The sequence below is a fragment of the Candidatus Halocynthiibacter alkanivorans genome, from assembly GCF_003333265.1.
Classification (GTDB): domain Bacteria; phylum Pseudomonadota; class Alphaproteobacteria; order Rhodobacterales; family Rhodobacteraceae; genus Halocyntiibacter_A; species Halocyntiibacter_A alkanivorans.
This window is the reverse complement of record NZ_QOLB01000037.1, coordinates 1-41641: the sequence shown is the minus strand read 5'-3', so window position 1 is coordinate 41641 and position 41641 is coordinate 1. Positions and strand designations below refer to the sequence as shown.

Annotated in this window: 43 protein-coding genes; 38 read left to right on the top strand and 5 right to left on the bottom strand. The window is 58.8% G+C overall.

The genetic code is table 11. The features are described from left to right. From DWA01_RS03290 to DWA01_RS03280, 3 genes are all read left to right on the top strand, one after another. Positions 1-273: DUF3422 family protein (locus tag DWA01_RS03290; protein ID WP_114284227.1), on the top strand; the 273-nt coding region annotated here is incomplete at its 5' end. A 79-nt stretch (positions 274-352) separates the two neighbouring features. Continuing rightward, positions 353-1519, top strand: coding sequence for a M20 aminoacylase family protein (locus DWA01_RS03285; protein WP_114284226.1), 1167 nt, complete (start codon positions 353-355; stop codon positions 1517-1519). A gap of 21 nt (positions 1520-1540) precedes the next feature. After that, on the top strand, positions 1541-1987 hold the full coding sequence (locus DWA01_RS03280) for a hypothetical protein (protein ID WP_136057654.1): 447 nt from the start codon (positions 1541-1543) through the stop codon (positions 1985-1987). A gap of 8 nt (positions 1988-1995) precedes the next feature. On the opposite strand, the gene moaA is transcribed toward DWA01_RS03280, so the two are convergent. Together moaA and DWA01_RS03270 are read right to left on the bottom strand one after the other, a co-directional pair. Beyond that, positions 1996-3000: a GTP 3',8-cyclase MoaA gene (gene moaA, locus DWA01_RS03275; RefSeq protein WP_114284230.1), complete on the bottom strand. Its 1005-nt coding sequence runs from the start codon at positions 2998-3000 to the stop codon at positions 1996-1998. Positions 3001-3047: 47 nt separating this feature from the next. Beyond that, the gene (locus DWA01_RS03270; RefSeq protein WP_114284224.1) at positions 3048-3746 is read right to left on the bottom strand and encodes a DNA alkylation repair protein; all 699 of its coding nucleotides are present in this window, start codon (positions 3744-3746) and stop codon (positions 3048-3050) included. 88 nt (positions 3747-3834) lie between these two features. Between DWA01_RS03270 and DWA01_RS03265 the strand changes: the two genes are divergently transcribed. Further along, positions 3835-4644, top strand: a complete 810-nt coding sequence (locus tag DWA01_RS03265; RefSeq protein ID WP_136057653.1) for a hypothetical protein — start codon at positions 3835-3837, stop codon at positions 4642-4644. Between the two features lie 61 nt (positions 4645-4705). Here the strand turns inward: DWA01_RS03265 and glmS are convergent, their stop codons facing one another. Further along, positions 4706-6523 carry a glutamine--fructose-6-phosphate transaminase (isomerizing) gene (glmS, locus tag DWA01_RS03260; protein WP_114284222.1) on the bottom strand — a complete coding sequence of 606 codons (1818 nt, stop codon included), beginning with the start codon at positions 6521-6523 and terminating at the stop codon, positions 4706-4708. 4 nt (positions 6524-6527) lie between these two features. Continuing rightward, positions 6528-7877 carry a bifunctional UDP-N-acetylglucosamine diphosphorylase/glucosamine-1-phosphate N-acetyltransferase GlmU gene (glmU, locus tag DWA01_RS03255; protein WP_114284221.1) on the bottom strand — a complete coding sequence of 450 codons (1350 nt, stop codon included), beginning with the start codon at positions 7875-7877 and terminating at the stop codon, positions 6528-6530. A 125-nt stretch (positions 7878-8002) separates the two neighbouring features. On the opposite strand from glmU, the gene DWA01_RS03250 reads away from it, so the two are divergent. From DWA01_RS03250 to DWA01_RS03205, 10 genes are all read left to right on the top strand, one after another. Beyond that, positions 8003-8677 carry an HAD-IA family hydrolase gene (locus tag DWA01_RS03250; protein ID WP_114284220.1) on the top strand — a complete coding sequence of 225 codons (675 nt, stop codon included), beginning with the start codon at positions 8003-8005 and terminating at the stop codon, positions 8675-8677. Further along, positions 8674-9873, top strand: a complete 1200-nt coding sequence (locus DWA01_RS03245; protein WP_114284219.1) for a DegT/DnrJ/EryC1/StrS family aminotransferase — start codon at positions 8674-8676, stop codon at positions 9871-9873. Before DWA01_RS03250 ends, DWA01_RS03245 begins: the two co-directional genes overlap by 4 nt. A 98-nt stretch (positions 9874-9971) precedes the next feature. Continuing rightward, a complete protein-coding gene (locus DWA01_RS03240; protein WP_114284218.1) occupies positions 9972-11135 on the top strand; it encodes an isovaleryl-CoA dehydrogenase in 1164 nt (387 codons plus the stop codon). 42 nt (positions 11136-11177) lie between these two features. After that, on the top strand, positions 11178-11699 hold the full coding sequence (locus DWA01_RS03235) for a lysozyme inhibitor LprI family protein (RefSeq protein ID WP_114284217.1): 522 nt from the start codon (positions 11178-11180) through the stop codon (positions 11697-11699). A gap of 10 nt (positions 11700-11709) precedes the next feature. After that, positions 11710-13314, top strand: a complete 1605-nt coding sequence (locus tag DWA01_RS03230) for a carboxyl transferase domain-containing protein (RefSeq protein WP_114284216.1) — start codon at positions 11710-11712, stop codon at positions 13312-13314. 81 nt (positions 13315-13395) lie between these two features. Next, on the top strand, positions 13396-14376 hold the full coding sequence (locus tag DWA01_RS03225) for an NAD(P)H-dependent flavin oxidoreductase (RefSeq protein WP_336469993.1): 981 nt from the start codon (positions 13396-13398) through the stop codon (positions 14374-14376). Then, positions 14377-16329: an acetyl/propionyl/methylcrotonyl-CoA carboxylase subunit alpha gene (locus tag DWA01_RS03220; RefSeq protein WP_114284215.1), complete on the top strand. Its 1953-nt coding sequence runs from the start codon at positions 14377-14379 to the stop codon at positions 16327-16329. Then, a complete protein-coding gene (locus DWA01_RS03215) occupies positions 16326-16985 on the top strand; it encodes a glutathione S-transferase family protein (RefSeq protein WP_114284214.1) in 660 nt (219 codons plus the stop codon). Before DWA01_RS03220 ends, DWA01_RS03215 begins: the two co-directional genes overlap by 4 nt. Before the next feature lie 2 nt (positions 16986-16987). Further along, positions 16988-17836: a hydroxymethylglutaryl-CoA lyase gene (locus tag DWA01_RS03210; protein ID WP_114284213.1), complete on the top strand. Its 849-nt coding sequence runs from the start codon at positions 16988-16990 to the stop codon at positions 17834-17836. 201 nt (positions 17837-18037) lie between these two features. Continuing rightward, the gene (locus DWA01_RS03205) at positions 18038-18826 is read left to right on the top strand and encodes a crotonase/enoyl-CoA hydratase family protein (protein WP_114284212.1); all 789 of its coding nucleotides are present in this window, start codon (positions 18038-18040) and stop codon (positions 18824-18826) included. A 127-nt stretch (positions 18827-18953) separates the two neighbouring features. Here DWA01_RS03205 and DWA01_RS03200 read toward each other — a convergent pair whose 3' ends face one another. Then, positions 18954-19769: a hypothetical protein gene (locus DWA01_RS03200; protein ID WP_114284211.1), complete on the bottom strand. Its 816-nt coding sequence runs from the start codon at positions 19767-19769 to the stop codon at positions 18954-18956. A 562-nt stretch (positions 19770-20331) separates the two neighbouring features. Here DWA01_RS03200 and DWA01_RS03195 point away from each other — a divergent pair. From DWA01_RS03195 to DWA01_RS03080, 24 genes are all read left to right on the top strand, one after another. Continuing rightward, positions 20332-20697, top strand: a complete 366-nt coding sequence (locus DWA01_RS03195; protein WP_114284210.1) for an NADH-quinone oxidoreductase subunit A — start codon at positions 20332-20334, stop codon at positions 20695-20697. Then, on the top strand, positions 20688-21221 hold the full coding sequence (locus DWA01_RS03190; protein ID WP_272867847.1) for a NuoB/complex I 20 kDa subunit family protein: 534 nt from the start codon (positions 20688-20690) through the stop codon (positions 21219-21221). The genes DWA01_RS03195 and DWA01_RS03190 overlap by 10 nt, the downstream gene beginning before the upstream one ends. A 5-nt stretch (positions 21222-21226) precedes the next feature. Next, on the top strand, positions 21227-21835 hold the full coding sequence (locus DWA01_RS03185) for an NADH-quinone oxidoreductase subunit C (RefSeq protein ID WP_114284228.1): 609 nt from the start codon (positions 21227-21229) through the stop codon (positions 21833-21835). Between the two features lie 20 nt (positions 21836-21855). Then, a complete protein-coding gene (locus DWA01_RS03180) occupies positions 21856-22149 on the top strand; it encodes a hypothetical protein (protein ID WP_136057652.1) in 294 nt (97 codons plus the stop codon). A gap of 2 nt (positions 22150-22151) precedes the next feature. Then, entirely contained in the window at positions 22152-23360 is a 1209-nt protein-coding gene (locus DWA01_RS03175) for an NADH-quinone oxidoreductase subunit D (RefSeq protein WP_114284207.1), read from the top strand. Beyond that, positions 23360-24439 carry an NADH-quinone oxidoreductase subunit NuoE gene (nuoE, locus tag DWA01_RS03170; RefSeq protein WP_114284206.1) on the top strand — a complete coding sequence of 360 codons (1080 nt, stop codon included), beginning with the start codon at positions 23360-23362 and terminating at the stop codon, positions 24437-24439. Before DWA01_RS03175 ends, nuoE begins: the two co-directional genes overlap by 1 nt. Positions 24440-24537: 98 nt before the next feature. Further along, positions 24538-24756: a DUF5337 domain-containing protein gene (locus DWA01_RS03165; RefSeq protein ID WP_114284205.1), complete on the top strand. Its 219-nt coding sequence runs from the start codon at positions 24538-24540 to the stop codon at positions 24754-24756. Positions 24757-24767: 11 nt separating this feature from the next. Next, complete coding sequence (gene nuoF / locus DWA01_RS03160) at positions 24768-26066, top strand: NADH-quinone oxidoreductase subunit NuoF (RefSeq protein WP_114284204.1); 1299 nt, start codon at positions 24768-24770, stop codon at positions 26064-26066. Positions 26067-26074: 8 nt separating this feature from the next. After that, on the top strand, positions 26075-26563 hold the full coding sequence (locus tag DWA01_RS03155; RefSeq protein WP_114284203.1) for a DUF3291 domain-containing protein: 489 nt from the start codon (positions 26075-26077) through the stop codon (positions 26561-26563). Between the two features lie 7 nt (positions 26564-26570). Then, entirely contained in the window at positions 26571-26966 is a 396-nt protein-coding gene (locus tag DWA01_RS03150; protein WP_114284202.1) for a DUF5333 domain-containing protein, read from the top strand. Continuing rightward, positions 26963-27367 (top strand): DUF5333 family protein, encoded by a 405-nt coding sequence (locus DWA01_RS03145; RefSeq protein ID WP_114284201.1) that lies wholly within the window; start codon positions 26963-26965, stop codon positions 27365-27367. Before DWA01_RS03150 ends, DWA01_RS03145 begins: the two co-directional genes overlap by 4 nt. A 10-nt stretch (positions 27368-27377) precedes the next feature. Next, the gene (gene nuoG, locus DWA01_RS03140; protein ID WP_114284200.1) at positions 27378-29396 is read left to right on the top strand and encodes an NADH-quinone oxidoreductase subunit NuoG; all 2019 of its coding nucleotides are present in this window, start codon (positions 27378-27380) and stop codon (positions 29394-29396) included. Further along, entirely contained in the window at positions 29393-29797 is a 405-nt protein-coding gene (locus DWA01_RS03135; RefSeq protein WP_114284199.1) for a hypothetical protein, read from the top strand. The genes nuoG and DWA01_RS03135 overlap by 4 nt, the downstream gene beginning before the upstream one ends. 11 nt (positions 29798-29808) lie before the next feature. After that, complete coding sequence (gene nuoH / locus DWA01_RS03130; RefSeq protein ID WP_114284198.1) at positions 29809-30849, top strand: NADH-quinone oxidoreductase subunit NuoH; 1041 nt, start codon at positions 29809-29811, stop codon at positions 30847-30849. A 1-nt stretch (position 30850) separates the two neighbouring features. Beyond that, entirely contained in the window at positions 30851-31345 is a 495-nt protein-coding gene (gene nuoI / locus DWA01_RS03125; protein ID WP_114284197.1) for an NADH-quinone oxidoreductase subunit NuoI, read from the top strand. Continuing rightward, a complete protein-coding gene (locus DWA01_RS03120; protein WP_114284196.1) occupies positions 31342-31749 on the top strand; it encodes a carboxymuconolactone decarboxylase family protein in 408 nt (135 codons plus the stop codon). Before nuoI ends, DWA01_RS03120 begins: the two co-directional genes overlap by 4 nt. Continuing rightward, complete coding sequence (locus tag DWA01_RS03115) at positions 31746-32360, top strand: NADH-quinone oxidoreductase subunit J (protein WP_114284195.1); 615 nt, start codon at positions 31746-31748, stop codon at positions 32358-32360. The genes DWA01_RS03120 and DWA01_RS03115 overlap by 4 nt, the downstream gene beginning before the upstream one ends. A 101-nt stretch (positions 32361-32461) precedes the next feature. Beyond that, the gene (gene nuoK, locus DWA01_RS03110) at positions 32462-32767 is read left to right on the top strand and encodes an NADH-quinone oxidoreductase subunit NuoK (protein WP_114284194.1); all 306 of its coding nucleotides are present in this window, start codon (positions 32462-32464) and stop codon (positions 32765-32767) included. 6 nt (positions 32768-32773) lie between these two features. Continuing rightward, positions 32774-34909, top strand: coding sequence for an NADH-quinone oxidoreductase subunit L (nuoL, locus tag DWA01_RS03105; RefSeq protein ID WP_114284193.1), 2136 nt, complete (start codon positions 32774-32776; stop codon positions 34907-34909). Further along, positions 34909-36447: an NADH-quinone oxidoreductase subunit M gene (locus tag DWA01_RS03100; protein WP_114284192.1), complete on the top strand. Its 1539-nt coding sequence runs from the start codon at positions 34909-34911 to the stop codon at positions 36445-36447. The genes nuoL and DWA01_RS03100 overlap by 1 nt, the downstream gene beginning before the upstream one ends. 11 nt (positions 36448-36458) lie before the next feature. Continuing rightward, on the top strand, positions 36459-37895 hold the full coding sequence (gene nuoN / locus DWA01_RS03095) for an NADH-quinone oxidoreductase subunit NuoN (protein WP_114284191.1): 1437 nt from the start codon (positions 36459-36461) through the stop codon (positions 37893-37895). Next, complete coding sequence (locus DWA01_RS03090; protein ID WP_114284190.1) at positions 37879-38640, top strand: biotin--[acetyl-CoA-carboxylase] ligase; 762 nt, start codon at positions 37879-37881, stop codon at positions 38638-38640. Before nuoN ends, DWA01_RS03090 begins: the two co-directional genes overlap by 17 nt. A gap of 12 nt (positions 38641-38652) precedes the next feature. Continuing rightward, the gene (locus DWA01_RS03085; RefSeq protein ID WP_114284189.1) at positions 38653-39432 is read left to right on the top strand and encodes a type III pantothenate kinase; all 780 of its coding nucleotides are present in this window, start codon (positions 38653-38655) and stop codon (positions 39430-39432) included. Further along, the gene (locus DWA01_RS03080) at positions 39429-41099 is read left to right on the top strand and encodes a ribonuclease J (RefSeq protein ID WP_114284188.1); all 1671 of its coding nucleotides are present in this window, start codon (positions 39429-39431) and stop codon (positions 41097-41099) included. Before DWA01_RS03085 ends, DWA01_RS03080 begins: the two co-directional genes overlap by 4 nt. The last annotated feature ends 542 nt before the right edge of the window (positions 41100-41641 follow it).

The following is a 41641-nucleotide window of genomic DNA, read 5'->3' as shown; positions in this document are numbered from 1 at the left end:
CGGGTCGATGTTGAACGCAGCGCGGAAAACAAAGCACTGCTGCAAAGCATGGACCGCCGCGCAGATCTGCAATTGCGGCTTCAGGCGACGGTAGAAGGTCTGTCTGTGGTGGCGATCAGCTATTACGCCGTTAATCTGGCCGCATATTTGTCCTATCCGGTGACCCAGACGCTTGGTCTGTCCAAGGGCATGACACTGGCTGGCTTAACGCCGCTGGTCGTTCTGGCGGTGTATTTGGGCGTGCGCCGGATCCGCAAATCGATGGGGCACTGATGTCACTTTGCGTGAGGCTGGCACAGACACGGCTACAGGGCTAGAATGATGCACAACATAGTTTACTTCAGGAGCCACCATGCCGGTTAAAAATCGTTTTGCTGAGATGCACGCTGAAATTGTTGAGTGGCGCCGCGATATTCACGCCAATCCGGAACTGATGTTTGACGTGCAGCGCACCGCCGCGAAAGTCGAAGGGCTATTGGGTGATTTTGGTTGCGACGAGATCGCAACTGGTCTGGGGCGCACCGGCGTTGTTGGTGTTATCCGCGGTAAGACAGATACGAAGGGGCGCGTTATTGGTTTGCGCGCCGACATGGATGCGCTGCCCATACTTGAGGCCACCGGGCTGGAGTTTGCCTCGGTTACAGCGGGGAAAATGCATGCCTGCGGCCATGACGGTCACACAGCGATGTTGCTTGGCGCGGCGAAATACCTGGCAGAGACCCGCAATTTTGACGGCACCGCCGTGGTGATTTTCCAGCCCGCAGAAGAGGGCGGCGGCGGCGGGCGCGAAATGGTTGAGGACGGGTTGATGGAGCGGTTCGGCATCCAGGAGATCTATGGGCTGCACAACATGCCTGGCTATCGGGTCGGCGAATTTGCCATCCGTCCTGGTGCGATGATGGCGGCGGCGGACCAGTTTGATATTGTGGTCACCGGCAGGGGCGGCCATGCGGCCAAACCCGAAGATGCGATCGATACCGTTCTGGTCGCCAGCCAGATCGTCGTGGCGCTGCAATCCATCGCCAGCCGCAATGTGAATCCACTACAGGAAGTCGTGCTGTCGATCTGCGGTTTCACCACCGAAAGCACCGTTTTTAACGTGATCCCTCAGACCGTGCGTTTGATTGGCACAGTGCGCACCATGGACAGCAATGTGCAGGATCTGGTGATCGAACGTATGGAGCGGCTGATCACCTCAACAGCGCAGGCCTATGGCGCGACAGCGGAACTGGATTATCAGCGCGGGTATCCGGAGACTGTGAACGCGGTGGACAACGCAGGATTTGCTGCCGATGTGGCGCGCGCTATCACAGGCAATGATACCACTGACGCTGCGCCGATGATGGCGGCTGAGGACTTTTCCTACATGCTTAATGAACGCCCGGGCGCCTATATTTTTCTGGGCAACGGCGATACCGAGATGCTGCACCACCCAGAGTATAATTTTGACGAGGGCGCAATACCTTTTGGTTGTTCTTGGCTTGCAAGTATGGTTGAGTCGCGCATGCCTGTAATTTAGTTTAATTTAAGGATTATTTTTTTGACTGGATATTTACGAGCCGCCGCGCTTCTGGGGGTGCTCATAATTTTGATGCCTTCAATTTCACCCGCAAAAGAGATCACGCGAACTGTTCCGGTGACGGAGGATTTTTATAAAGGTTCAGGTGACTTGGGTGACGGACCTAAGGCAAGACCGTCGCTGGAATATGCGTTTAAAATATTTGACATCGACGGGCAGATGGAAGTCTGCGGTCTCAAAGTCCTGACCAGCGGAAATAAGAACCGCATTCTTAGCAATGTGCTGAGAGAGGGGGCTGTGAGGGTGGATGGTAAAAGCATCATCAGGAATCTGAATTATTTTGCATATGGAAAACCCAACAAGCCTTTGGTCGGGCAGTTGGCCAATTGCAAAGACACCGGCAAGCCTGTCCCGACCGATGGCGCAAGTATCAGCGTTTATTTCCGTAAAGGCCGCTATACCGAGTGAGTCTTCGCTCAGCCGCCGGTGTGAGACATGTGGCGGCTGACCTGACCATCGGCTTGTTGGCGCGAATAGTCAAAATCGTGCCCTTTGGGTTTGCGACTGATGGCCTCTTCAATTGCCGCGATTAACGGGCCGTCATCTTCCGGATGGTTGCGCAGGGGCGCGCGCAGATCCCCTTTGTCTTCCTGTCCGAGGCAAAGATAAAGCTCGCCGGTACAGGTCATGCGCACCCGGTTGCAGCTTTCGCAGAAATTATGGGTCAGAGGCGTGATGAAACCGATTTTCTGGCCGGTTTCTTCCAGTCTGACATAACGCGCAGGTCCACCGCTGCTTTCGCTCAGCTCTGTCACGGTGAAACGTTCACGAAGCTGAGTACGCATGTCTTCAAGTGACCAGTATTGCCCGACGCGGTCTTCATTGCCAAGATCGCCCATCGGCATCACTTCGATCCAGGTCAGGTCAATGTCACGCGCCGCACACCAGTCGATGATGGTGAACAATTCGCTTTCATTAAACCCTTTCAGCGCCACCGTGTTTAACTTGACCCGCAGCCCGGCTTTTTGGGCCGCATCAATGCCGCGCAACACCTGGGGCAGGCGGCCCCAGCGGGTGATACGGGCAAACTTTTCCTCGTCCAGCGTATCCAGCGACACGTTCACACGCCGCACACCGGCCGCATAGAGGTCGTCGGCGAACCGTTCCAGCTGTGAGCCGTTGGTGGTCAAGGTGAGTTCGCGCAGCGCGCCACTGTCCAGGTGGCGCGTCATCGAGTCAAAGAAAGACATGATGCCTTTGCGCACCAGAGGCTCGCCGCCGGTGATGCGCAGTTTTTCCACGCCGAGACCAATGAACGTTGTGCACATCCGGTCCAGCTCTTCCAGCGTCAGCAACTCTTTCTTGGGCAGAAATTTCATGTTTTCCGACATGCAATAGACACATCGGAAATCACAGCGGTCGGTGACGGACACCCGCAGATAGGTGACAGCACGGGCGAAAGGGTCAATCAGGCGTGGCATTTGATTCATGGCTAAAACCTAGTGTCGGTCCCGCGTGTGGGCAAGGGTTAACCGTCGTTTTGTTCGGGCAGGTGGCGCGCCGCTTCTTTGACCGCCCAGGGTTTCATTGCCGGCCCGTGCTCAGTCAGAAAAGCCTGGCTGCGCGCGGCATCGTGTTTGGACAGGTCGCGCACCCACCAGGCGACAGCTTTCTGAATGAACCAATCGTGATCGGTGGTGTAAAGAGCGGCCCAGCCCAGAACGCGGTCCCGGATGGCCAGGTCGTCAGGTTTGGGGTGATTCTGTTTGGTCCAGGGCAGGGTGATGACCAGCGCGGCGCGGCGGGTCCACATATGCTCCGAGGTGGTCCAGTCTTCAATATCATCCAGACGCGCGGGATCGGCCGTCAGCCTTTTTTGACCGGCCATACAGGCGTGGTCGGCGATGGCCCAGCTGTCAAATTCGGGTGTCCAGCTTTGGATAAGCTCCCAGACAGCCGCGTCGTCACGGATTCGCGCCTGGGTCAACAGTTTGGCGGCGGCCAGCCGTGCTTCAAAAATATTGCTGTCCCACAAAGAGCGTGCCAGCTCAACACGTTGCTCCAGATCAAGCAATTGGCGCCAGGTCTTGGCCAGGTCATTTATCGCCGGGTTTGGGGCACCCAGGTACTCCCGGTCCACTTTATGGTAAGCTGCCATCTGAGGGGCGCGCCCGGTTTCAGCGGCGGCGTGCAGTGCATCAAGTGCGTCGTTAAGGGGAAGCGTCATTAGGTGTCCTGCCATATTTTTAACGAAATGTTGCCCTAGGCTTTAACCGGGTCTGTTCGACCCGCACATTATATCGAAGGAGTTCGGGATGAAACTCGTAAACGTACTTGCCATGACATCTGTAATGCTGATGGGACCCGCGATGGTGGGCTCAGTGAATTTGTTGGGGTTCCAGGATGTGGAGGCCGCCTGGGCGGGCGGCAATGGCAAGGGGGGCGGCGGTGGCAAATCCAGCGAAAAATCCCGCGGTAAATCTGAGGCGCGTGGCGGTGGCAAACCGGTGTTTGCCGGGCAAGGAAACCGGACCGCATCGGTGAAAGCACCTAAAGCAGTTAAGGCCACGCAGGGCAGCCTGTCATCTCAGTTAAAGGCGCTGAATTCGCTGAACCGGAATATCAACGGGTTGATGAACAGTTCTGACCCCAAAATGGAGCCGTTCCGCGACTTTGTGTCCAACAGTGCTGAACTGGAACTGCTTATTGTAGCCAAGGCGGATGCAGAAGCAGCCCTTGGCGAGACATCGGCAGCACTGGCGGCGGCCTTAGCTGCCCTGGAGGTCAACCCGGAGACTGCCGAAGCAGACCTGGTTACGCTTCTGGAAACCCCGGATCTCTCTCAGGAAGCCATTGATGAAATAACAGCAGCGCAAGAACTTCTTGAACAGCAGGCGGAAGATCAGGCTGCGTTGGACGAGGCAAGTGATGATGCGGCTGCAGCCGCAGAGGCGACCTCTGAAGAGGCAATGATTGAGGCAATGGTGGCCTCGCTCAATGCCACGGGCGCCGGGCCGGTGACCGTTGATGATATTACGCCGGAAATGACTGCATGGGTTGCCGAGCAGCTTGGCGTTGGCGAAGATCAGCACGGTCTGATCGACGACTGGTTGGCAAAACTCTGAAGCTGACGGTTTCAGCACACTGAAATCAACGCCCCGGCAGTAATACTGCCGGGGCGTTTTATTATTCAACAGTAACGGATTTTGCCAGGTTGCGCGGCTGATCCACATCGGTGCCTTTGGCGACAGCCGTATGATAGGCCAGAAGCTGCGCGGGCACCGCATAAAGAATTGGCGCCAGAAGCTCTGACACCGCAGGCATTTGCACGGTTTGCCAGACACCTTCGCCGGCCTCTTTGATGCCCTGGGCATCCGAGATCAGCACGACTTTGCCGCCGCGCGCCATGACTTCCTGCATATTGGACACTGTTTTTTCAAACAGCCTGTCCCGTGGCGCCATTACGATCACCGGCGTTTGTTCGTCCACCAAAGCGATCGGCCCGTGTTTCAACTCGCCCGAGGCGTAGCCTTCTGCATGGATATAGCTGATTTCCTTCAGTTTCAGAGCGCCTTCCAGCGCCAGAGGATACATCGCGCCCCGGCCCAGGAACAGGATATCGCTGGTCTCAGCCAGTTTTCGTGATACTTTTTCCATGGCGCCACTTTGCTCCATCGCGTGACTTAGCAGCCCTGGCAGGGCGCGCATCGCGGTCAGGTGGGTGCGCAGATCCTCGTCAGAAATCTCGCCCCGGGCCTGGGCCGCACGCAATGCCATCAGGACAAGCACGGTCAGTTGGCAGGTGAAGGCTTTGGTCGATGCGACGCCGATTTCCGGACCGGCAAGGATGGGCAATGCGATGTCACTTTCGCGCGCGATCGAACTTTCGGGCACGTTGATGACAGAGACGATTTGTGCCGCTTTACCGGCGGTGTAACGAAGCGCCGCCAGGGTGTCGGCGGTTTCGCCGGACTGGCTGGCATAAAGCGCCATAGTGCGGGCCGGCACCGGCGGTTCGCGGTAACGGAACTCAGAGGCAATATCGATCTCGACCGGAAGGCGGGCAATCTGTTCGAACCAGTATTTCGCCGCCATACAGGCGTAATACCCGGTGCCACAGGCCACCATGGTCACCCGGTCAATGGCGGTGAAGTCCAGATCATCGGGCAGGTTGATGGTTCCGTCAGCATTGATGTAATGGCCAAGCGCCTCGCCAATCACGGTTGGCTGTTCGGCAATCTCTTTCGCCATGAAATGCTTGTGGCCGCTTTTTTCGACACGGGCGGCATCAACCTGGACCAGGCGTTTTTCGCGGGCGCAAGGCGCGCCGGTCTCGTCAAAAATTTTGACACCAGCGCGGGTCAGAACGGCGTGATCGCCTTCTTCCAGATATGTAATGCTGTTGGTCATAGGGGCGAGCGCAATGGCATCAGAGCCGACAAACATTTCACCGTCGCCATGGCCGATCGCCAGTGGCGAGCCTTTGCGGGCGGCGATCAGAAGGTTGTCTTCGTTCTCAAACAGAAAACACAGCGCAAACGCGCCTTCAAGCCGGGCCAGGGTGCCGCGCGCAGCCTCCACCGGAGACTTGCCGTCCTGCAGCAGGCTTTGCGCCATCAGGGCGATGGTTTCAGTGTCGGTGTCGGTGGTAAATTCGATGCCCTTTTGGGCAAGCTCCGCGCGCAACTCGCGGAAGTTTTCGATGATACCGTTGTGAACCACAGCCACATTGCCCGCCCGGTGCGGGTGGGCGTTGCTCAGGGTCGGCGCACCGTGGGTTGCCCAGCGGGTGTGACCAATGCCGGCTTTTCCCGCCAGCGGTTCGTGCACCAGAAGATCGGAGAGGTTGACCAGTTTGCCAACCGCGCGACGACGGTTCAACGTGCCATTCTGAACGGTGGCGATGCCGGCGCTGTCATAGCCGCGATATTCAAGCCGTTTGAGCGCTTCGACCAATTGCGGCGCAGCTTCGTGATTGCTCAGGACACCAATAATTCCGCACATAGGTTCAGACTTTCTTTTGCGCAGCTTTCGCTGCTTTGAGCTTGTCCATCAGACGGCGGCCCAGACCGGGTTTGTTGACCTGTTTCGCGCGTGAAATGGCGAGGGCTTCGGCAGGAACATCGGAGGTGATGACCGCGCCCGAGGCCGTAAGCGCGTGATCCCCGACAGAAACCGGTGCCACCAGCATGGTGTTGGAGCCGATAAAGGCGCTCTCACCGATCTCGGTGTGATGCTTAAACACGCCGTCATAATTGCAGGTGATGGTGCCGGCGCCAATGTTACAGGCATCTCCAAGTGTGGCGTCGCCAATATAGGACAGATGACCGACCTTAGCGCCTTCGCCGATCTGGGCGTTTTTAATCTCAACAAAATTGCCGACGCGGGCGTTATTGGCCAGTTCAGCGCCAGGGCGCAGACGCGCGTAAGGGCCAACAATTGCACCGGTCGAAACATGGCAGCCTTCAAGATGGCTGAAGGCACGGATCCGGGCGCCGGTTTCCACCGTCACGCCGGGGCCAAAGACCACGTTCGGCTCAATGATCGCGTCGCGTCCGATCAAAGTATCATGCGAGAAATACACCGTGTCTGCGGCAATCAGCGTGACGCCGGTATCAAGGGCCTCAGCGCGGGCACGGGCCTGAAAGGCGGCTTCACCGCGCGCAAGTTCGGCGCGTGAGTTGATGCCAAGCGTCTCGGCCTCGTCACAGGACACGGCGGTTGCGGACAATCCGGCCTGACTGGCGATGGCGACGATGTCGGTCAGGTAGAATTCGCCTGCAGCGTTGTCGTTGCCCACCTGGCTGACCAGATCAAACAGGACCGAGGCGTCGGCGCAGATAACACCGCTGTTGCACAGGGTTATTGCGCGCTCCTGATCAGAAGCGTCTTTGAATTCGACAATGCGCTCCAGAACATCACCCTGCATCACCAGCCGGCCATAACGTCCGGGATCAGCTGCTTCAAACCCCAGAACCACGACGTCATGGTGTTGGCGCGCCTCCGCCATACGTTCAAGTGTTTCAGGCTGGATAAAAGGCGTGTCGCCATAAAGAACAAACGCGTTGCCTTCGAAACCGGCCAGTGCCGCGCGGGCCTGAGCGACGGCGTGGCCTGTGCCCAGTTGCTCTTCCTGCAAGATGACTTCAACGTCCTCGTCGATGTCCAGGGCCGCCTGCCGCACTTCATCGGCACCATGCCCGGCAATGAGGATGGTTTTTTCCGGCAACAGCGCGGCGCCAGACGCCATCGCATGAGCAAAAAGCGGTGCGCCGGCAATCTGGTGCAGAACTTTTGGCAGGTCGGACATCATGCGTGTCCCCTGGCCGGCAGCGAGAATAATTAAGGCTGTGCTCATAATCGGTTCTTTCCAACGTGTTTAAGCCGTTTTACCCAAGGAGGGGAAAGCTGCAAGGGGAAGAACTATCAAAACTCCTTACGGCACATTACAACGGGTGGCGGAATTTTGCCAAAGGAGTGATTATGCATACAGTTATTTTCGATCTGGACGGGACGCTTGCCGAGACCAGTGGTGACCTGATCGCAGCAGCCAATACGTGTTTTCGAGGTCTCGGCTATGGCAATGTGCTTGACCCGCATTCTGACGCGAGCACTGCGTATCATGGCGCGCGCGCCATGCTGGCACTTGGTTTTGAACGGCGGAACGTGAGTGATGCAGCTGCGCAGATTGACGCCCAGTTTCCGGTGTTGTTGGCGGCCTACGCTGAAAATATTGATGTATATACGCGACTATATGACGGCGTGACAGAGGCCGTGGAGGCGTTAAAACGTGATGGCTATGCTGTTGGCATCTGTACCAATAAACCGTCGGGACTGGCCGAAACCCTGCTGCAACGGCTTGGGGTGCGTGGTTTGTTTGACTCGATGGTCGGCGCCGACACGCTGCCAGTGCGCAAACCTGATCCAGCGCCCTACAGGGCGGCTGTTGAACTTGCTGGCGGGGATGTCTCAAAGTCGTATCTGGTGGGCGACACGATTACCGACCGTAAGACCGCAGCGGCGGCGGGCGTGCCTTGCGCGCTGGTCAGTTTTGGTCCGGAGGGCGACCGGGTGCAGGAGATGAAGCCCGAAGCCCTGTTGGCGCATTACCGTGATTTGGGGCGTGTCACCCGCGATTTGATCGGGGCGCCGCGATGAGTGAGGTCTTTGAGGGGAGTTTTACCCAACAGGACCCGATTCCGCGCGAAGGCATTGAGGCCGCTATCCGTGTGATGGAGAGCGGGAGGCTGCATCGGTACAATGTGGCCGAGGGTGAATTCTCGGAAGCGGCTTTGCTGGAACAGGAATTCGCAGAGCTGACCGGCGCGCGCTATTGCGTGGCGGTGGCGTCAGGTGGATCGGCAATGGCCACGGCGCTGCGCGCGATTGGAGTCAGGCCAGGCGACAAGGTCCTCTCCAACGCATTCACGCTTGCCCCGGTGCCTGGCGCTATTGCCTCGCTTGGGGCAGTGCCGGTAATTGTCGAGGTCACAGAAGATCTTACCATTGATCTGACGGACCTGGAGACACGGATCGCCGCCTCGGGGGCCAGGGTGCTGTTGTTGTCTCACATGCGCGGCCACCTGTGTGATATGGCTGCGCTGATGACGCTCTGCGACCGGGCGGGCGTGACGGTGATTGAGGACTGCGCCCATACGATGGGTGCGTCCTGGGATGGCACTGCGTCAGGGCGCCATGGAGCGATGGCGGCCTATTCCACCCAGACCTATAAACACGTAAATTCAGGCGAAGGTGGTTTTCTGACCAGTGACGACGAGGTGCTGATGGCGCGGGCGATCCTGCTTTCAGGGTCCTATATGTTGTTTGACCGTCATCTTTCAAAACCCGCGGCGGACGTGTTTGAGCAAGTCAAATATGACACGCCAAACGTTTCGGGACGGATGGACAATCTGCGGGCGGCCATTCTGCGACCACAGCTGAAAACGTTGCAGGATCAGTGTGATGGCTGGACTGAGCGTTACCGTGAGGTCGAAAGCGGCCTGCGGGATCTGGCGGGGTTGAAGGTGATTGAACGCCCGGAGCAGGAACGGTTTGTCGGATCCTCGATCCAGTTTCTGCTGCCGGGCTGGCGCGCGGATCAGATCAGAAATCTTGTGGCGCGCTGCCTGAAGCGCGGTGTCGAGCTTAAATGGTTTGGCGCTGAGGAACCTGCGGCGTTCACCTCGCGCTATGACAGCTGGCACTATGCCAACCCGGAGCCCATGCCGAAAACCGATGCTGTACTGGCGCAACTGATGGATATGCGGGTGCCACTGACATTCTCGCTGCAAGACTGTGCCCAGATCAGCCGCATTATCCGATCCGAGGTCAGCGCGCTCTGGCAACAGGGCTGAACCGCTACCGCTGAACGTCACGTCACAAAGGTTGACGCGACTCGGTTTTCACCGTTAACTGAACAAGTGTTCAATAATGACCGGTGGAGGAGCGCGCGATGTTTTACGCGAGCATGCAGTTTGATCTGGGTGAAGACGTCAATGCGATGCGCGACATGGTGCATTCCTGGGCGCAGGAGCGGATAAAGCCGATCGCCGCTGAGGTGGACAAAGGCAATGAATTCCCCACCGCGCTCTGGCGCGAAATGGGTGAGCTTGGCCTGTTGGGCGTCACTGTCAGCGAAGAATATGGCGGCGCTGGCATGTCCTATCTGGCCCACACAATTGTGGTGGAGGAAATCGCCCGCGCCTCGGCCTCTGTTTCGCTGAGTTATGGTGCGCATTCAAACCTTTGCGTCAATCAGATCAAGCTGAACGGCACCGAGGATCAAAAGCAGAAATACCTGCCAAAACTGTTGACCGGCGAACACGTTGGTGCACTGGCAATGTCTGAGGCCGGCGCCGGGTCTGATGTGGTTTCTATGAAGCTGCGGGCCGAGAAGAAGAATGACCGTTTTGTTTTGAACGGCACCAAGTTCTGGATCACCAACGGGCCAGATGCGGACACTTTGGTGGTCTATGCCAAAACGGACCCTGACGCGGGCTCCAAAGGCATCACTGCCTTTATCATTGAAAAGGAAATGGCCGGGTTTTCTACATCGGCGCATTTTGACAAGTTGGGGATGCGCGGCTCAAATACGGCCGAGCTTATCTTTGAAGACGTTGAAGTTCCTTATGAAAATATTCTCGGCCTGGAAGGCAAAGGTGTGCGTGTCCTGATGTCCGGGCTGGATTATGAACGGGTTGTTCTGGCCGGGATCGGTACCGGCATTATGGCCGCCTGTCTGGATGAGGTGATGCCTTATGTTTCCGAGCGCAAACAATTTGGCCAGCCGATCGGGGAGTTCCAGCTGATGCAGGGCAAAATTGCCGACATGTACACCGCGATGAATTCCGCGCGGGCCTATGTTTATGAGGTAGCCAAAGCCTGCGACCGGGGGCATGTGACACGGCAGGATGCGGCGGCCTGTGTGCTCTATGCCTCTGAAGAAGCGATGAAACAGGCGCATCAGGCAGTTCAGGCGATGGGTGGCACCGGGTTTATGAACGAAAGCACGGTAAGCCGGTTGTTCCGCGACGCAAAACTGATGGAAATTGGGGCGGGAACCAGCGAAATCCGTCGGATGTTAATCGGTCGTGAAATGATGGGTGCTATGCGGTAACGTCAGTGAAATTACACTGAAATTCTTAAAAAGGGATCTGTTATGACCGCGTTTCTGAAACTGTTTTTTGCCGCATTTCTGTTTGTCTCCGCCCAGGGCGCCTTTGCGCAGGAGCTGGAGTTCAGCCCGGAGCTGTCGCTGAGTTGTTATTATGAATCTGACGACGGCATGAACCCGCATGGGTGCATCGGTCTGTCGGCCAACGCCTGTATGGAGGCGACACCGGGCGGCTATTCCACCTATGGGATGGGCGGCTGTCTGAATGCGGAACTTAGCTTTTGGGATCAGGAACTTAACGCGGCATATGGCGAGTTGATGACCTATGATAAAGCCGTCGATGCTGACGGGAGCGACATGGGACGTGCGGCGATGTCGCGGGCGGAAAACCTGCGCAATATGCAGCGGGCCTGGATCGGTTTCCGCGATGCGAGCTGTGACTATGAGCGTTCGCAATGGGGCGGCGGTACCGGCGGCGGTCCGGCATTTGTCGGCTGTATGATGCAGATGACCGGAGAGCAGGCGATGGCGCTGCAACTGGCGCTGCAATACAATCAGGCGCAGTAGAAAGAGAAACATGAAACTTACCTCCAACGTAATCCCATCGTCTGACAGCTTTCGCAGCAACCGGGCAGGCCATCTGGAAGCGCTTGATATTGTTGCCAAAGCTTCCGCGTTGGCGGCGGCGGGTGGCGGCGAAAGATCCAGAACACGGCATCTGTCGCGGGGCAAAATGTTGCCGCGTGACCGGGTGGCAAACCTGTTGGATCCGGGCTCGCCTTTTCTGGAGATCGGGGCCACGGCAGCGCATGGGATGTATGAGGGGGCGGCGCCTTGTTCGGGGGTGATTGCCGGTATAGGACGTGTGCATAATCAAGAGGTTATGGTCGTCTGCAATGATGCCACTGTCAAAGGCGGTACCTATTATCCGATGACGGTGAAAAAACACCTGCGGGCCCAGGAGATTGCCGAGGAGTGTCAATTGCCCTGTGTCTATCTGGTCGACAGCGGCGGTGCCAACCTGCCCAACCAGGATGAGGTGTTCCCGGACCGCGATCATTTTGGCCGTATCTTTTACAATCAGGCCCGCATGTCGGCCAAAGGCATCCCGCAGATCGCGGTGGTGATGGGGTCCTGTACCGCCGGCGGGGCCTATGTTCCGGCGATGTCTGACGTCACTATTATTGTGAAAGAACAAGGCACTATCTTCCTTGCTGGCCCCCCTTTGGTTAAGGCGGCCACCGGCGAAGTGGTGAGCTCGGAAGACCTTGGGGGTGGCGATGTTCACACCCGTCTTTCCGGTGTTGCCGACTACCTGGCTGAGGATGACAGCCATGCTCTGGCCCTGGCGCGACAGGCGGTCTTCAATCTGAACCGTCACAAACCCACAACGGTCAACTGGCAGTCGCCAGAGGAACCCGCCTATGATCCGGAAGAGATCCTGGGTGTGGTTCCGGGTGATCTGCGCACGCCTTATGACATCCGCGAAGTGATTGCGCGACTGGTCGATGGGTCTCGTTTTGATGAGTTTAAACAACGGTTTGGTGAGACGCTGGTCTGTGGTTTTGCCCATCTGAAAGGTTGCCCGATCGGCATTATCGCCAACAATGGGGTGTTGTTCTCGGAGTCGGCCCAAAAGGGTGCGCATTTTGTTGAACTGTGCAGCCAGCGCAATATCCCGCTGGTATTTTTGCAGAACATCACCGGCTTTATGGTCGGGCAGAAGTACGAGAGCGAAGGCATCGCGCGCCATGGTGCCAAGATGGTGACTGCAGTGGCCACCACCAATGTGCCCAAGATCACCATGGTGGTCGGCGGTTCCTTTGGTGCCGGAAATTATGGCATGAGCGGAAGGGCTTATCAGCCGCGTTTCATGTGGTCCTGGCCCAATTCGCGCATCTCGGTGATGGGCGGAGAACAAGCTGCCGGTGTTTTGGCGACGGTGAAACGGGACGGGATTGAACGTCAGGGTGGCACATGGTCGGCCGAGGAAGAAGTCGCGTTTAAACAGCCGACGATTGATATGTTTGAACGCCAGTCGCATCCGCTTTACGCCTCAGCCCGGCTTTGGGACGACGGCATCGTTGATCCGCGCAAAAGCCGTGATGTGCTGGCCCTGTCGCTGTCCGCCGCGCTGTGTGCGCCGATTGAGCCGACACGGTTCGGTCTGTTCAGAATGTAATAAGCCCACCGAACTTATGTGAGAATTGCACATTTCACGGGCAGACATGTGCAAAAGCATGAACGAAGGAAGAACCGGCACATGATCCGCACCCGACTGACCGATCTCTTTATTCTGACACTGCCGATCCTGTCGGCGCCGATGGCCGGTGCCGGTGGTGGTGCGCTGGCGGCGGCGGTGAGCCGTGCGGGCGGGCTTGGTTTTATCGGCGGCGGGTATGGTGATCCGGTCTGGATTGAGCAACAGATGACGTTGGCGGGGGATACCCCGGTCGGTGTCGGGCTGATCAGCTGGAAGCTTGCCGACAACCCGGCTGTGCTGGACCAGGTTCTGGCGGCAAAACCGGCGGCGTTGTTTCTGAGTTTTGGCGACCCGGCGGAGTATGTGCCGGCTATCCGCGCGGCAGGCGTGCCGCTGATCCTCCAGGTGCAGAGCCTGCGGGATGCGCAGCATGCGGCGGATCTGGGGGCGGATGTGATTGTGGCCCAGGGTGCCGAGGCCGGTGGCCATGGTGAAAGCCGCGCCACCATGACGCTGGTACCGGAAGTGGCCGACTGGCTGGCGGGGTCCGGGTCCGGGTCTGAGGCGGTGCTGGTGGCGGCGGGCGGCATTGCCGACGGACGTGGCCTGGCGGCAAGCCTGATGCTGGGCGCTGAGGGTGCGGTGATGGGAACGCGGCTGTACGCCAGTGATGAGAGCCTGGCCCATGACAACATGATTGCGGCCTCGGTTGCGGCGAGCGGCGATGACAGTCTGCGCACCAGTGTGCCCGACATGGCGCGGCGGCTGCGCTGGCCCGGGCGCTATTCGGTGCGGGTGTTGAAGAACGCGTTCACCCGGCGCTGGCAGGGCGACATGGCCGGGCTGGCAGATGCAATTGAGGTTGAGGCACCGCGCTGGGTTGCGGCCCAGGCAGCGGGCGATACCGAAGTGGCCAATACCATTGTCGGTGAGGCCGCCGGGCTGATCCGGGACCGGTGCCCGGCGGCGCAGATCATTCAGGAAACGGCAGACCAGGCAGAGGCGTTGATGGCCCGCTTTGGCAGCCAGGAGGAGACTTAGATGTTCAGAAAAATCCTGATAGCGAACCGGGGCGAAATTGCCTGTCGGGTGATGGACACTGCGCGGCGCATGGGCGTGGCCACCGTGGCGGTTTATTCCGACGCTGATGCGGCGGCCAAACATGTGGCGGTGGCCGATGAGGCGGTGCATATCGGCGGTGCGGCGCCCGCCGACAGTTATTTGCGCGGCGACGTGATTATTCAGGCGGCGCTGGACACCGGCGCGGGTGCGATCCATCCGGGTTATGGTTTCCTGTCGGAAAACCCGGAGTTCGTGGAGGCAGTTGAGGCTGCGGGTCTGGTCTTTATCGGACCCTCGGCCAGTGCGATCCGCGCTATGGGATTAAAAGATGCCGCCAAGGTCCTGATGGTGGACTCCGGCGTGCCGGTGGTGCCGGGCTATCACGGTGCCAATCAGGATGCGGCGTTTCTGAAAGCGGAGGCTGGCAAGATCGGTTATCCGGTGTTGATCAAAGCGGTGGCCGGCGGCGGCGGCAAGGGTATGCGGCTGGTGGAAAGTGCAGCAGGTTTTGCCGATGCGCTGGACAGTGCGCGCAGTGAAGCGGTGACCAGCTTTGGCAATGGCGATGTTTTGGTCGAAAAATACATCACTGCGCCGCGCCACATCGAGATCCAGGTCTTTGGTGACGGTAAACATGCGGTGCATTTGTTTGAGCGGGATTGTTCCTTGCAGCGCCGCCACCAGAAAGTGATCGAAGAAGCGCCGGCGCCGGGCATGCCTGAAGCGGTGCGCGCGGCGATGGGCGCGGCGGCGGTGAAGGCGGCCGAGGCGATCGGCTATTCTGGTGCCGGCACAGTGGAGTTCATTGTCGATGGATCCGGCGGGCTGCGGGTCGACGGGTTCTGGTTCATGGAGATGAATACGCGGCTTCAGGTGGAGCATCCGGTGACCGAGGCGATCACCGGGGTCGATCTGGTGGAATGGCAGTTGCGGGTTGCTGCGGGCGAGGGCCTGCCGATGCGCCAGCAGGATCTGCGCATCACCGGCCATAGTTTTGAAGCGCGGCTTTATGCCGAAGACGTGCCGGCGGGATTTTTGCCGGCGACCGGGCGGCTTGATCATTTGCAGTTTGCCGCTGCGGCGCGGATTGAAAGCGGTGTGCGTGAGGGCGATGAAATCTCGCCCTGGTATGATCCGATGATCGCCAAGATTGTCACCCATGGCAGCACCCGAAAAATCGCGCTGAAACAGCTGGAGGCAGCTTTGGCGGCGACAGATGTGGGCGGCACCGTCACCAACCTGGCGTTTCTGGGCAATCTGACGCGCCACGCGGGTTTTGTCGCGGGCGAGGTGGACACCGGGTTGATTGAGCGGGACCTGGTGGCGCTGTCCCATGAACCGGAGGCCGGGCTGGCCGTGATCGGGTTGGCAGCATTGGTGGCGGCGGGGCTGGATGCGCCTGCCGCGCCGGTCACGGGGTTCACGCTTTGGGCGCCGCTGCGCCGCACCATTGAATTGCAGCTGGGTGACGATGCGCTGGCGGTGATTGTTGAGCTGACCGGGCCGGATGCAGCGCGGGTCTCGCTGGACGCAGAACAATTGCAGTTTTCCCGCATGCAAGGGCGCTGGCAGGCGGAAGGGGCGGCGCTACGCCGTGCCGTGCGTCGCGGCGGCCAGGTGCATGTGTTTGGCCATGGCGCATGGAGTTTTGATGTCATTGACCCGCTGGCGCGCGCGGGCGATCACGGCGGCGATGGCAATCTGATTGAAGCGCCGATGCCCGGGCTGGTGAAGGCGGTGTTTGCGACTGCAGGCCAGGTGGTGTCAAAGGGCGACCGGCTGGCGATTTTGGAAGCGATGAAGATGGAACACACATTGGAGGCGGCGCGCGACGGGGTGGTCGCAGAGGTGCTGGTTGCGGGTGGCGACCAGGTCGAAGCCGGTGCGGCGTTGATCCGGCTTGAGGCAGACGACAGCGAGGTGGCGGCATGATCCGGCTGCATCACTGTGCCCAGACACGGTCCATGCGCACGTTGTGGCTGCTGCATGAGCTGGGCGTGGAATTTGAGGTCGTCAGCCACGCCTTTGGCAAGAACCTGCGCAGCGTGGAGTATCTCGCGCTGAATCCGGCAGGTCGGGTGCCGGCGCTGGAAATTGATGGCGACACCATGTTTGAGACCGGCGCAATCACGGAATATCTCTGCGAGCTGTATCCAGAGACCGGGATGGGTCGGCTGCCGGGCGAGGACGAGCGGCGCGACTGGCTGGTCTGGCTGCATTTTGCCGAGACCATCAGCCAGCATTCGGCGGCGCTGACCCAGCAGCACATCGCGCTGTATGATGCCTCCATGCGCAGCGCGATTGTGACCAGGCTGGAAGCAAAACGGCTGGAGAAATGTTACGGCGCCATCGAGGCGCGGCTGGCAGAAAGCGGCGACTACCTGCTGAAGGGCGGCTTTAGCGCGGCGGATATTTCGGTGGGGCAAGCGCTTTATATGTCGCTTCACTTTGCGCGGCTTGATGCGTTTCCGCTGGTAACTTCCTGGTATCGGCGCTTAACCTTGCGGGACGGGTTCATCGCCTCTGAACCAAAGGAGCTTGAGACGCGATTATATCCGAAGGAATTTTATGAACCCTGGGAGGGGTAGATATGCATCAGGTTGAGATTTTTGAAATGGCCCCGCGCGACGGGTTACAGAACGAAAAGAGACAGATCCCGGTCAGCGAGAAGATCGCATTGATTGATTTGTTATCAACCGCAGGATTCCGACGGATAGAAGTGGCGTCCTTTGTCTCGCCCAAAAAAGTGCCGCAGATGGCGGACAGTGGCGACGTTCTGGCGGGTATCAAGCGCGTCGCAGGTGTGGCCTATTCGGCGCTGACCCCGAATATGCGCGGTTTTGATGCGGCGATCACTGCCAAAGCCGATGAGATCGCCATTTTCGGTTCGGCCTCTGAAGGCTTTTCCAAAGCCAATATCAACGCCACTATTGAAGAGAGCCTGGAACGGTTCAAACCGGTGGTCGATGCAGCACGCAGTATTGATCTGCCGGTGCGGGGCTATGTCTCCTGCGTGACCGATTGCCCCTATGACGGGCCGGTGTCGCCGGACAAGGTGGCGGAAGTGGCGGAAAAACTGTTTGCCATGGGCTGCTATGAAATCTCGCTGGGGGATACCACCGGTCAGGGCACGCCGGAAACCATTGCCAAGATGGTACTGGCGGTACGGGAAGTGGTGCCGGTGCACCGGTTGGCCGGGCATTTTCACGACACTGGCGGGCGGGCGCTTGATAATATCGACGCGTCGCTGGCGCTGGGCGTGCGGGTGTTTGATGCCTCTGTTGGTGGTCTTGGTGGCTGTCCTTTTGCGCCTGGTGCCAAGGGCAATGTCGCAACCGAGGCGGTGTTTGAGCATGTGGAGCGGCTGGGCTATGACACCGGGCTGAATGCCAATGTGTTGCAGCAGGCTGGTGAAATGGCGCTGTTAATGACGCGCTGAGACGCGGCTGCGGCTTGTTCCGGGCCCGAGGCGTGTGAGACCTGACCGGCGTGAGAGCTGAGCCATGTGAAAACGTGTGGGATCAGCCGGCCTGATGCCGGGGCCGGTACACGGGTGCCGCCGGACGCGGATAGCGGACAAGAAAATCAGAAATAGGCTGTTGCGGCATTGTCGCAGCGGCCGGAACAGGGACGGACGTCGATGGGCTATCAGACAATTGCAATTGAAACCGATGCGCGCGGGGTTGCCATGCTGCGGTTGATGCGTTCAGCCAAGCACAATGCGCTGAATGCGCAGATGATGGATGAGCTGAGCGACGCCGCACGGGCGCTGGGCACTGATCCTGCGGTGCGGGTGGTGGTGCTGAGTGCCGAGGACAGTTGCAAAAGCTTCTGCGCCGGTGGTGATCTGGGCTGGATGCAGGAGCAGATGGCGGCGGATGGGGAGACCCGCGGCCGTGAAGCCCGGCGGCTGGCAGAAATGCTGGGCGCGCTGAACACCATGCCCAAACCGCTGATCGGGCGCATTCAGGGCAACGCCTTTGGCGGCGGCGTCGGCATGGCCTGTGTTTGTGATGTGGCGATTGCTTCCGATCATGTGCGCTTTGGGTTGACCGAAACAAGGCTGGGCCTGCTGCCGGCGACCATCGGTCCTTATGTTTTGGCGCGGATGGGCGAAGCGATGGCACGCCGTGTGTTCATGTCCTCGCGCCTGTTTGATGCCATCGAGGCCGTCACCCTCGGCGTTGTCGCCCGCGCGGTGCCCGCGGCGGAACTTGACGCGGCGGTGGAGGCGGAAGTCGCGCCCTATCTGAGCTGCGCGCCGGGCGCGGTGGCCGCCTCCAAAGCGCTGGCCCGCGCCATGGGACCCCGCATTGATGACGCGGTGATTGACGCCAGCATTCAGGCGCTGGTGGAACGCTGGGAAACCGACGAGGCCCGCGCTGGCATACAGGCGTTTTTTGCCAAAGAGAAAGCGCCCTGGGCGTAACGCGCGCCCGTTGAGAGCCTGCGCACCAGGGCGGTGGAGAGGTTCGCGCCCGGTTGGGCCGGGGCTGCACCGTCCAGTCCCGACGCGATAGACGGGCGCCGGCAAGGCCCGGCAGGCACCCTGTCGTTCAGGATTGCGGACCCAGGTATGGCCTGGTAGCGGGCACTGGCGTTTCCTCGGTGTTCTGGATCAGATGGGCGTAAAGCGCGGTCAGCAACGCGGCGCTGAACAGCATTTGAAACCACAAAACGATCAGGCTGGTGATTGTGGCCAGACCGGGAATGACTTCTGCTATCCGGCCGCCGACGAATTCCAGCAGAAAATACAGGATGCCTTGGGCTACCGCCAGGAAAAGTATGCTGCGGGACGCCGTTGCGCTCATGCGCCAGGCGTTCCCCATGGTGAGCGGCGCACCGATGGCGGCGGCGGGCAGGATCAGGCTCCAGCGCATCACCACGGACAAAACAACCGTGGTCAGGACAACGAAGAGCACGAGGTAAAAGGCCGGTGGTAGCTGAGTTATGCCAGATAACAATTTTAGCGCCAGAAAAAGGATAAACCCGGCGGGGACGCTAAGTAAGCCCAGCACCAGACCCAGTCCCAAAGATACGAGGATGTAGCGTTTCACTGCGCTGACCGGCGGAAAGGAGCGCGGGCGGGTCTGGGTTGCTGGTAACAGATTGTGGCGGTGCCACAGCACGATCATCGCAATAAAGCAGACCGTCATGACCAGCACGACAAACAGGATAGGGAAGATGCCTGGGTCCTGGACCGTTCCCGACGTCCCGTTCCAGACTATATCGCCGTTGCCCCACATCATTCTTGCGAACACATACGGCACCAGCACACCAACAAGAAAAATCGGCAGGGTGATGCGCAGAGTGGTGGTGAAATTGGTGAAGATCATGCCAAAGGCGGTGAGGAAAATCTGTTTGCTGAGCATTTTGGGGCTTTCAGTGCGTTGGGTGAAATCTGGAACGGTAAAAGTCAGTAGGGCCGGATGGCCAAAATATATTGTGGATGACACTCTGGCAGAGGCGGTGGACATCTTGCAAGCGTATAAGTTGCATAAACCACGGCGGAGCCATCCGGGTTTATCGGTACGAGTGTACCGCCTTTTGCGTTTGCGCCGCGCTGGGCAGGACGGCAGGACCGGGCAGTCAGCTGCAAGCGGATACGTTATTTGACCGGAGCTGGTGCCTGCGGGTCGGGGGCGACACACTGGCGCGAATGGCCGGCCATTTGTCGGTTGGGGGCGGGCAGCAAGCGGGGGGCGTGCGAGTCGCTTTGGTGGGTGGTTTCTTTTCCGACGGAAATACTCGGATTTGCGCGGTGAGCCACAGCGACATTTTCCCCTGGTTTTTTTCATCACACAGATGCAGATGTTCAAGGTTTGTTGGGGTTTGGGGCTCTAAATTCCGCGCCACCTTGGTTGACCCTGAGAAGAGGCGCGGCTAAACCACAGAACAGCTGCATGCGCCCTGACCGCATGAAAGGAGCCGCACTTGGAAGACCTGCTTCGGGAATATCTCCCCATCGTTATTTTTCTCGGCCTCGCAATCGCGATTGGCCTGGTATTCATCTTTGCTGCATTGATCATCGCAGTCCGCAATCCTGACCCTGAGAAAGTGTCAGCCTATGAGTGCGGATTTAACGCGTTTGACGATTCACGGATGAAGTTTGACGTGAGGTTCTACCTCGTGTCGATCCTGTTCATTATTTTCGACCTTGAAATCGCTTTCCTGTTCCCCTGGGCGGTGGCGTTCAAGGATGTGGGATTGCTGGGGTTCTGGTCGATGATCGTATTCCTCGGGGTTCTGACTGTGGGCTTTGCCTATGAGTGGAAAAAAGGAGCGTTGGAATGGGAGTGATGACTTCTGCCAACACCGCAGGTGGTGACCAGCAAGTGGCCACCAGCGCGCTGAACGCTGAGCTGCAGGACAAAGGGTTTCTGCTGACCTCGGCTGAGGACATGATCAACTGGGCCCGCACCGGCTCGCTGCACTGGATGACCTTTGGTCTGGCTTGTTGTGCGGTTGAGATGATGCACACTTCGATGCCCCGTTATGACCTGGAACGGTTTGGAACCGCGCCGCGCGCCAGCCCGCGCCAGTCCGATCTGATGATCGTGGCCGGTACGCTGACCAACAAGATGGCGCCGGCGCTGCGCAAGGTCTATGACCAGATGCCCGAGCCACGGTATGTGATCTCAATGGGGTCCTGCGCCAATGGCGGCGGTTATTACCACTACAGCTATTCTGTGGTGCGCGGCTGTGACCGGATTGTACCGGTTGATATTTATGTGCCGGGCTGTCCTCCGACAGCAGAGGCACTGCTCTATGGTCTGATGCAGCTGCAGCGGAAAATCCGTCGCACCGGCACGATTGCGAGGTAATGGCAATGAGTGAAGCATTGAGCGAACTTGGCGAATATCTGGAGGCGAAACGCCCGGATTGTGTGCTGTCCTGGGAAATCACTTTTGGCGAGCTGACCGTCTATGTGGCGCTGTCTTCGATCAAGAGTTTCAGTGAGTTCCTGCGCATCGACAGCCGCTGTAAATTCAGCTCGCTGGTGGATATCACCGCGATTGACTATCCGGCACGGGACGCACGGTTTGATATCGTGTATCACTTCCTGTCGATGTATCAGAACCACCGGATCCGGGTGAAGGCCCAGGTGCGGGAAGACGAGATGGTGGCCTCAATCATCGAAGTGCACGCGTCGGCCAACTGGTTTGAGCGCGAAGTGTTTGACATGTTCGGCATCCTGTTCTCCGGTCATCCGGATCTGCGGCGTCTGCTGACCGATTACGGCTTTCGTGGCCATCCGCTGCGCAAGGATTTCCCCACCACGGGTTATACCGAGGTGCGTTATGACGAAGAGCTGAAGCGGGTGGTCTATGAGCCAGTGAAGCTGACTCAGGAATACCGCCAGTTTGATTTCATGAGCCCGTGGGAGGGTGCCGAGTACATCCTGCCCGGCGATGAAAAAAAAGGGGCCAAGGCCTAGTGCCGGCGCATCCTGCACTGATGTCTGAACGCCGTGCGCTGCACGCGGGGCAGGCGGCGCTGACTTTGGTGACCGGGATGCATCGTCGTGACGCGACAAGGGCTGACGCGCGGGTTTTAGCCGCGCCGGCCTCCCTACCGGGCAATCCCATGTCCAGCAAGAATTCGAAGCGGGCGCGCCAGCGCGTGCCGCTGCAACTGAATGACGTGCAAAGGCAGCAGGCGACAGGCAATCTGGCGCCGCTTTCTTTGTTTGCACGCAAAACCTTCGGTGTGCGGCCCCAGCGGCTGTGCGCGAATATGGTGAGGGTCTGATTATGGACGGCAAATTTGGCGACACTCTGACGGGTGAGCAAAAGATCCGCAACTTTAACATCAACTTCGGGCCTCAGCACCCGGCGGCACACGGGGTGCTGCGCATGGTGCTTGAGCTGGACGGCGAGCTGGTCGAACGTGCGGATCCGCATATTGGCCTGTTGCACCGCGGCACCGAGAAGCTGATGGAAAGCCGGACCTACCTGCAGAATCTGCCCTATCTGGATCGTCTGGATTACGTGGCGCCGATGAACCAGGAACACGCCTGGTGCATGGCCATTGAAAAGCTGACCGGCACCGATGTGCCACGCCGCGCCAGCCTGATCCGGGTTTTGTTCTCGGAAATCGGCCGGGTGCTGAACCACCTGCTGAACGTGACCACTCAGGCAATGGATGTGGGGGCTCTGACGCCGCCGCTCTGGGGCTTTGAGGAACGCGAAAAGCTGATGATCTTCTATGAGCGGGCCAGTGGTGCGCGTCTGCATGCCGCCTACTTCCGTCCCGGCGGAGTGCATCAGGATCTGACCGATGATCTGCTGAACGACATCGAGGCCTGGACCGAGACCTTCCCGGAGGTGATGAACGATATCGACACGCTGCTGACCGAGAACCGGATCTTTAAGCAGCGCAACTGTGATATCGGTGTGATCACTGAGGATGACATCAAGACCTGGGGCTTTTCGGGTGTGATGGTGCGGGGTTCCGGCCTGGCCTGGGATCTGCGCCGCAGCCAGCCTTATGAATGTTACGACGAGTTTGAATTCCAGATCCCAGTGGGCAAGAACGGTGACTGTTACGATCGTTACCTGTGCCGGATGGAAGAGATGCGCCAGTCGGTGCATATCATGCGTCAGGCGATTGCCAAACTGCGGGTGGAAAAAGGCGACGTGATGTCGCGCGGCAAGCTGAGCCCGCCCAAACGCGCCGATATGAAAACATCGATGGAAAGCCTGATCCATCACTTCAAACTTTACACTGAGGGTTTCAAAGTCCCCGCCGGCGAAGTTTACGCTGCGGTGGAAGCGCCCAAGGGTGAATTTGGCGTCTATATGGTGGCAGACGGCAGCAACAAACCCTACCGCGCCAAGCTGCGCGCACCGGGCTTCCTGCACCTGCAGGCGATGGATTATGTCGCCACTGGCCACCAGCTGGCCGACGTCGCGGCCATCATCGGCACAATGGATATCGTATTTGGGGAGGTGGACCGCTAATGCTGCGCCGTCTGCATCCGGAACAACCGGACAATTTTGAATTCACCGCTGCCAACCAGGCCTGGGCCGACGGTCAGATCAGCAAATACCCCGAGGGCCGTCAGGCCTCGGCGGTGATCCCGCTGTTGTGGCGCGCTCAGGAACAGTTTGGCTGGCTGACGCGTCCGGCGATTGAACATATCGCGGACATGCTGGGCATGGCCTATATCCGGGTGCTGGAAGTTGCGACGTTTTACTTCATGTTCCAGCTGCAGCCGGTGGGCTCGGTGGCGCATATCCAGATCTGTGGCACCACGTCCTGCATGATCTGTGGCGCCGAGGACCTGGTTGCTGTTTGTCAGGACAAGATCAACGCCAAAGCACATGCCCTGTCGGCAGATGGCAAGTTCTCCTGGGAAGAAGTCGAATGCCTGGGCGCTTGCACCAATGCGCCGATGGCGCAGATCGGCAAAGACTACTACGAGGATCTGACCGCGGCGAAACTGGCGGAACTGCTGGATCAGATGGCGGCGGGCGACGTGCCTGTACCGGGTCCGCAGAACGGCCGGTACGCGGCAGAACCTCTGTCAGGGCTGACTTCGCTGACCGATTATGAAAGCGGCAAGACCCAGTATAACGTCAGCGCCCAGCTGGCGGTCGATATTGGCGACAGCATCAAGCGCATTGACGGCACCGAAGTGCCTCTGCTGACCCCCTGGATTGGCAAGGACGGCAAAGTCGCCGGTCGTGAAGCCGCCAGCCCGACACCGGCAGCGCCGGCACGTCCGGTGTCCGCGGTGAACCAGGCGAAAGCAAAAGCAAAGGCCGCACCGGCGGCAAAGGCGGATGATGCGGCGGAGAAAAAACCCCGCACCATGAAAGCCGCGCGCAAAGCCGGCGCCGATGATCTGAAAAAGCTGAAAGGCGTGGGCCCCAAGCTGGAGCAAACGCTGAATGAGCTTGGATTTTATCATTTCGATCAGATCTCCAAATGGAGTGAGGCGGAAGTGAACTGGGTTGAGGCCCGCCTGAAAGCCAAAGGCCGCATCGCGCGTGACGGTTGGCTTGAAGCGGCGGCGGCTCTGGCCAAAGGCGACTGAGAGACTATGACCCTGGCGCGCGCCGGGGACTGACGAATTTTGCCGGCAAACGGCAGTGAACCGGGCGGCCTGGCCGTCCAAGTAAACCGAGGACCGAAATGGCCCCTGACCAAGACGCAGAAAACGCAGCTAAAATGAGAGTGGTTGCGGTTGTGATTATCGTCACAATGTTCGTCTGGCTTGGGGTGCAATGGCTGGGCGGCAAACTGGGGCTGTCGTTTGCCTTTGCCTTTGCCTTTGACCTCGCAGCGCTGGGTGCCTTTTTCTGGGCCCTGGTGATGACGTATCAGATCTGGCGCGGGCGCCAGGACAAGTAAGGAAGCACGCTATGCTGAAGGATCAGGACCGGATCTTTACCAACCTTTACGGGATGCACGACCGCAGCCTGGCCGGTGCCAAGTCACGCGGCCACTGGGATGGCACGGCGGGTATTCTGAAGAATGGCCGCGAGTGGATTGTGGATCAGATGAAGGCCTCTGGTCTGCGCGGCCGTGGTGGTGCGGGTTTCCCCACCGGGCTGAAATGGTCGTTCATGCCGAAAGAAAGTGATGGTCGCCCGGCCTATCTGGTGATCAATGCCGATGAATCCGAGCCTGGCACCTGTAAAGACCGCGAGATCATGCGCCACGATCCGCATACGCTGATTGAAGGCGCGCTGATCGCCTCTTTCGCGATGAATGCGCACACCTGCTACATCTATCTTCGCGGCGAGTATATCCGCGAGCGCGAGGCGCTGCAGGCGGCGATTGACGAATGTTATGATGCCGGTCTGCTGGGCAAAAACGCCTGCAAATCGGGCTGGGCTTTTGATGTGTTCCTGCACCACGGTGCCGGCGCTTATATCTGTGGGGAAGAAACCGCGCTGCTGGAAAGCCTTGAGGGCAAAAAAGGCATGCCGCGGATGAAACCGCCGTTCCCGGCCGGTGCTGGTCTGTATGGCTGCCCGACCACGGTGAACAATGTGGAATCCATCGCCGTTGTGCCAACCATTCTGCGCCGCGGCCCGGAGTGGTTCAGCTCGTTTGGTCGTCCCAACAATGTGGGCACCAAACTGTTTGGCATTTCCGGTCATGTGAACAACCCCTGTGTGGTTGAAGAGGCGATGTCGATCACCTTTGAAGAGCTGATTGACCGTCACTGTGGTGGTATCCGTGGCGGCTGGGACAATCTGAAAGCGGTTATCCCGGGTGGCTCGTCGGTGCCGATGCTGCCGGCGGATGTGATGCGCGACGGTGCGATCATGGATTTTGACTGGCTGCGCGAACAGCGCTCCGGTCTGGGCACCGCGGCGGTGATCGTGATGGATCAGTCCACCGACGTCATCAAAGCGATCTGGCGCCTGTCCAAGTTCTACAAACACGAGAGTTGTGGTCAGTGTACCCCGTGTCGTGAAGGCACTGGCTGGATGATGCGGGTGATGGACCGTCTGGTCAAAGGCACCGCCGAAGTCGAAGAGATCGACATGCTGCTGGACATCACCAAACAAGTGGAAGGTCATACGATCTGTGCGCTTGGCGATGCGGCGGCCTGGCCGATTCAGGGTCTGGTGCGTCATTTCCGCGAAGAAATCGAAGACCGGCTCAAGGCCAGCAAGACCGGCCGTATGGGCGCGATGGCGGCGGAGTAAACCAGACAATGACCCCCACCGGATATCAGCTTGCAGAACTTAACATCGGGCGCCTTGTGGCCGATGTTGATGACGCACGCGTGGCGCCGTTTATGGCGGCGCTTGATAAGGTGAACGCGATTGCCGAGCGCAGTGAGGGGTTTGTCTGGCGTCTGGTCGGGGAGGGCAATGATGCCACCGATCTGGCGGGGGAGGCAGACGCACGTCTGATCCCAAACATGTCAGTCTGGCGCGATGTTACCAGCCTGCAGGATTTTGTGTTCAACACCGTTCACAAGGCGTTTGTGATGCGCCGCTCAGAATGGTTTGAAACGTTAGACCACATGTTTTTTGTCATGTGGTGGGTGCCGGAAGGGCATCAGCCGACGCTGACAGAGGCTTATCAAAAGCTCGAAGCGTTGCAGAACTATGGGGACAGTGACCAGGCTTTTGGCTGGTCTTATCTGAAAGAAACACCGCTGTGGGATTCCCTCAGCCGTGTTTCCGCAGCGGAGTGATCCCCTTATGAAACGTGTTTTAATCCCCCTTCTTGTCAGTCTTGCAACGGCCTCTGTGGCTGAGGCCAGCCTGCGTGACGAAAAGCAGATCAATGACGGTTTAATCGCAGTGGCGGTGGCCGATGCGATCCGCAAGAACTGCGGTGATATCAGCCCTCGTTATTTCCGCGCGATCAGCTATATGTCGTCGCTGAAACGCCAGGCCGGTAAGCTGGGCTATTCTGCGGCTGAGATTAAAGAATTTGTTGGCAATGATACCGACAAGGCGCGGGTGGCTGCGGCGGCACAGGAGTATCTTGTGGGCCACGGTGTCAGTGCCGGTGACAGCGCCAGCTATTGCGCCGCCGGGCGTGGTGAAATTGCCGCCGGAAGCTCGTCCGGCAGATTGTTGAGGGCGAAATGACATCGACGTTGATGACCTTTGCAAGGATGAGCCTGGCCGCGTTGCTGCTGGGTGCGCCGGCTTATGCGACGACGCTGGCCGATGACGCTGTGGTGTTTGACAGCATGGTGCAGTCGGTGGTGGTCACTGAGGTCGTCGGCGGTTGCCCCGCCATTTCGGTCAATCAGCGCCGGATGAACCGGCTGACCAAAAAGATGATGAAACAGATTTCCCGGAGCGGTTACAGCACCGGGCAGATTATGTTGCTGCGCGACGAGGCCTATCTGGCCCGGATCGCTGTGGCGGCGGATGAATTCTACCGCGCCAATGGTGTGGTCGAGAAAAATGAGAGCGCGCTTTGTGCGCTTGGCAAAAGCGAGATTGCCGGCAGAACGCCGATCGGCAAGCTCCTTCAGGAATAGGTTAGGTGACATGAGCGAGTTGCGCACAATCATCATTGACGGCAAAGAAGTGTCGGTCGATCCGGCCATGACCCTTATTCAGGCCTGTGAAGAGGCGGGCATTGAAGTGCCGCGCTTCTGTTATCACGAGCGTCTGTCGATTGCCGGGAACTGCCGCATGTGTCTGGTTGAGGTTGTGGGCGGTCCGCCCAAGCCCGCCGCCAGCTGCGCGATGCAGGTGCGCGATCTGCGGCCTGGTCCGGAAGGCCAGCCGCCGGTGGTGAAAACCAACAGCCCGATGGTCAAAAAGGCCCGCGAAGGCGTGATGGAATTCATGCTGATCAACCACCCGCTGGATTGCCCGATCTGCGATCAGGGCGGTGAGTGCGATCTGCAGGATCAGGCCGTGGCCTATGGTCTGTCGGGCAGCCGTTTCAATGAGATGAAACGCGCGGTGGATGATCTGGATCTGGGGCCGCTGGTTTCGACCACGATGACGCGCTGTATCTCCTGTACCCGCTGTGTGCGCTTTACCTCTGAGATCGCCGGCATCACTCAGATGGGCCAGACCGGTCGTGGCGAAGACGCGGAAATCACCAGCTATTTGAACCAGACGCTGGAAAGCAATCTGCAGGGCAATATCATTGATCTGTGCCCGGTTGGCGCGCTGACCTCCAAGCCTTACGCCTTTACGGCGCGGCCCTGGGAGCTGAACAAGACCGAGAGCATCGACGTGATGGATGCGATGGGGGCGAGCATCCGCATTGACACCAAAGGGCGCGAAGTGAAACGCATTTTGCCGCGCAACCATGATGGCGTGAATGAAGAGTGGATTTCCGACAAGACCCGCTTTGTGGTCGATGGTCTGCGCCGTCAGCGTCTGGACACGCCCTACATCCGCGAAAACGGCAAGCTGCGCAAAGCCAGCTGGCCCGAAGCCCTGTCGGCTGTTGCCAGCGCGATGAAAGGCAAAAAGATTGCCGGTCTGATCGGCGATCTGGTGCCGGTTGAAGCTGCTTATGCGCTCAAAACCCTCGTCGAGGGCCAGGGCGGTAAAGTGGAATGCCGCACCGACCGCGCCCGTCTGCCCGAGGGCAACCGGTCGGCCTATGTTGGCACGGCCAGCATTGCGGACATCGACAGCGCCAAGGCGATTATGCTGATCGGCACCAACCCACGTCTGGAAGCGCCGGTGATGAACGCGCGCATCCGCCGGGCCTGGATCAACGGTGCCAAAATCGGTGTTGTCGGTGAGGCGGTTGATCTGACCTACGAATATTTCCACCTCGGCACCGACCGTGCGACGCTGGAAAAAATGGCTGCCAAACACGAGGGTGATGCCATTGGCAAAGACACCCTGGTGATTGTGGGGCAGGGCGCATTGCAGGAAGCCGATGGCGAAGCGGTGATGAGCCAGGCGATGCGCTTTGCGGAAATCACCGAGTCCAAATTGCTGGTGCTGCACACTGCCGCCGCCCGCGTGGGCGCGATGGACATCGGTGCCACCACAACCGGCGGCATGGAGGCGGCGCTTGACGGCGCTGAGGTGATTTACAATCTCGGTGCGGATGAGGTCGAAATCGACGCCGGTGCGTTTGTGATCTACCAGGGCAGCCATGGCGACCGCGGTGCGCATCGTGCCGATGTGATCCTGCCGGCTGCGGCCTATACCGAAGAAAACGGGTTGTTCGTGAACACCGAAGGCCGGCCACAGCTGGCCATGCGGGCGAGTTTTGCGCCGGGCGAGGCCAAGGAAAACTGGGCGATCCTGCGGGCGCTGTCGGCTGAGCTGGGCGCGGTACTGCCGTTTGACAGCCTGGCGCAGCTGCGCAATGACCTGGTCAAAGCCGTGCCACATCTGGGCGGGATCGATCAGGTGCCTGCAAACGAATGGGCGCCACTGCCGGTTGAAAAAATGGGCAAGGCAAGCTTCCGCAATGCGGTGAAAGATTTCTATCTGACCAACGCGGTTGCTCGGGCGTCGGCGCTGATGGCGGAACTGTCCGCATCGGTTGCGGCGCGCGGCAAAGAAAAGCTCGCGGCAGAATGAACACAGGTGTCACATATGCGCTGGCGGCGGCGGGCTTTTTGCTGCTTTCGGGCTGTGTGACACAACCAAACGTGGCGTTGGTCGATGACTACCGCCCCGTTTACAACGGAATTGAGACCCGTCTCTGGGATGGGGATCTGGTGAATTTTCGTGTGTCTGTGACAGGCGCACGGGACAACAATGATGTGGCCAGCTATGCGAAATGTGCGGCCGCGCAATACGCGCTGATCCGGGGATACGGATTTGCGCGTCATGTGCGGACAAATGTGACGCAAGAGGGTGGCGTTTGGCAGGGAGATGCTGTTTACACCATCTCGCCAGCGCTCCCGCGTGGAAGCCGGACGATTGACGCTGAAGTCACCGTCCGCAACTGCGTGGCCGAGGGAATACCGACGGTGTGAGAGGCCAAGCCATGATGGAATTCTTCACGACAACAACTTTGGGGATCGCTCTGCTGGTCACGGGACAGGCTTTGCTTGTTATTGTGCCGCTGTTTGTAGCGCTTGCCTTTCTTATGTACGGGGACCGCAAGGTCTGGGCCGCGGTCCAGATGCGCCGTGGTCCCAACCAGGTGGGTGTATTCGGGGTTCTGCAATCCTTTGCCGACCTGTTGAAATATATCGTTAAAGAGGTCGTGGTGCCGGCCGGTGCGGATAAGTTCGTATTTTACCTGGCGCCGATGATGACCTTTGTTCTGGCGCTGATTGCCTGGGCGGTGATCCCGTGGAACCCGACCTGGGTGGTTGCGGATATCAACGTCGCGGTGCTGTATATTTTCGCGGTGTCTTCGCTGGAAGTCTACGGTGTCATCATGGGTGGCTGGGCCTCGAATTCAAAATACGCCTTTCTGGGCAGCCTGCGCTCTGCGGCACAGATGATTTCTTATGAGGTGTCGATCGGTCTGATCATCATCGGTGTGATCATCTCTACCGGGTCGCTGAACTTTGGTGACATCGTGGCGGCACAAGACGGCAATTACGGGCTGTTCTCCTGGTACTGGCTGCCACATTTCCCGATGGTCATTCTGTTCTTCGTTTCGGCGTTGGCGGAAACCAACCGGCCTCCGTTTGATCTTCCGGAAGCGGAATCGGAACTGGTGGCGGGCTATCAGGTGGAATATTCCTCGACCCCGTTCCTGTTGTTCATGATGGGCGAACTGCTGTCAGTAGTGCTGATGTGCGCGCTGATCTCGCTGTTGTTCTTTGGCGGCTGGCTGTCGCCAATCCCGGGCATTCCCGACAGCATTCTGTGGCTGATCGGCAAGATGCTGTTCTTCTTCTTTATGTTCGCGATGGTGAAGGCGATTACGCCGCGCTACCGCTATGACCAGCTGATGCGTCTGGGTTGGAAAGTATTCCTGCCAATGTCTCTGGGCTGGGTCGTACTGGTCGCATTCTTTGCGCAATATGGTGCCTTTGGCGGCGCTTATGCCCGCTGGGCGATCGGAGGCTGATATGGCAAATATCGACTATACCCGCGCGGTCAGATACTTCCTGATGACCGACATCATTGCCGGTTTCCGGGTGGGGTTTAAGTACTTCTTCGCCCCCAAGGTGACGCTGAACTACCCGCATGAAAAAGGGCCTCTGAGCCCGCGCTTCCGCGGTGAACATGCGCTGCGACGCTACCCCAACGGCGAAGAGCGTTGCATTGCCTGTAAGTTGTGCGAAGCGATTTGCCCGGCGCAGGCGATCACCATTGATGCCGAACCGCGTGAGGACGGCAGCCGCCGCACCACGCGTTATGATATCGATATGACCAAATGCATCTTCTGTGGTTTCTGTCAGGAAGCCTGTCCGGTGGATGCCATCGTTGAGGGGCCGAATTTCGAATATGCCACCGAGACCCGTGAAGAGCTGTTTTATGATAAAGACAAACTGCTTGCCAACGGTGAACGCTGGGAAGCCGAGATTGCCCGCAACCTGGAACTGGATGCACCGTACCGATGAGTGATTACACCAAACTTTTTGAACAGATGATGGAACAGGGCCAGAAAATGGCCCGCGACATCAACCCTGCGCTGGAGACTTTCAGCGCGGCAGGGTTTGAAAAGCTGGTGCCCACCATGTCCAAAGAGATGATGGATATGATGTGGGGGACCGCGTTCAACCCCACCGGGCTGGACGCAAAAACCCGGCTGTTGTGCCTGTTGGCGGGTCAGACCGTCATGGGGGCTCTGGCCGAACCAATGTTTAAATCCACTGTCTCCCACGCGCTTGCGGCCGGGGCCAGTGAGAAAGAGATCGCGGAAGCGATCTGTCAGATGTCGGTGCTGGGCGGACTGCCTGCCATGACACGGGCGCTTGAGTTTGCTCAGGCGGTCTTTGCCGAGAATGAGGAGGGCAGCAAGTGACTGTCGCAGATATCGCATTTTACATATTTTCCCTGACCCTGGTGACCGCCGGGCTGTTCACGGTTGTGGCGCGCAATCCCGTTCATTCGGTGTTGTGGCTGATCCTGAGCTTCCTGTCGGCCTCGGGTCTGTTCGTGCTGCTGGGCGCTGAATTCGTCGCCATGCTGCTGGTGATCGTTTATGTCGGCGCGGTGGCGGTGTTGTTCCTGTTTGTGGTGATGATGCTGGACGTTGATTTTGCTGCGCTGAAGGGCGAGATGACGAAACACGTGCCGCTGGCTTTGCTCATCGGGGTGGTGATCCTGTTGCAGCTGGGCCTGAGCTTTGGTGTCTGGGAAAGCTCTGACCTGGCGATGGGCCAGCGTCAGGCGGTGACCCCGGATATCAAAGAGGTGCAGAACACAGCCGCGATCGGGCAGCTGCTTTATACCAAATACATCTACCTGTTCCAGTCTGCGGGCCTGATCCTGCTGGTGGCGATGGTGGGCGCGATTGTGCTGACGATCCGTCACCGTACCAATGTGAAACGGCAGGACATCCTGGCCCAGATCTATCGTGATCCGGCCGAGGCGATGGAACTTAAAGATGTGAAACCGGGGCAGGGGCTTTAAGCCCGCCCGGCAGAATAATACTGGCTTTGCGGGACGATCCGCGGGGCCGGCGAAATAGACGGTAGCCCGGCACAAAAAGCGGGGCAGAAAACGAGGGACGCATGGTCGGACTTGAACATTACCTGACGGTGGCGGCGGCGCTGTTCGTCATCGGCATCTTCGGGTTATTCCTGAACAGAAAAAACGTGATCATCATTCTGATGTCGATCGAACTGATGCTGCTTGCTGTGAACATCAACCTGGTTGCGTTCTCGAGCTTTCTGAACGACCTGGTCGGGCAGATTTTCACCCTGTTCGTACTGACAGTGGCCGCAGCGGAAGCTGCGATCGGTCTGGCGATCCTGGTCAGTTTCTTCCGCAACCGCGGCACCATTGACGTTGAAGACGTCAATGTGATGAAAGGGTAAGGGTTCATGGAAACCATCATTCTGTTTGCACCACTTGTGGGTGCGATCCTGGCCGGGTTTGGCTGGAAAGTGATTGGCGAGAAGCCGGCACAGTATCTGACCGTTGGGCTGTTATTCCTGGCGGCGCTGCTGTCCTGGATCGTGTTTATCTGGCTGGAGCCAGAGACCCGCACCATCACCCTGTTCCGCTGGATTGAAAGTGGCAGCCTGTCGATTGACTGGGCGATCCGTATGGACCGGCTGACGGCGACAATGCTGGTGGTTGTGACCACGGTGTCGAGCCTGGTGCATCTCTATTCCATCGGCTACATGGCCCATGACGAGAACTTCAGCGACAACGAACCCTACCGGGCACGCTTCTTTGCTTACCTGTCGTTCTTTACCTTCACCATGCTGATGCTGGTGACGTCCGACAACCTGGTGCAGATGTTCTTTGGCTGGGAAGGCGTCGGTGTTGCCTCCTATCTTCTGATCGGCTTCTACTTCAAAAAACCGTCCGCCAACGCGGCGGCGATGAAAGCGTTCATCGTCAACCGGGTCGGGGATTTTGGTTTTGCGCTGGGGATCTTTGGTCTGTTCTACATGGTCGACAGCATCCGGCTGGAAGACGTGTTTGCGGCGGCGCCAAAACTGGCGGAAACGCAGATCAGTTTCCTGTGGGCTGAGTGGAATGCTGCCAATCTGCTGATGATGCTGTTGTTCATCGGCGCGATGGGCAAATCGGCACAGCTGTTCCTGCACACCTGGTTGCCGGACGCGATGGAAGGCCCGACGCCTGTGTCGGCGCTGATCCACGCTGCGACCATGGTGACTGCGGGTGTGTTCCTGGTGGCGCGGATGTCGCCGCTGATGGAATATGCCCCCTACGCGAAAGACTTTATCGTCATCGTTGGCGCGACCACGGCGCTGTTTGCGGCATCAGTCGGTCTGGTACAGAACGATATCAAACGGGTGATCGCCTATTCGACATGTTCCCAGCTGGGTTACATGTTTGTGGCAGCCGGTGCCGGTGTTTACGGCGCGGCGATGTTCCACCTGCTGACACATGCGTTCTTTAAAGCGCTGTTGTTCCTTGGGGCCGGTTCCGTGATCCATGCGATGCATCACGAGCAGGACATGCGCAACTACGGTGGTCTGCGCAAAAAGATCCCGCTGACCTTTGCGGCGATGGTAATCGGTACGCTCGCCATCACCGGTGTCGGCATTCCGTTCACCTATATTGGTTTTGCTGGTTTCTTCTCGAAAGACGCGATCATCGAGAGCGCCTATGTGGTGTCGGATTACGCGTTCTGGATGCTGGTCATCGCGGCTCTGTTCACCAGTTTCTATTCCTGGCGTCTGATCTTCATGACCTTCTTTGGCGAAGCACGGGGCGACAAACATACGCATGACCATGCGCATGAAAGCCCGATGTCGATGCTGGTGCCTTTGGGTGTGCTGTCTCTGGGCGCGATTTTCTCCGGCTTTATTTTCTACAGCAGCTTCTTTGGCGATGTGGAAAAATCGCGTGAGTTCTTTGGCATGCCTGAGCATATCGCGGCTGTTGAAGGCGAGGGCGGCGAAACAGCCGGATCTTCCCATGGCGGTGAAGCTGAGGCGGAAGTCGCGGACACCTCCGAGCACAATGCGGAAGAGACCGTGGTTGCGATGTCAGAGCACAATGTTGCGATGGCCGGAGGCGCGGTGGCGCCTCAGGGTGCGATCTATATGCGCGCTGACAACATGGTGCTGGAAGAAGCCCATGAAGTTGCGGACTGGGTAAAACTGTCACCGTTTATTGCCATGCTGCTGGGCCTGGGCACCGCGTATATGTTCTATATGCGCCGTCCTGACTGGCCGCGGCGTCTGGCCGAAGCGCAAAAGCCACTTTACCTGTTCCTGCTGAACAAGTGGTACTTTGATGAGATCTTCGATGTCATCTTTGTCCGTCCTGCAATGGCGCTGGGTCGTTTCCTGTGGAAACAGGGCGACGAGAAAACCATTGACGGCGGTCTCAACGGCCTGGCTATGGGCGTCGTGCCCTACCTGACCCGCATGGCGGGCCGGGCACAGTCGGGCTACCTGTTTCACTATGCATTTGCGATGGTCTTAGGGATAGCGATCTTGATTACCTGGATGTCGATCGGCGGGGGTGTCGAGTAATGGATAACCTGCTTTCTATTATCACCTTCCTGCCCACTGTGGCGGCGCTGGTCATGGCAGTCTTTCTGCGCGGCAATGATGAAGCCGCCAAGAAGAACGCCAAATACGTGGCCTTATTTGCCACTTCGGTCACCTTCCTGCTGTCGCTGTTTGTGATTGCGCAGTTTGACCCTCAGGACACCGGCTTTCAGTTCGTTGAGAACCGCAGCTGGATCATGGGGCTGAACTACCGCATGGGCGTCGACGGGATTTCGGTTCTGTTCGTCATGTTGACCACCTTCCTGATGCCGCTGGTCATCCTGGCGTCGTGGAATGTGGACAAGCGCGTCAAAGATTACATGATCGCCTTCCTGCTGCTTGAAACACTGATGATTGGTGTGTTCAGCGCGCTGGACCTGATCCTGTTCTACCTGTTCTTTGAAGCCGGTCTGATCCCGATGTTCCTGATCATCGGCATCTGGGGCGGCGCCAACCGGGTCTATGCTTCGTTCAAGTTCTTCCTCTACACCTTCCTTGGTTCGGTGCTGATGCTGGTGGCGATCATCGCCATGTATATTGATGCGGGCACCACCGACATCGCAGCACTGATGAACCACGAATTCGCTTCCGGTCCGCTGGAAGTGCTGGGCATCAGCATTGGTGGCGGGTTGCAGGGGCTGTTGTTCCTGGCGTTCTTTGCCTCTTTTGCGGTCAAGATACCCATGTGGCCGGTGCACACCTGGTTGCCCGATGCCCACGTACAGGCGCCAACCGGCGGTTCTGTGGTACTGGCGGCGATCCTGCTGAAAATGGGCGGCTACGGCTTCCTGCGCTTCAGCCTGCCGATGTTCCCGGTCGGATCCGAAGTGTTCGGACCGATGGTTCTGTGGCTGAGTGCGATTGCGATTGTCTACACCTCGCTGGTGGCGCTGGTGCAGCAGGATATGAAAAAGCTGATCGCTTATTCTTCCGTCGCGCATATGGGGTTTGTCACCATGGGGATTTTCTCGGCCAACCAGCAAGGTGTGGACGGGGCGATTTTCCAGATGATCAGCCACGGCTTTATCTCCGGCGCCTTGTTTCTGGCGGTTGGGGTGATCTATGAGCGCATGCACACCCGTGAGATCGAAGCCTATGGTGGTCTGGTGAACCGGATGCCGGCCTATGCGCTGGTGTTCATGTTCTTCACCATGGCCAATGTGGGCCTGCCGGGCACCTCTGGTTTTGTCGGGGAATTCCTGACGCTCGTCGGTATTTTCCAGGTCAACACCTGGGTGGCGATGATTGCCACCTCCGGGGTGATCTTTTCGGCGGCTTATGCGCTGTACCTGTACCGGCGCGTGGTGTTCGGCGATCTGATCAAAGAAAGCCTGAAGACCATTTCCGATATGACCATGCGGGAACGCTGGATCATGGCACCGCTGGTGGCGGCCACCCTGATCCTGGGCATTTACCCCAGCCTGGTTCTCGACATTATCAGCCCTTCCGTTGAAGCACTGGTATCCAATTACGCCGCCGCGCAGCCACTTGATGTGGTGGCGCAGGCCAGCAGCCACTAAGAGGTGAGAACATGAATTCCGCTGATTTCTCCATTGTTCTTCCTGAGGTCGTTCTGGCGATCTATTCCATGGGGGCGCTGTTGTTCGGCGTCTTCACCGGCAAGGACAAAACGGCGCCGCTGATGGTGGCGATGAGCGCTGCTGTGATGGTGGTACTGGGGCTCTGGATTGCCTCCTCGAGCGCGGGCTCCCGCACCGCGTTTGACGGCATGTTCAATGACGATGCATTCGCGCGTTATGCTAAGGTCACCATTCTGTGGTCGGCTGCGGCAGTACTGCTGATGGGCCAGTCCTTCCTGCTGAAACGCAACCTGCTGCGCTTTGAATATCCGCTGCTGGTGACATTGTCGGTTGTTGGCATGATGATGATGGTGTCTGCTGGCGACCTGATGGGGCTCTATATGGGGCTGGAGCTGCAGTCTCTGGCGCTTTATGTCGTGGCGTCACTGAACCGGGACTCGGCCCGTTCCACAGAGGCTGGCCTGAAGTATTTCGTGCTTGGTGCGCTGAGCTCGGGCATGTTGCTGTACGGTGCTTCGCTGACCTATGGTTTTGCCGGCACCACGCTGTTCTCCGGCATTCTGGAAGCGGCGGGCGATGAAGCCAGCATCGGGCTGCTGTTTGGTCTGGTGTTCATGATCACCGGTCTGGCATTCAAAGTCTCTGCCGTGCCGTTCCACATGTGGACACCGGACGTTTATGAGGGCTCGCCCACACCGGTCACCGCGTTTTTTGCCACCGCGCCAAAAGTGGCAGCGCTGGCGCTGTTCGCGCGGCTGATGTTTGACGCCTTTGGTGGCGTTGTAGACCAGTGGAGCCAGGTGATTGCGGTGCTTGCAGTCGCTTCGATGTTCCTTGGCGCCATTGCGGCGATCGGTCAGCGCAACATCAAACGTCTGATGGCTTATTCGTCGATCTCCCACATGGGGTTTGCACTGATGGGGCTGGCGGCCGGCACCACCGGCGGCGTACAGGCGATGCTGATTTACGTGGTGATTTACGTCACCATGAACATCGGCACCTTTGCCTTTATCCTGTCGATGGAGCGTGATGGTCAGCCGGTGACAGATATCAACGCGCTGAACCAGTATGCCCGGGCTGAGCCTCTGAAGGCGATGGCGGTGCTGGTCCTGATGTTCAGCCTGGCCGGTGTGCCGCCGATGCTGGGTTTCTTTGGCAAGCTGAGCGTGCTGGATGCGGCGGTCTCGGCCGATCTGATCTGGCTGGCGGTTCTGGGTGTGATTGCTTCGGTGATTTCAGCATTCTATTACCTGCGTATCGTCTATTTCATGTATTTCGGCGAAGAAACAGACGCGCTGGACAGTGGCATCAGCACCGTGAACTGGGTGTTCCTGATGGGCTCCGCTGCGGTGATGCTGCTGGGCATTATCAACATGTTCGGTGTTGAAGGGATGGCTGCTGCGGCGGCGGATGCTCTTGTCCGCTGACTGGCCCCATGGCGTAGGCCGCAGGGTCTTGCCTGAAATCGACAGTACCAATGCAGAGGCCGCACGCGTTGCGGCCTCTCTTGCTGGTCCGGAGTGGATTCTTGGCCTGCGTCAGACCGCAGGGCGGGGCCGGCGCGGCCGGGTGTGGAACGACCCGGAGGGCAATTTTGCCGCCACCCTGGTGATGCGGCCCGAAGAGGCACCCGACCAGGTGGCTTTGCGCAGTTTTGTCGCGGCACTGGCGCTGCATGAGGCTTTTGTCGCCGCCACCGGCCGCGAGCAGGCCTTTGCGTTAAAATGGCCCAATGATGTGTTGTTGAACGGCGGCAAGGTCGCTGGCATCCTGCTGGAAAGCAGCGGCTTCAGCGGCGGCAAAGTCAGCCATGTAGCCATTGGCATCGGGGTTAACCTGCTGCACGCCCCCAGGCCTGAAACCCTGGAAAAAGACGCAACAGCACCAGTGTCCCTGGCAAGTGCCACCGGGGTGCGGCTGACGCCCGAGCAATTTCTGGATCTTCTGGCGCCGGCCTATGCCCGCTGGGAAGCGCAGTTTGTGACCTATGGGTTTGAGCCGGTCCGCAACGCCTGGCTGGCGCGCGCGGCGCGTCTGGGCGAGGTGATCCGGGCCCGCACCATGCGGGACGAACATCACGGTACATTCGAAACCATAGACGCCGGGGGCAATCTTGTTCTATCTACGGCAAAAGGCCGCCTGGTGATCCCGGCGGCGGAAGTTTTTTTCTGAAGGGGGCAGCTGATGCTTCTGGCAATTGACTGCGGCAATACCAATACGGTGTTTTCGATCTGGGACGGCAAAGATTTCATTGCCACCTGGCGCACTTCAAGCGAGCACACCCGCACCGGCGATCAGTATTACGTCTGGCTGGTGACGCTGATGAGTGTGCACAAGATCGACGCCGGCATTACTGAGGTGGTGATTTCCTCCACCGTGCCCCGGGTGGTGTTTAACCTGCGGGTGATGTGTGATCGGTATTTCAATTGCCGGCCGCTGGTGGTGGGCAATGCCGAATGCGCTTTGCCAACCAATCCGCGGGTGGACGAGGGTACCACGGTCGGGCCTGACCGGCTGGTGAACACCGCCGCCGCTTTTGACCGTTATGGCGGCGATGTGATTGTGGTCGATTTTGGCACCGCGACCACCTTTGACGTTGTGGCCGAAGACGGCGCTTATATCGGTGGCGTGATTGCGCCGGGGGTGAACCTGTCGCTGCAGGCGCTGCATGAGGCCGCCGCCGCTTTGCCACATGTGGATGTGCGCAAAACTCAGAAAGTGATCGGCACCAATACGGTGGATTGCATGCAGTCTGGCGTGTTCTGGGGCTATGTTGGCCTCGTGCGCGGCATTTGCGACCGGATAAAGGCGGAATATGTGCGTCCGATGAAAGTTATTGCCACTGGCGGGCTTGCGCCATTGTTTCAACAGGGCGATACCCTGTTTGACCATTTCGACGAGTTTCTGACCATGCATGGTCTGATCGTCATTCACCAATACAACAAGGATACGGGCAGCACATGAGCAGCGCACGTTTGATCTATCTGCCGCTGGGCGGCGCCGGCGAAATTGGCATGAACTGCTATGTTTATGGCTATGGCCCTAAGGGCAAAGAACGTTTCATCCTCGTCGATCTTGGGGTGACTTTTCCGGAAATGGACGGCAGCCCCGGGGTTGACCTGATCATGGCCGATGTGGACTGGATCACCAAGCGGGTGGACCGGCTTGATGCGATTTTCATCACCCACGCGCATGAGGACCATATTGGTGGCATCGGCCATCTGTTCCCACGTCTGAACGTGCCGATCTATGCCCGTACATTCACTGCTCATCTGGCACGCCTCAAGTTTGAAGAGCGCGGCCATGATGAGATGATGATCAAGACCGTTGGCGCGTATCCGGAAACGGTAGAAGTGGGGCCGTTTGAGGTCAGCTTCCTGCCGATCAGCCATTCGATCCCGGAAAGCTCGGCTTTGATCATCGACAGCCCGGCGGGCCGCGTGCTCCACACCGGCGATTTCAAACTGGACCTGAACCCGGGTGTCGGCGAAGCCTATGATCCGGAACTTTGGGCCGAGGTGTCCAAAGGTGGCGTAAAAGCGCTGGTCTGTGACTCAACCAACGTGTTTTCGCCCAACCCCGGCCGCTCCGAGGCCGACATCATTGACGCCACCGTGGAGCTGATTTCCAATCAGCCCGGCATGGTGGCGGCGACCACATTTGCCTCCAACATTGCACGGGTCAAAACGCTGGCAACTGCCGGTTCGATGGCGGGACGCTCCGTGGTGCTGCTGGGCCGTGCGATGCGCAAGATGGTGACCGCGGGTCTGGAAACCGGCGTATTGGCCGAGTTCCCCAAAACCATCAGCCCGGAAGAAGCGGCCAAACTGCCGCGCAACCAGGTGATGCTGCTGACCACCGGGTCGCAGGGCGAACGCCGTGCTGCCACTGCACAGCTGTCGCGCGGCAAATACCTCGGTCTGAAGCTGAAGCAGGGCGATACGTTCCTGTTCTCCTCCAAAACCATCCCGGGCAATGAAAAATCTGTCAGCCGCATTCAGAACGCGTTTTCTGAAATGGGGGTGGATGTGGTGGATGATCCCAGCGGGTTGTATCACGTATCCGGCCACGCCAACCGGCCCGATCTGGCGGCAATGCATGCGGTGGTTCAGCCACAGATCCTGGTGCCGATGCATGGCGAACACCGCCATCTGCGCGAACATGTGAAACTGGGTGCGGAACATGGGTTTGAGGGCGTGATCGCGCCCAACGGCACCATGCTGGATCTGAGCGGCGAGACCGCCAAGATCGTTGAATTTGTCGAAACCGGACGCACCTATCTGGATGGTCGCGTGCAGATTGGCGCACTTGACGGGGTGGTGCGGGACCGGATCCGCATGGCACTGAACGGACATGTCACCTGCACTATCATCATCGACGAGGATGACAAACCGCTGGGCGAAAGCTGGTGCGAGCTGATGGGGCTGCCGGAGACCGGTATTTCCCGCGCGCCGCTGGTCGAAGTGCTGGAAGGCGATGTCAATCAGTGGCTGATGCGGGCGGACCGTAAAGTGCTGCGCGACGATGACAAAATGCATGAAGCGATCAAACGCATCCTGCGCAAGAGCGGCAATGACGAGATCGGCAAAAAGCCGGAAGTCACCATCATTATCAGCCGTCTGGTTGCGTAAGACTTCGACGCAAAATCAGCGGCTGTTGATGTTCGCAGTCGCTTGGAAAAGGCCACGCCCCCGGGGTGTGGCCTTTTTTGTTGGCGCGGGCCAGCTGCAGCGCCGCTCTGAGGGCGGCGGCGGACACAGTCGCGAGCCGCGCCTGGCCTGGCGGAAAACCCGGTGACTGAAGCGGCGCCAGACAACGTGGTGGTGGCGTTTTGGGTTGACGGCGACGCTGGCGTTGATGCAGCCAGTGATGCAGCCGATGGCGTGGAGGCTGCCGGCGCCGGATAAACCCGTCTCTGCAGCTTGCATAGCAAGCTGCGCGGCCCAACGGGAAAGGGCAGGCGCCGCCTGACTTTGACGGGCGGGAGCATCTGCCGGCGGCGGAAGTGCCAGTTGCAGCCGGGGGATGGCGGGCAGGTGGCAGGGCTTTGGCGCCAGGGTTGCGGTGTTAGGCTGGCAGCAGAACGCAAGTGGCGGGCCTGGAGCGGCAGATGACGCCAGGGGGGCGTAGCGAAAAAGGCCGGCCTGGCGTGACGGATGACACCTGCAGGTGT

What these genes read in the sequence shown, in the direction of transcription:
- DWA01_RS03285 (WP_114284226.1), top strand. Translation starts at nt 353, where the DNA reads ATGCCGGTTAAAAATCGTTTTGCTGAGATGCACGCTGAAATTGTTGAG.
- moaA (WP_114284230.1), bottom strand. Translation starts at nt 3,000, where the DNA reads ATGCCACGCCTGATTGACCCTTTCGCCCGTGCTGTCACCTATCTGCGG.
- DWA01_RS03270 (WP_114284224.1), bottom strand. Translation starts at nt 3,746, where the DNA reads ATGACGCTTCCCCTTAACGACGCACTTGATGCACTGCACGCCGCCGCT.
- DWA01_RS03265 (WP_136057653.1), top strand. Translation starts at nt 3,835, where the DNA reads ATGAAACTCGTAAACGTACTTGCCATGACATCTGTAATGCTGATGGGA.
- glmS (WP_114284222.1), bottom strand. Translation starts at nt 6,523, where the DNA reads ATGTGCGGAATTATTGGTGTCCTGAGCAATCACGAAGCTGCGCCGCAA.
- glmU (WP_114284221.1), bottom strand. Translation starts at nt 7,877, where the DNA reads ATGAGCACAGCCTTAATTATTCTCGCTGCCGGCCAGGGGACACGCATG.
- DWA01_RS03250 (WP_114284220.1), top strand. Translation starts at nt 8,003, where the DNA reads ATGCATACAGTTATTTTCGATCTGGACGGGACGCTTGCCGAGACCAGT.
- DWA01_RS03245 (WP_114284219.1), top strand. Translation starts at nt 8,674, where the DNA reads ATGAGTGAGGTCTTTGAGGGGAGTTTTACCCAACAGGACCCGATTCCG.
- DWA01_RS03240 (WP_114284218.1), top strand. Translation starts at nt 9,972, where the DNA reads ATGTTTTACGCGAGCATGCAGTTTGATCTGGGTGAAGACGTCAATGCG.
- DWA01_RS03235 (WP_114284217.1), top strand. Translation starts at nt 11,178, where the DNA reads ATGACCGCGTTTCTGAAACTGTTTTTTGCCGCATTTCTGTTTGTCTCC.
- DWA01_RS03230 (WP_114284216.1), top strand. Translation starts at nt 11,710, where the DNA reads ATGAAACTTACCTCCAACGTAATCCCATCGTCTGACAGCTTTCGCAGC.
- DWA01_RS03225 (WP_336469993.1), top strand. Translation starts at nt 13,396, where the DNA reads ATGATCCGCACCCGACTGACCGATCTCTTTATTCTGACACTGCCGATC.
- DWA01_RS03220 (WP_114284215.1), top strand. Translation starts at nt 14,377, where the DNA reads ATGTTCAGAAAAATCCTGATAGCGAACCGGGGCGAAATTGCCTGTCGG.
- DWA01_RS03215 (WP_114284214.1), top strand. Translation starts at nt 16,326, where the DNA reads ATGATCCGGCTGCATCACTGTGCCCAGACACGGTCCATGCGCACGTTG.
- DWA01_RS03210 (WP_114284213.1), top strand. Translation starts at nt 16,988, where the DNA reads ATGCATCAGGTTGAGATTTTTGAAATGGCCCCGCGCGACGGGTTACAG.
- DWA01_RS03205 (WP_114284212.1), top strand. Translation starts at nt 18,038, where the DNA reads ATGGGCTATCAGACAATTGCAATTGAAACCGATGCGCGCGGGGTTGCC.
- DWA01_RS03200 (WP_114284211.1), bottom strand. Translation starts at nt 19,769, where the DNA reads ATGCTCAGCAAACAGATTTTCCTCACCGCCTTTGGCATGATCTTCACC.
- DWA01_RS03190 (WP_272867847.1), top strand. Translation starts at nt 20,688, where the DNA reads ATGGGAGTGATGACTTCTGCCAACACCGCAGGTGGTGACCAGCAAGTG.
- DWA01_RS03185 (WP_114284228.1), top strand. Translation starts at nt 21,227, where the DNA reads ATGAGTGAAGCATTGAGCGAACTTGGCGAATATCTGGAGGCGAAACGC.
- DWA01_RS03180 (WP_136057652.1), top strand. Translation starts at nt 21,856, where the DNA reads ATGTCTGAACGCCGTGCGCTGCACGCGGGGCAGGCGGCGCTGACTTTG.
- DWA01_RS03175 (WP_114284207.1), top strand. Translation starts at nt 22,152, where the DNA reads ATGGACGGCAAATTTGGCGACACTCTGACGGGTGAGCAAAAGATCCGC.
- nuoE (WP_114284206.1), top strand. Translation starts at nt 23,360, where the DNA reads ATGCTGCGCCGTCTGCATCCGGAACAACCGGACAATTTTGAATTCACC.
- DWA01_RS03165 (WP_114284205.1), top strand. Translation starts at nt 24,538, where the DNA reads ATGGCCCCTGACCAAGACGCAGAAAACGCAGCTAAAATGAGAGTGGTT.
- nuoF (WP_114284204.1), top strand. Translation starts at nt 24,768, where the DNA reads ATGCTGAAGGATCAGGACCGGATCTTTACCAACCTTTACGGGATGCAC.
- DWA01_RS03155 (WP_114284203.1), top strand. Translation starts at nt 26,075, where the DNA reads ATGACCCCCACCGGATATCAGCTTGCAGAACTTAACATCGGGCGCCTT.
- DWA01_RS03150 (WP_114284202.1), top strand. Translation starts at nt 26,571, where the DNA reads ATGAAACGTGTTTTAATCCCCCTTCTTGTCAGTCTTGCAACGGCCTCT.
- DWA01_RS03145 (WP_114284201.1), top strand. Translation starts at nt 26,963, where the DNA reads ATGACATCGACGTTGATGACCTTTGCAAGGATGAGCCTGGCCGCGTTG.
- nuoG (WP_114284200.1), top strand. Translation starts at nt 27,378, where the DNA reads ATGAGCGAGTTGCGCACAATCATCATTGACGGCAAAGAAGTGTCGGTC.
- DWA01_RS03135 (WP_114284199.1), top strand. Translation starts at nt 29,393, where the DNA reads ATGAACACAGGTGTCACATATGCGCTGGCGGCGGCGGGCTTTTTGCTG.
- nuoH (WP_114284198.1), top strand. Translation starts at nt 29,809, where the DNA reads ATGATGGAATTCTTCACGACAACAACTTTGGGGATCGCTCTGCTGGTC.
- nuoI (WP_114284197.1), top strand. Translation starts at nt 30,851, where the DNA reads ATGGCAAATATCGACTATACCCGCGCGGTCAGATACTTCCTGATGACC.
- DWA01_RS03120 (WP_114284196.1), top strand. Translation starts at nt 31,342, where the DNA reads ATGAGTGATTACACCAAACTTTTTGAACAGATGATGGAACAGGGCCAG.
- nuoK (WP_114284194.1), top strand. Translation starts at nt 32,462, where the DNA reads ATGGTCGGACTTGAACATTACCTGACGGTGGCGGCGGCGCTGTTCGTC.
- nuoL (WP_114284193.1), top strand. Translation starts at nt 32,774, where the DNA reads ATGGAAACCATCATTCTGTTTGCACCACTTGTGGGTGCGATCCTGGCC.
- DWA01_RS03100 (WP_114284192.1), top strand. Translation starts at nt 34,909, where the DNA reads ATGGATAACCTGCTTTCTATTATCACCTTCCTGCCCACTGTGGCGGCG.
- nuoN (WP_114284191.1), top strand. Translation starts at nt 36,459, where the DNA reads ATGAATTCCGCTGATTTCTCCATTGTTCTTCCTGAGGTCGTTCTGGCG.
- DWA01_RS03090 (WP_114284190.1), top strand. Translation starts at nt 37,879, where the DNA reads ATGCTCTTGTCCGCTGACTGGCCCCATGGCGTAGGCCGCAGGGTCTTG.
- DWA01_RS03085 (WP_114284189.1), top strand. Translation starts at nt 38,653, where the DNA reads ATGCTTCTGGCAATTGACTGCGGCAATACCAATACGGTGTTTTCGATC.
- DWA01_RS03080 (WP_114284188.1), top strand. Translation starts at nt 39,429, where the DNA reads ATGAGCAGCGCACGTTTGATCTATCTGCCGCTGGGCGGCGCCGGCGAA.